At 35.8% G+C, this 43681-nt stretch carries 46 protein-coding genes, 1 other RNA gene and 3 riboswitches (1 of these 50 running past the window's edge); of the genes, 14 read left to right on the forward strand and 33 right to left on the reverse strand.

The window, feature by feature from the left end; translation table 11 throughout:
* The 4 genes from CWO92_RS19525 to CWO92_RS19535 all read left to right on the forward strand — a co-directional run.
* Window positions 1–49, forward strand: the final stretch of a protein-coding gene (locus tag CWO92_RS19525) for a flavodoxin (RefSeq protein ID WP_101355887.1). Its footprint begins 413 nt before the window's first position; the window shows 49 of its 462 coding nt (coding positions 414–462); its start codon lies off the left edge, out of view; it ends in the stop codon at window positions 47–49.
* Window positions 50–173: 124 nt separating this feature from the next.
* Window positions 174–824, forward strand: a complete 651-nt coding sequence (locus CWO92_RS19530) for a DNA-3-methyladenine glycosylase family protein (protein WP_101355888.1) — start codon at window positions 174–176, stop codon at window positions 822–824.
* Between the two features lie 75 nt (window positions 825–899).
* On the forward strand, window positions 900–1052 hold the full coding sequence (locus CWO92_RS25585) for a hypothetical protein (protein WP_165786730.1): 153 nt from the start codon (window positions 900–902) through the stop codon (window positions 1050–1052).
* A gap of 94 nt (window positions 1053–1146) precedes the next feature.
* A complete protein-coding gene (locus CWO92_RS19535) occupies window positions 1147–1326 on the forward strand; it encodes a hypothetical protein (protein WP_101355889.1) in 180 nt (59 codons plus the stop codon).
* A gap of 153 nt (window positions 1327–1479) precedes the next feature.
* Here the strand turns inward: CWO92_RS19535 and CWO92_RS19540 are convergent, their stop codons facing one another.
* The 13 genes from CWO92_RS19540 to CWO92_RS19605 form a co-directional block, all read right to left on the reverse strand.
* Window positions 1480–2457, reverse strand: coding sequence for a ring-cleaving dioxygenase (locus tag CWO92_RS19540; protein WP_101355890.1), 978 nt, complete (start codon window positions 2455–2457; stop codon window positions 1480–1482).
* 351 nt (window positions 2458–2808) lie between these two features.
* Window positions 2809–3312 (reverse strand): YbaK/EbsC family protein, encoded by a 504-nt coding sequence (locus tag CWO92_RS19545; protein WP_101355891.1) that lies wholly within the window; start codon window positions 3310–3312, stop codon window positions 2809–2811.
* Between the two features lie 109 nt (window positions 3313–3421).
* The gene (locus CWO92_RS19550; RefSeq protein WP_101355892.1) at window positions 3422–4039 is read right to left on the reverse strand and encodes a hypothetical protein; all 618 of its coding nucleotides are present in this window, start codon (window positions 4037–4039) and stop codon (window positions 3422–3424) included.
* Between the two features lie 900 nt (window positions 4040–4939).
* Entirely contained in the window at window positions 4940–5575 is a 636-nt protein-coding gene (gene trhA / locus CWO92_RS19555; protein ID WP_101355893.1) for a PAQR family membrane homeostasis protein TrhA, read from the reverse strand.
* A 735-nt stretch (window positions 5576–6310) separates the two neighbouring features.
* Window positions 6311–6856: an NADPH-dependent FMN reductase gene (gene ssuE, locus CWO92_RS19565; protein WP_101355933.1), complete on the reverse strand. Its 546-nt coding sequence runs from the start codon at window positions 6854–6856 to the stop codon at window positions 6311–6313.
* Between the two features lie 86 nt (window positions 6857–6942).
* Window positions 6943–7047, reverse strand: a riboswitch (SAM riboswitch).
* Window positions 7048–7132: 85 nt separating this feature from the next.
* Window positions 7133–8122 carry an ABC transporter substrate-binding protein gene (locus CWO92_RS19570; RefSeq protein ID WP_101355895.1) on the reverse strand — a complete coding sequence of 330 codons (990 nt, stop codon included), beginning with the start codon at window positions 8120–8122 and terminating at the stop codon, window positions 7133–7135.
* A gap of 9 nt (window positions 8123–8131) precedes the next feature.
* Complete coding sequence (locus CWO92_RS19575; protein ID WP_101355896.1) at window positions 8132–8896, reverse strand: ABC transporter permease; 765 nt, start codon at window positions 8894–8896, stop codon at window positions 8132–8134.
* Window positions 8883–9614, reverse strand: coding sequence for an ABC transporter ATP-binding protein (locus CWO92_RS19580; protein ID WP_101355897.1), 732 nt, complete (start codon window positions 9612–9614; stop codon window positions 8883–8885). The genes CWO92_RS19575 and CWO92_RS19580 overlap by 14 nt, the downstream gene beginning before the upstream one ends.
* Before the next feature lie 66 nt (window positions 9615–9680).
* A complete protein-coding gene (gene tenA, locus CWO92_RS19585) occupies window positions 9681–10352 on the reverse strand; it encodes a thiaminase II (protein ID WP_101355898.1) in 672 nt (223 codons plus the stop codon).
* Window positions 10353–10376: 24 nt separating this feature from the next.
* On the reverse strand, window positions 10377–10898 hold the full coding sequence (gene thiW / locus CWO92_RS19590; protein ID WP_101355899.1) for an energy coupling factor transporter S component ThiW: 522 nt from the start codon (window positions 10896–10898) through the stop codon (window positions 10377–10379).
* 77 nt (window positions 10899–10975) lie between these two features.
* Window positions 10976–11079, reverse strand: a riboswitch (TPP riboswitch).
* Window positions 11080–11166: 87 nt separating this feature from the next.
* A riboswitch (TPP riboswitch) is annotated at window positions 11167–11268 on the reverse strand.
* Between the two features lie 339 nt (window positions 11269–11607).
* Window positions 11608–11805, reverse strand: a non-coding RNA gene (gene ssrS / locus CWO92_RS19595) — 6S RNA.
* A 74-nt stretch (window positions 11806–11879) separates the two neighbouring features.
* The gene (locus CWO92_RS19600; protein ID WP_101355900.1) at window positions 11880–13085 is read right to left on the reverse strand and encodes an MFS transporter; all 1206 of its coding nucleotides are present in this window, start codon (window positions 13083–13085) and stop codon (window positions 11880–11882) included.
* A gap of 27 nt (window positions 13086–13112) precedes the next feature.
* Window positions 13113–14000 (reverse strand): LysR family transcriptional regulator, encoded by an 888-nt coding sequence (locus tag CWO92_RS19605; RefSeq protein WP_101355901.1) that lies wholly within the window; start codon window positions 13998–14000, stop codon window positions 13113–13115.
* 333 nt (window positions 14001–14333) lie between these two features.
* Here CWO92_RS19605 and CWO92_RS19610 point away from each other — a divergent pair, with 333 nt between their 5' ends.
* A complete protein-coding gene (locus CWO92_RS19610; protein ID WP_199256911.1) occupies window positions 14334–14528 on the forward strand; it encodes a hypothetical protein in 195 nt (64 codons plus the stop codon).
* Complete coding sequence (locus CWO92_RS19615) at window positions 14528–14725, forward strand: YwbE family protein (RefSeq protein ID WP_101355903.1); 198 nt, start codon at window positions 14528–14530, stop codon at window positions 14723–14725. Before CWO92_RS19610 ends, CWO92_RS19615 begins: the two co-directional genes overlap by 1 nt.
* Window positions 14726–15341: 616 nt before the next feature.
* Here CWO92_RS19615 and CWO92_RS19620 read toward each other — a convergent pair.
* Together CWO92_RS19620 and CWO92_RS19625 are read right to left on the reverse strand one after the other, a co-directional pair.
* Window positions 15342–15728, reverse strand: coding sequence for a gamma-glutamylcyclotransferase family protein (locus CWO92_RS19620; RefSeq protein WP_101355904.1), 387 nt, complete (start codon window positions 15726–15728; stop codon window positions 15342–15344).
* 191 nt (window positions 15729–15919) lie between these two features.
* Complete coding sequence (locus tag CWO92_RS19625) at window positions 15920–17323, reverse strand: cadherin-like beta sandwich domain-containing protein (protein ID WP_165786731.1); 1404 nt, start codon at window positions 17321–17323, stop codon at window positions 15920–15922.
* A 204-nt stretch (window positions 17324–17527) separates the two neighbouring features.
* On the opposite strand from CWO92_RS19625, the gene CWO92_RS19630 reads away from it, so the two are divergent.
* Together CWO92_RS19630 and CWO92_RS19635 are read left to right on the forward strand one after the other, a co-directional pair.
* On the forward strand, window positions 17528–18556 hold the full coding sequence (locus tag CWO92_RS19630; RefSeq protein WP_101355906.1) for an LLM class flavin-dependent oxidoreductase: 1029 nt from the start codon (window positions 17528–17530) through the stop codon (window positions 18554–18556).
* 295 nt (window positions 18557–18851) lie between these two features.
* Complete coding sequence (locus CWO92_RS19635) at window positions 18852–20243, forward strand: tetratricopeptide repeat protein (protein ID WP_101355907.1); 1392 nt, start codon at window positions 18852–18854, stop codon at window positions 20241–20243.
* 74 nt (window positions 20244–20317) lie between these two features.
* Here CWO92_RS19635 and CWO92_RS19640 read toward each other — a convergent pair whose 3' ends face one another.
* Window positions 20318–20647, reverse strand: a complete 330-nt coding sequence (locus CWO92_RS19640; protein WP_101355908.1) for a CHY zinc finger protein — start codon at window positions 20645–20647, stop codon at window positions 20318–20320.
* Window positions 20648–20700: 53 nt separating this feature from the next.
* Window positions 20701–21036, reverse strand: coding sequence for a L,D-transpeptidase (locus CWO92_RS19645; protein ID WP_101355909.1), 336 nt, complete (start codon window positions 21034–21036; stop codon window positions 20701–20703).
* Between the two features lie 159 nt (window positions 21037–21195).
* On the opposite strand from CWO92_RS19645, the gene CWO92_RS19650 reads away from it, so the two are divergent.
* On the forward strand, window positions 21196–21375 hold the full coding sequence (locus CWO92_RS19650; RefSeq protein WP_101355910.1) for a hypothetical protein: 180 nt from the start codon (window positions 21196–21198) through the stop codon (window positions 21373–21375).
* A 38-nt stretch (window positions 21376–21413) separates the two neighbouring features.
* Here CWO92_RS19650 and CWO92_RS19655 read toward each other — a convergent pair whose 3' ends face one another.
* Window positions 21414–23615 (reverse strand): PAS domain-containing sensor histidine kinase, encoded by a 2202-nt coding sequence (locus tag CWO92_RS19655; protein ID WP_101355911.1) that lies wholly within the window; start codon window positions 23613–23615, stop codon window positions 21414–21416.
* A gap of 191 nt (window positions 23616–23806) precedes the next feature.
* Here CWO92_RS19655 and CWO92_RS19660 point away from each other — a divergent pair, with 191 nt between their 5' ends.
* Window positions 23807–24460 (forward strand): DUF975 family protein, encoded by a 654-nt coding sequence (locus tag CWO92_RS19660; protein ID WP_101355912.1) that lies wholly within the window; start codon window positions 23807–23809, stop codon window positions 24458–24460.
* Between the two features lie 68 nt (window positions 24461–24528).
* Here CWO92_RS19660 and CWO92_RS19665 read toward each other — a convergent pair whose 3' ends face one another.
* The 8 genes from CWO92_RS19665 to CWO92_RS19700 form a co-directional block, all read right to left on the reverse strand.
* On the reverse strand, window positions 24529–25734 hold the full coding sequence (locus CWO92_RS19665; RefSeq protein WP_101355913.1) for a M20 metallopeptidase family protein: 1206 nt from the start codon (window positions 25732–25734) through the stop codon (window positions 24529–24531).
* A gap of 417 nt (window positions 25735–26151) precedes the next feature.
* Entirely contained in the window at window positions 26152–26283 is a 132-nt protein-coding gene (locus CWO92_RS19670; protein ID WP_101355914.1) for a YjcZ family sporulation protein, read from the reverse strand.
* A 339-nt stretch (window positions 26284–26622) separates the two neighbouring features.
* The gene (locus tag CWO92_RS19675) at window positions 26623–27105 is read right to left on the reverse strand and encodes an SRPBCC family protein (protein WP_101355915.1); all 483 of its coding nucleotides are present in this window, start codon (window positions 27103–27105) and stop codon (window positions 26623–26625) included.
* Between the two features lie 57 nt (window positions 27106–27162).
* The gene (locus CWO92_RS19680) at window positions 27163–27594 is read right to left on the reverse strand and encodes a VOC family protein (protein WP_101355916.1); all 432 of its coding nucleotides are present in this window, start codon (window positions 27592–27594) and stop codon (window positions 27163–27165) included.
* A 168-nt stretch (window positions 27595–27762) separates the two neighbouring features.
* Window positions 27763–28647: a TIGR01777 family oxidoreductase gene (locus tag CWO92_RS19685; protein WP_101355917.1), complete on the reverse strand. Its 885-nt coding sequence runs from the start codon at window positions 28645–28647 to the stop codon at window positions 27763–27765.
* A gap of 179 nt (window positions 28648–28826) precedes the next feature.
* The gene (locus CWO92_RS19690) at window positions 28827–29303 is read right to left on the reverse strand and encodes a divergent PAP2 family protein (protein ID WP_101355918.1); all 477 of its coding nucleotides are present in this window, start codon (window positions 29301–29303) and stop codon (window positions 28827–28829) included.
* A gap of 18 nt (window positions 29304–29321) precedes the next feature.
* Window positions 29322–29597: a DUF1292 domain-containing protein gene (locus tag CWO92_RS19695; RefSeq protein WP_101355919.1), complete on the reverse strand. Its 276-nt coding sequence runs from the start codon at window positions 29595–29597 to the stop codon at window positions 29322–29324.
* Between the two features lie 297 nt (window positions 29598–29894).
* Window positions 29895–33080, reverse strand: a complete 3186-nt coding sequence (locus tag CWO92_RS19700) for a DEAD/DEAH box helicase (RefSeq protein ID WP_101355920.1) — start codon at window positions 33078–33080, stop codon at window positions 29895–29897.
* A 160-nt stretch (window positions 33081–33240) separates the two neighbouring features.
* Between CWO92_RS19700 and CWO92_RS19705 the strand changes: the two genes are divergently transcribed.
* Window positions 33241–35073, forward strand: coding sequence for an alpha/beta hydrolase family protein (locus tag CWO92_RS19705; RefSeq protein WP_207767819.1), 1833 nt, complete (start codon window positions 33241–33243; stop codon window positions 35071–35073).
* Window positions 35074–35122: 49 nt separating this feature from the next.
* On the opposite strand, the gene hmpA is transcribed toward CWO92_RS19705, so the two are convergent.
* Window positions 35123–36406 carry an NO-inducible flavohemoprotein gene (hmpA, locus tag CWO92_RS19710; protein WP_101355921.1) on the reverse strand — a complete coding sequence of 428 codons (1284 nt, stop codon included), beginning with the start codon at window positions 36404–36406 and terminating at the stop codon, window positions 35123–35125.
* A 169-nt stretch (window positions 36407–36575) separates the two neighbouring features.
* On the opposite strand from hmpA, the gene CWO92_RS19715 reads away from it, so the two are divergent.
* From CWO92_RS19715 to CWO92_RS19725, 3 genes are all read left to right on the forward strand, one after another.
* Window positions 36576–36968, forward strand: a complete 393-nt coding sequence (locus tag CWO92_RS19715) for a thiol-disulfide oxidoreductase DCC family protein (RefSeq protein ID WP_101355922.1) — start codon at window positions 36576–36578, stop codon at window positions 36966–36968.
* Window positions 36969–37115: 147 nt separating this feature from the next.
* Window positions 37116–38000 carry a hypothetical protein gene (locus CWO92_RS19720; protein WP_101355923.1) on the forward strand — a complete coding sequence of 295 codons (885 nt, stop codon included), beginning with the start codon at window positions 37116–37118 and terminating at the stop codon, window positions 37998–38000.
* A gap of 54 nt (window positions 38001–38054) precedes the next feature.
* Complete coding sequence (locus CWO92_RS19725; protein ID WP_101355924.1) at window positions 38055–38234, forward strand: hypothetical protein; 180 nt, start codon at window positions 38055–38057, stop codon at window positions 38232–38234.
* A gap of 6 nt (window positions 38235–38240) precedes the next feature.
* Here CWO92_RS19725 and CWO92_RS19730 read toward each other — a convergent pair whose 3' ends face one another.
* From CWO92_RS19730 to CWO92_RS19755, 6 genes are all read right to left on the reverse strand, one after another.
* Window positions 38241–38426, reverse strand: a complete 186-nt coding sequence (locus CWO92_RS19730; RefSeq protein WP_101355925.1) for a hypothetical protein — start codon at window positions 38424–38426, stop codon at window positions 38241–38243.
* A gap of 125 nt (window positions 38427–38551) precedes the next feature.
* Window positions 38552–38854: a DUF5634 family protein gene (locus tag CWO92_RS19735; protein WP_101355926.1), complete on the reverse strand. Its 303-nt coding sequence runs from the start codon at window positions 38852–38854 to the stop codon at window positions 38552–38554.
* A 127-nt stretch (window positions 38855–38981) separates the two neighbouring features.
* Window positions 38982–39860 (reverse strand): helix-turn-helix domain-containing protein, encoded by an 879-nt coding sequence (locus CWO92_RS19740; protein WP_101355927.1) that lies wholly within the window; start codon window positions 39858–39860, stop codon window positions 38982–38984.
* Between the two features lie 197 nt (window positions 39861–40057).
* Window positions 40058–41842 carry a S9 family peptidase gene (locus CWO92_RS19745; RefSeq protein ID WP_101355928.1) on the reverse strand — a complete coding sequence of 595 codons (1785 nt, stop codon included), beginning with the start codon at window positions 41840–41842 and terminating at the stop codon, window positions 40058–40060.
* A 34-nt stretch (window positions 41843–41876) separates the two neighbouring features.
* Window positions 41877–43115: a M20/M25/M40 family metallo-hydrolase gene (locus CWO92_RS19750; RefSeq protein ID WP_235851642.1), complete on the reverse strand. Its 1239-nt coding sequence runs from the start codon at window positions 43113–43115 to the stop codon at window positions 41877–41879.
* A 131-nt stretch (window positions 43116–43246) separates the two neighbouring features.
* The gene (locus CWO92_RS19755; protein WP_101355930.1) at window positions 43247–43477 is read right to left on the reverse strand and encodes an excisionase family DNA-binding protein; all 231 of its coding nucleotides are present in this window, start codon (window positions 43475–43477) and stop codon (window positions 43247–43249) included.
* Window positions 43478–43681 lie beyond the last annotated feature (204 nt).

Below are 43681 nucleotides of genomic sequence, written 5' to 3' on the forward strand. Positions count from 1 at the left end.
ATTCGGTAAGGATTTTGCAGAAAAAGTCAAAGAACTGATGCCGTCGTAAATTTGGCCTGCTGGAAGTCAGGCCACTTTCTCCTAAACACTCCCTTCCACTGCTTCCATTTTACAATTCTAAAAATTTAAGATATTGTAATTGTACTAATTCATTGAAAAAGGAATGTTCATTCATGAAGGATATACTATTAGAAAACCTAAGCAATTCAGATCCTCTTTTAAAACAACTAATAGAAGTAATCGGTCCCCTTCAATTGCACAGACGTGATGATTGCTATTCGGCATTGTTGCGTTCTATTGTCGGACAGCAACTCTCTGCGAAAGTGGCTTCCGTTCTAAATGAACGTTTGCGGAATATAACGAACGATCAGTTAACTCCTGAAATAATACAGTCTTTATCAGATAACCAATTACGTGAAATTGGCATCTCCTTCCGAAAAATTTCTTATATTAGAGATTTAACCAAAAAGGTGCAACAGAAGGAAATATTATTCGATCACTTATTCTATATGAGCAATGAATCTGTTATAAAGGCGCTCACAGAAATTAAAGGAATCGGACGCTGGACAGCAGAAATGTTTCTCATTTTTTCACTTGGAAGACTGGATGTATTGTCCCTTCTTGATATAGGTTTGCAGCGAGGAGCTAAATGGCTTTACTCCGCCCCGAAAGAATCAGATGGCAAAAAACTATTAGAAGAAAAAGGAAAGCATTGGGCGCCCTATCAATCCATTGCCTCTCTTTACTTATGGGAAATCGTAAACCGTGAATATGTTTTGTCCTATCCTTCATTTGCAGAATATACCCTATCAACTAATTTATAATGGGATATATTTTTTTCGAATAAACCTGACTGAAAATTGGTACATCTTTCGTCTACTTTATAAAGGGGGGATACAATGGAACATAAAGAAGAACATTCGCTAGTGAAAGTTGCCATCAACGGGGAGAATACGATGCTATGCTACACTACACTTACAAGGGGGAAACAGAATTGGCGTCCCTCCCCTTTACTTAAATCAAACAGAATCGGTAGAAAATCTATCTTTTAAAAATACCCACACCAATATTGTCCATAGTGTTATTGACTTCTACGTACCTGATTTGAAACGATACCATTCTTTTTTAAAAGAACAAGGAGGCGAAGTGGGAACGATTAATTTCCTGCCTGGAATGGAAGGAAAAGGCGGGTTTGGTTTTAAAGACCCAGATGCAAATCTATTATCCGCGTGCAATGTGACTCACCAAGGTCAAGTATATAGAGCTGGGTTGTGCCTAGCTCTTTTTTCATGGGAAGACTTCTCTCATGGTAATAATGATTATTAAAAAAATGGAAAAAACCACTATTTTATATTAGGTTATCCAGCTAACTTTTTGGTTCCCCTAATCCCTTGTAGAAGTCAGTTTCGTGCCCTATTTAAACGTAAAAAGTAAAAACCAGTGCCAACAGGAAATCTCAATAGCACTGGTAATTATCCATTATTCTTTCACAAACTCAATCGTACTTCTTACCGTATCAATTGGGCGCACATAGCTTTCAATTTCTGCACGCTTTGGCTCTAAAAATGGCGGTAAGGACAATTTTTCACCTAATGTTTCATATGGTTCGTCTCCCATAAAACCAGGTCCGTCGGTAGCAAATTCGAATAGGATTTGCGGAGCAACTCTTGCATACAGTGACTCAAAGAAGAAACGATCAACATATCCGGAAGTATGGAAGCCGAAATGGCTCATCCTTTCAATCCATTCCTCTAATACTGAACGGTCTTCTACACGGAACGCTGCATGATGGACAGTTCCATAACCTTGTCGAGCAGGAGGTAAAATGATATTTTGCTCCACTATAACTTGTGCGCCATTTCCGCCTTCGCCTACTTCAAATAAATGAAATGAACCTTCTTGTGCGATTTCTTTGAAACGAAGAACCGTTTCCATCATTTCTTTAAAATATCCAAAATCTGCAATGCGGACAAAAATAGGCCCTAGGCCTGTAATGGCATATTCTAATGGAATTGGCCCTTTTTGCCAAGGTGTTCCTGAAGCTACCCCTTTGTTATGCTCATCCGAAATTAATTGGTATTGTTGATCATCAAAGTCCACAAAGGATAATGTTTTTTTGCCGAATTGATCTTTAATGCCAGTATGATTTACTTTCAAACGATCAAAACGCTTCACCCAGTAATCTAACGCTGCATCACTAGGTACCCGAAAGGATGTTTTAGAGATTTCATTTGTTCCATGTGTACCTTTTGGAATCCCTGGAAAGTCAAAGAACGTCATATCTGTGCCAGGACCACCTGTATCATCTGCAAAGAATAGATGATACGTTTGGATATCATCTTGATTTACTGTTTTCTTCACTAAGCGCATACCTAATACAAATGTGAAAAACTCATAGTTTTTTTCCGCACTGCTTGTAATAGCAGTAACATGATGTATACCTTTTAAATCATGCATGTAAAATCCTCCTAGCACCATAATTTATTATTATTATTTCCAAAACATTTGGTTATCTTCGATAGTGAATATATTTCGAAACGTAAATATCTCGAATTCAAGATAAATGTATCACATTTCCTAGTTTTTGTAAAGCAGGAACGGTACCTTAAGTATTGTGGGAAACCATGTTGAATCCCCTGCAGATTTCTCAGCTCTGATGGTGACGCGATATTTGCGGCACATTCCTTTAAAAACTATAACCGCTTTAATAAATAGACATTCGAAATTGGTAATACAAATCTATAATCCCAATGGCGTAATCATACTTAGCCATTGGGATGCAAAGAAAGTTTATCATCACGTAATCTTTTACATTACTAGCGTTTTTCCCTCCTGCTCTTGCCACTCTTTGCAAACATCGACCCATTCCTTTGCATTAGCATATAGCCATAATTCATCATTTGTTAGTTCAATAGCAGAGTTAGAGCTTCCACATGCCGGGAAAACGGTAGTAAATCTTTTTAATGAAACATCCAAATATACATCGAGATCATTTATTAATCCAAAAGGACAAACTCCACCGATAGCATGTCCTGTTTGTTCCAATACTTCTTCGGGACTTAGCATACGTGCCTTAAAGCCAAAATGAAGGCGAAACTTTTTGTTATCTATCTTTGTATCTCCTGCTGCAACAATCAGAATCGCCGTTCCCTCCTCGTCTCCCCTAAAAGAAATGGTTTTTGCAATTCGAGCGGGAATTACTCCGATTGCTTGAGCTGCCAATTCAACTGTTGCACTTGATGTGTCAAATTCCTTAATATCCTGATCTCGATTCCATTTTTTTAAATGAACACGTACATTTTCTAGTGACATTGATACCACCCTTTCCATTGTTTATTATGGAAGATAATACCACATTTTAACGAGATAAAGAAATAAAAAAAACTTGCAAAAGGATATTCAAACCTTTTGCAAGTACCAACTAAAGGCTAATATTCTTGTCATCATTTTGGTATCTTGGAAATCTCGCTGTTTCTTTGGAGATATTATGAAAAAGCATGATGAAAATTGGTACAATTACCACGAGTGAAAGCATTAGCATGAATAATGTGAGGGACCAAGGAGTAATTTCTTTGTAGGTTTTATTAGAATAGGTTTGAAAAAAATTACTTACATCATTATTTCCAATAATTTGTGAGTTATCGATGAATTCATTTTTATCGACGGCATAATAATAGATATTTGTCGAATCAAAAAGGAAAAAAGAATCGCGTCTTTGCTGGGCTTTCACATATCCAACCACAATGGTTGAATCATATTCCTCCACTTTCTCTTCATTTTCTGGAGTCTCCGGATCATCTACTGTTATTATTTTTTTCACGTGACCGTTTGTAATAATAGTATCTTTAACAATCGCAGATTTTGAATCATAATAGTGCATATTCTCCACTAGGTACTTTTCTAGTGCTGCACGGAATTTCTTTTCGTCGTCCTTGCTCTCTGCTTTAATATTCGGTGAGCCAAAAAAGAAAAACAAGCATCCTAAAACTATAAAGCTAAACAAATAGTGCCTTACATACCACGTCATTCCCTTATTCATTTTTTCATTCCCCCCGAAAAATATTTTATCTAACTATCTGTTCCTCCTTCTGAAGTGCTTCTTACATTTTTGGAAATCTAACCCTTTTTCTTTTATTGTAAACGTTTACACTTAGAGTTTCATCACATTTTTTAAATAATTTAAGTATTTTTAAATATTTCATTGGGTTGTACTTTTGTCATATAGGATAAAAGAGCGAAAAGGGGTATAATAAAAAGGAAGGGTGGTGACTTTCCAGTGAAAAATCGAACAAAGAAAATCAGAAAAAAACGAACAGTTCTTAAAGACTACTTAAAAGATACATTAAAAAATTGGAAACCAAAACCGGGGAAAGCGCCTTTATCTAATAGTAAAAAGTTAATTAGTTAAGGGTATTTTTACCCGCTCCACTATGAACTCCTCTCTATAAAAAATCTCAAAGAAACTAACACATGAATGCTATCATTTCATGTGTTTTCTTTTTTCGTTGGCGCCGTTAAAGGATTTTGTTGATTTTTTTAAATCTTTCCTAATTTATAGCTGAAACTTACTAAGAACAAACATTCGGCAGAATTTTAGATGAAAAGAGCGTTTAGTAACCTATTAAAGTACATGACAAATTACCACATATGGTGTTCGATTAATTAACGAAAAGCGGTAAAGCTTTGGGCAATAGTGGAAAATTTATTTAGTCGATAAGCAAAAATCTGAACATGTCCATATTTTTGTTAATTAGAAACTAAAAAGAAATATGTTTCCTTTATTTTAATCGAATAAATCAACTTTTAAATTTAGAGAACCTTTTGTTTATCAATTTTCGCCGAAACGCATCGTTCTCCAGAATCCATTCTTTTGTCTAAAACCTCTTTCTACTAATTTTTAGCAAAAAAAAATCCCACTTCATTAGCAGGATTGCCATCGTTATTTCACATAAAAAAGTATTCCAAAAAAGTGGCATGCAGATCCTGCCATTACAAAAAGATGCCAAATCGCATGATACTTAAATCCCCGCCACACATAGAAGATTGCTCCAAGTGTGTAGATTATTCCTCCTGCAACTAGCAGATGTACTCCAGCTGGATTCAAATTCATGACAACTGGATTCCATATTAAGACAATTAACCATCCCATGAAAACATAGAGAATAGTGGACGTAAAAAGATATTTTTTAACAAAATAGCACTTAAAGACTGTTCCCAAAATTGCAAAGCCCCAAATAACCCCAAACATGGTCCAGCCTTCCCAGCCTTTCACAATAATTAATAAATATGGAGTATAGGTACCGGCAATAAAGAAATAAATAGCAGAGTGATCGAGTATTTCAAACACATCTTTGGCTTTACCGTTTCTCCATGAATGTACCAGTGTAGAGGACAAATAAAGAAAGAGCATGGTACATCCAAAAACAGTAAAACTTACTATTTGCCATGCAGTTCCATCCATCGCAGAAAAGCAAATGAGCAGCACGAGCCCGGCAACACTTAAAATTGCTCCTATTCCATGGGTAATAGAATTTGCAATTTCCTCCCCCTTCGAAAATGTATGAGTAGCAGCCATTAGAATCCATTCCTTTCTTTTATACTTTATTGTACCTTTCTTTTCCCTTTATACTCAAGTTTAGAGAATTTCTACAAACAAATTTTGTTAAACCTCGAAAGGAATTTTGATAACTATGATGAGAAAAAGGATCTGATGATCCAACCCCCAATGACCAAAGAAACTTTATTTACTGGCAGTAGCATTATTATCTTTTCTAAAAAGGCCAAGGAAAATAAATATTAACTAAAAAAGAGAAAGCATGCAGAACAGAAATAATACCTTTACCGAATCCATATGGGGCGAAAGGATTGATTAATATTGCCGTGATAAAAAAGATAATTGGTGTAAAAATTAAGAAAATAGTCCTGACCAAATTGTTCTTTTCCTTTTTTTTAAGAAAATTTATACCCAACCACCTTTTACTATTAGTAATATAAAAACAAGCCCCAATTAAATTAAAAAAAGCACTTATCCACCCTCTAATATCGGAAGCTTCACTTCACTAAATGGAAATCATTAATCATTACATCGTATTATACATTTCATTCCTTTTTAAACGTTGTCATTTTAAATCATATGTAAATTCAAACAGACATGTGTTATGGAAAATGACAGCGATGTATACCTAGTAGAAAAACCACTAAATTGACAAGTTTTTCGGTGTGCTCAAGGCACGTCCTGAAATAACAACAGCATTATATTACACAAAAAACTAGATCCTAAATAAAGATCTAGTTTTTTGTGCAAGGAGATTTAAACGGTAAATTGCTGTTGAAGATGAATGGAAACAATAAATTCATTTAAGTGGTAATGAAGTCTATTCACATCATCTAGTTCTATCACAGGATTTTGTGGCTCTGATTTGTCGATAACACTATCTAGCAGGTAAACTCCTTGGGTGGATTTGCCTTTCAAATTCGCAATCACGGGCCTTAAGGCATAATCAATTGCTAGTAGATGTGACTTGCTTCCCCCTACCATAAGTGGAAACACAGGCTTGTTTTTAAATGCACCTTCAGGCAGCAAATCCAATAGTGCTTTCAATACTCCTGTGTAAGATGCTTTATAAACCGGTGACCCGATAATAATTCCATCTGCATTTAGAATATTTTGAGTAATTTTCACCACTTCAGGGCTATTGAATCTTGCATATAATAAATCTTCTGCAGGGATATCGAGAACCGAAACATAGCTTGTCGAAAATCCCTCTCTTTCTAAACGTCTTTGCACATAACGTAAAACAAGATCCGTCCTGGATATAACGGAAGGACTTCCAGATACAATCACAATATTACTCATTCCTATTCCTTCTTTCTCTGTCATGAAATTCAAAATAAAAAGTCCCCTAATTCTGAAAGAAAAGAGGACTTGATTAGCTAGCTCCATTCTTATCTTCCAAGGCTTTGCTTGCTGGAATTAGCACCTTTCTGATTTTAACAGAGGTTGCTGAAGCGTCATTGGGCCAGTCCCTCGGCTTCTCTTGATAAGGAGTATTCATTTTTTACATCTTAATCTTCATTCCCTCTTTTTGTCAATATAAATTCCGAGATTTTATATAAGAATTATAAGATTAAATTAATTTAAGTTTATAAACGACTTTTTCACATCAATTTTTTTGTCTATCATCTTTTTAGAATACAACCAATCAGAAATATTCTTCCAGACAGCCAAATCCTGGTGACCGAATCCTTCTGTATTACTGTTCATTAACGGCAATAGGATGTTTAAACTCTTCGATTCTACTTGATGATCAAGTGGAAAAGCAGAATCCTCATGCTTATATAATATATTTAATGCAGCTTTTGGGTCTTTTGTTACATCTGCTTGCCCCTTTGATATCGCCTTCCAGAACTTCTTTATGGTCGCTTTCTTTTTACTTAGATTCCGTTCACCTGTAATAAAAATCAGTTCATAATAATTCGGTACCCCATATTTGGCAGGATTAAACGTATTAACAGGATGACCTTCTTTTTCAAGAAGAAGTTTTTCATGATTAATATATCCGCCTTCAATTCCGTCTACTTTATTTGCCGTTATCGCTGGAATGAGATCAAAGCCAACATCCGTTGTTTTCACTTTGTCTGGATTTCCGCCATCATATTTTACCATCGTCTTTAATACTGCTTGTTCAAACTCCAGAGAGGAGTAACCAATATTTTTCCCCTCTAACTCTCGCGGTCTCGTAATTCCGCTTTTCTTTGGTACCATCAAGTAATTTAATGGTTCTCGAACAAGTGCGGCAATTGAAACAACCGGTATTCCCTCTGCTCTTGCCATGACCACCTGTGGTTGATAGCTTATTGCTAAATCCACTTTGCCTGCAGCAACCAGCTTTAAGGGATCGGTCGTTTCGGACGGCATCTTAATATCCACATCCAAGCCTTCCTTCGCAAAATAGCCTTTTGCTTGTGCTGTATAAATGGCTGTATGCACTGCATTTGGATACCAATCCAGCATAATACTTACTTTTTGCAGTCCTTTTTTTGTCTGTGCCTTATTACCTTGAGAACAACCTCCAAGTAAAAGAAGAACAGCTATCATTACTAATATTAACCATTTTTTCATTCTATTCACCTATTTCTTATTCCATGATAATATTTTTCTCTCTACGAGACGAACAATTATAAACAACACCATTCCAAGTAAAGAAAGAATCGTAACAGCAGCAAATACTCCTTCTGCGTTTAAATTTCCGGACATTCGTCTGCTATAATATCCCAAACCCTCACTTGCTCCTAACCATTCCCCAATGGTCGCTCCGACAACCGCAAATACAACGGCTAACTTCATTCCAGAAAATATGTATGGCAAAGCAAACGGAATTTCTACCTTTATAAAACACTGCCATTTGCTTGCCCCCATTGTTTTCAAAAGATCGATGTACTCCCTGTCCACTTGCTTTAACCCATCATAAAAATTCAATACAATCGGAAAAAAGCATACTAATATGGTTACTGCCACTTTGCTCCAAAGCCCATAACCAAACCAAAGGATAAAAATGGGAGATAAAGCGATGATAGGAATCGTTTGCGAAATAAGGACCAGCGGATACATCACCTTTTCCATCGGCTTTGAAAAATACATTGCAATGGCTATTCCAATTCCTCCTACTAGCGCGAACAGAAATCCTATTAAAACTTCCCGAAAAGTAGCTCCTAAATGAACCACAAATAATTCATGTGGATAATGAATCATCATTTGTACAATCGATGTAGGAGTGGGAATAATAAAAGAAGGTATTTTTTCAGACTGAACAAGCCACTGCCACACCAACAAACAAACAATTGAGACCACTATAAATAAACTATATTGTTGCCGAAATCGCTTAAACCAGCCCATCAGTAATCCTTCTCTCAAGTTCTTTTCGATATTCGATAAGCGAAGCAGTATAAATCATTCCCGCCTCTCTTGGTCTAGGCAAATCCACCCTAATTTCCTGTACTCCTTGTTGTGGATGAAGTAGTAAAATTCTATCACTGAGCAGAATTGCTTCTTCTAAATCATGTGTAATAAAAAGAATCGTTTTGTCTAGGTCTTCCCAAATGGATACCAGCCATTTTTGCATGTCTCGCTTTGTAAAAGCATCGAGAGCTCCGAATGGTTCATCTAATAACAGCACTTTTGCTCCTGTCAGGAGGGTTCGCACAAAAGCAATGCGCTGTTTCATGCCACCGGAAAGCTGTTTAGGCAATGCATTTTCCCATTTTGCAAGTCCCGTTTCGCGAAGCCATTCTCTTGCTTCTTCCTTTGTATAAACGCTCCCCTTTTTAATTTCTGAACCAAGCATTACATTTTCTAAAACCGTTCTCCAAGGTAATAGCAAGTCCTGTTGCGGCATATAGCCAAAGCTTCCTCGTGAAGGTATCGCTTCATCCAGCAGAATTCTTCCCTTATCCGGTTGAAGCAGTCCGGCAATCATTTTTAGAATGGTGCTCTTACCTGATCCGCTTTTTCCTATTAAACTAACAAATTCTCCTTTTTCCACGGTTAAGGAAAAGTTAGACACTATCGGTTGTTGGTGATAAGTAAAAGAAACCTGATCTATGAAAAGTGTCATTTCATAAATTCCTTTCTATAAAGGCCGATTAACTCAATGCCTCTTAATATAAATGATGCTATCGACTTAAAGTGGCCAATCCTGACCTCGGTACAACATCTCCCAAAATAAATATTCATATTTAGATGTTGTCTGAAAATGCTGTTCTAAATTTACTAATTCTTCCTCTGGCTTTCCCTCCGTAATTTCATCTAATAATTTAATCAACCATTGTGCAATCGCCCCGAATTCATCAGAAGAATATGTTTCAATCCAAGTTTTATAAGGGTTGCTCTCCAATTCATGGCCATATTGTTTTTTCAGTAGTTTCCCTATTTCCCAGTAGTCCCAAGCACAAGGCAACAGACATGAAATCAGTTCTGCAAGAGTTCCATTTTGAGCAACGTTTAACATATAACTTGTATATGCTAAGTTGTTGGGAGTCGGTTTAGTCTGTTCCAATTCCTTCTCTGTTACCCCAAACCTTTTCGCATACTCACGGTGTACATTCATTTCAAAATGGAGAATATTATGTAAGAGCTGAGAAAAATGTGTCATGGCTTCAAGGCTATTCGCTTTTTGAACACCGATGGCATAAAGTCTTGCATATTGAATCAGGTACACATAATCTTGTTTCATATATTCCTTAAAGAATTCTGTTGAAAGTGTGCCTTTCCCTATACCTTGTACAAATGGATGATGGTAGTTTTGATTCCAGATTGGTTGAACATTACGAAATAAGCGTTCAGAAAAAGTCATTATGCATTGCTCCTTCCTTGCAACCTATAGGTCACGATTAAATATACTGTTTTTACGAATCATTCCTTGGAGTGTTTGATTTTTCAGTAATACCTTTAAAACAACAATTCCAATAATTGCACCGCCAATAGAACTAACAATAAATGCCGGGATAAACCCAAATACAGCTGCCTTTTGACCAAGAATAAGAGTAGCCAGTGGATAACAGCATATTGCACCAAGGATGCCCGTCCCCACTACTTCACCAGCGAATGCCCATAAAAGCTTTTTTGTTTTCATGAATAAAAGTCCGGATAAGCAGGCACCAATCATGCTTCCAGGAAAGGCAAAAATCGATCCTGTCCCCGCCATGTTTCGAATAAGCGAAACAATAAATGCCTGTGCAACCGAATATATCGGTCCTAAGAGAACAGCCGTTAAAACATTTGCCATGTGTTGAATTGGGAAGATTTTTGCAAAACCTACCGGAATATACACAATATTGCTTGTCAATGTGGTAATCGCAATGATCACGCAAGTTAATGTCATTTTCTTAACATTACTCATAATAAAAACTCCTCCTTTATAATCATAAAAAAACCGCTCTCCAAATAGAAAGCGGTTATAGCCTAAGTTGTGAAAACAACACCCCTTGACCGCTTCCCTACGCCAGTACAATCTGGATCAGGTCCAAAGGGTTTCAATCCTACGATATCTCTCAGCCAAATCGGCTCCCCTAGCAAATAACAATATTAAATTAAATAGGCAAAAACGTAAAAAAACCGCCCTTTTTGCGCAAGGACGGGTTATGATGACATTAATATATGCAATATCGCAGTAACATCAGCCACTTCCTTACGCCAGCACTAACTGGATCAAGTTCAAAGGGTCCAGACGATGTCTGTCTCAGTCTAAAAAGACTCCCCTAGTGATTCTTTTATTCATTTATACAATTATATTAACATATTTTTAATAAAAAGAAAGACCGAATTTTGATTACATTAACAAAAGAACCATTGGCGATAAAGTAATCATCAGCCTTTTTGTTCTCTGTTTCATAAATTCATAAGGAATTTGCGTATTTTGTTTTCTCATTTCTGTCTGTTTCATCGCTATCCCCCTTTTTAAAATAATTCAACTTTTTTGCGTTAACACAACTTTTTATATATAATATCCATTTTTTAAGCATTTGTTTACAACTTTTTTCAACTTATCCATAAACAATTCTAAAAAAGAAAAAACAGTTTTCATATGAAAACTGTTTTAGTACTAATTATGTACAGCCGCCTTTGCCGTAATGTAATGATAAGAAAGTTTTAAACCACCACTCCTCAAAGTGGGTGTTCGCAGGAACCTTTCTGCATGTCCTCCATGTCTTATAGACAGAGGCCTGTCATTCCAATTCCTATATAAAACTCCCTATTACAGCTCAAAGGTTAAAACTTTATTATGATTACGAACAACGCAGCTTGTGTTATTATATTACTCCCCTTTTAGTAAAAAATCAAATGAAAGGTTTTCCACCTAATTATTTTAGTCGAACTTAGTTTAAACATTACGAAGCTGGAACTTCCTCTTTGCGATCAATCCTAAGCGTATCGAGAATAATACACCAATAATAGCAAACACAATAATCATCCCTACTACACCAATCCAACCGAAATGGCTATAAAATGTTCCGCTCAAGGTTCCCCCTATACTGGAACCTGTATAGTAAAAGAATAGGTAAAGGGCAGATGCCTGTGCTTTATCATGTGAAGCAAGCTTGCCAACCCAACCGCTCGCAATAGAATGTCCTGCAAAAAATCCAAAAGTAAGAATAGCAATCCCAATAATTTTAAACCAAAGATTTGTATTTAAGGTAATGAGAGCTCCAATCAACAATATGCCGATTGAAAATTGGAGAATTTTTCTTCTTCCATGTTTATCGGCAAGCATCCCCATCCAAGTTGAACTAAAGGTTCCAACTAAATAAACAATAAAAATAAAACCAACTAAAGTTTGACTTAGGGAATATGGCGGAGCAGTTAATTGAAAGCCAATATAGTTATACAGAGAAACAAAGCTTCCCATTAATAAAAACCCAATACCAAATATATAAAATAAGCCAGGTTCTTTAAATTGACTAATAAGGGAAGAACTTAACTTTCCTATTTCCAATTTACGCGCGTGAAAATGGGTTGATTTTGGCAACATAAACCAAAACAACAGGCTCGCAAGTAAACTAACGATCCCAATGACTACAATCGCAACTCTCCAGCTGAAATAATCGGTAAGGACACCACTAATAATCCTGCCGCCCATTCCGCCAATTGAATTCCCACTAATATATAGCCCCATTGCCATACCAAGACTTTTTGGTTCAATTTCTTCTCCTAAATAAGCCATGGCAATGGCAGGTAATCCTCCTAAAACAATTCCTTGTAAAATTCTTAATAAAAGTAATAAATGAAAACTAGGACTAAATGCTGTTAATATTGCTAATATCGAGGAAGCTACTAATGATATGGTCATAACTGGTTTTCGCCCATACACTTCTGATAATGAACCTGTTAAAAGCATACTTACTGCTAATGCAATAGTAGTGGACGATAAAGTTAAACTCGATACTGCTGGTGACACATGATACTCCCTTGCAATATCGGGGAGTAAGGGCTGTGTGCTCCAAAGGATAGCAAATGTATTAAAACCACCAGCAAATAATGCTAAATTTGTCTTTTTAAAACTGGCGGTACCACGTTTAATGTAACCCATGATGAATGATAAACTCCTTTTACTTTGTTATAAATGTTTAGTGTGCGAAAGATTTTTCACAAAATCAATAAACTTTTTCGTCACCGGTGATAGGTATCTTCCTTTTTTCCAAGTAAGCCCGATTTCTCTCCTGCATATCGGGTTTCTTATACGAATCAGTTTAATTTTATTTTTATCCAATACCTTCACATCCGGAACAATGGATACCCCTAACTTTGCTTCTACTAATCCTGCAACCGTACCAATCTCTTCGCCTTCAAACGTTACATTTGGTGTAAAATCGGCCTGAGAACAAATCTGATCAACAATGGTCCGCAGTCCATAACCATTTTTAAATGCAATAAAAGGTTCATGCTTGATTTCAACTAAATCAATTTCATCTTTAGAAGCAAGTGCATGATTGGCAGATACAATTAAAAATAACTCTTCTGACCACAAAGATTCCCAATGAAGTTCTTTATCATCCTGAAAGTAGGATAATAAAGCAAGATCACATTCCCCTGTAAGCAATTTTTCAAAGACTTGATTAGAGCCTGATTGGCTTAAATCGAATCTGACTTCCGGATATTTTGTTAGAAACATTTGCAAAATGCTTGGGATAAAACTTATCCCAAGAGAATGCAGAAAAGATAATGATATGGTTCCGTGATTAGGATGAATCATATCTTGTATTTCTTGTTTGCCCAACTCAATCTCATGAATGGATCGCTCCACTCTTTGTAAAAACATTTTTCCATATTTATTTAACACAATATTTCTTCCATTACGGTCAAACAGCTGCACCTCTAACTCCTGCTCCAGCTTTGAAATCGCCCGACTTAGGGCTGGTTGAGAAATATTTAGAATTTCCGCAGCTCGGGTAAAATGCTCCGTCTCTGCCACCGTTTGAAAGTATTGTATTTGATGCCACTCCATCGCATTACCTCACTAAAATAATTATTACGTTACTTATCATACTCCACTATTCATATAACTTCCAATTGTATATTTGCATGATATTAATGCATATTGGTTATGAATGATAGATTACAACCTATGCTCATCATCTAGTTAATACTTTAAAGAATTGTTCCTAAAATATAACAAAACGAAAAGCCTATACTTCCTTTACAAATGATACACCGATTGTTTCAAGATACTTCATGTCTCGTTCATAATGAATAACTTTTCTATGCACATACATTCTTCTTTCACAAATATGCGAAAATAGATTATACTGGTCTTACTATGCAAAAGGAGGAATTTCCTTTGACTGACAATAATCAATCCGAATCTCCAAAAAAGAAGATCAGCTTGCAAGAAGCAATGAAGCAGCAGCTTGAAAACAAAAAGAACCAGACCCTTCCTGGTAAGGGAAAAGCGAATAACGACCTCTCAACAAAAAAAATGAAAAGCCAGCAAACAAAAAGACCAAGCAATACCCGCAGAAAAATGGGTGTATAATGAACGGACAAATTCGAAACCACATATTCCCTGGCCAGGAAGTTGAGATTGTATTAAAAAACGATCAAAAAACCGGAAAGCTTACAAGGGGCATCGTGAAAGATATCCTCACCAAATCTGGCACCCATCCCCACGGTATCAAGGTCAGGCTAACTGATGGACAAATTGGACGTATACAGAACATTCACTCTAATTAAAACAATGCCCCATAAATGTTCTCAGAGCGTCTAACATTTATGGGGCAGTTCATCTTGAGTTTTTATGTATAAAGTTATAAATGATTATCTGTCCATTCCTTATTTATAATGATTAGCGAGTCTGGAAAATCTATTCTGATGATGTTGTTACAACTTAGCTTTAGAATGTATGTAGGCAATGAAAAAGAAGGTTAAATCACTGATTTAGTAAGAAAGGCGATAAGGCTGTGAACTCCTTTATGTAGAGTTAATGGCAGTACAGGTGTTTTTCACCTACCGTAATATCTTATTTATGTAAAACAATAACTAGCCTAATCATTGTTATGAAAAAAGTAAAATGACTATCAAAAGTTTTTTTTGATAGTTTTTTTATTTCTATGAAAAAAATAACGTACGAAAATTTATATCGGCATAAAACACTATACCCCTTACTATTGCTAATTGGAATTGGATAAAGGTATAGCTATATCTGTATGACATAAGGAATAGTTCGCTATAAAAAATTAGAGCAACAAAGGAGATACAGCACAGATTAGACATTCATAGCGTTACATTTATCCCCCATTCATTTTATTACTATTATTCTAATCTAGATACATTTTAGTGAGTTTTATGACTATTCACCTTGCAAATAGGTCATCCAATCGCCGGATTCAATCAAATTGCTTTTCTCAAAGAGTGGATTTTTTCCTAAATACACAAATACTTCTGTTTCCCCCTCATTGGTATAAACCGTTCTTTTGATTCTATCATATAGATTGTTTTCCCCGCCCTCTTCATAATCCTCCAATTCATCCACTAATTTCAATTGATCATCATCCACCACATATATTTCTCCAAACACCTTGGTAGAAGGATGTTCTTTAATAGCCGGATATCCTAATCCTGTATCATGCAGTTCACCATAGGTCCAACAGCGATTTGAAATGCATGTAGCTCCCTTTAAATAGTGCTCGTTGGCCCCGCCTTTTCTCAATGTTCCGTAGACAAAAACCTTGTGCATTCTGTACACTCCTATTTTTTAAAAAAAATTATACTAAAAATTTATATTAGATGCATCTTCCATTTGTTGTTTTATACCTATTTCCAGTACATCGCTCATAAATTTATTCACTATCAACTAATTTGTTGTGATATACATGTTTAAGAAATATACTAACCTGTAAAACAACGCAGGTTAGTATATTCCTTAAATTAGAACCAACTTAAAATCTTATTCCACAGTTTCCCCCACCAAGATGCCGATTGCTTCGCTTGATTTGTGTTTGAATATTTAATTCGATTAGTGTTTAAGTTGTTATTTGCTTGAACGGAATTATTTTTTTGTATGGAATTAGTAGTGGAAGAGGATGTAGTGATTACACTATCTTCAGTCGGTTTCTCTTTCACATCCTTGTCGATTACAAGTACATATGTTTTACGTTCATCATCTTTCGTTACAACAATCGAAACGATGGTCTTTTTCGCATTCTCCCCTAATGGAATAGTACTATTCTCGCCTTCAATGGAAACAGATGCTCCACTTGTTCGAGCAGTTGCATTTATCGTTACTTTATCGACACTGTTTCCAACCGCTATATGATAGGTATACTCATCGCTAGAAAAAGCTTTATTCCAAGTTCCATTCGATACGCTAAGACTGCTCAATTGTGCTTGACTCGCTTTCATCTGACTTCCCGATGTTTGACTGGATGTTTTCTGAATGTAGGTGGTTCCTTGTCCTATGTTCATGCGACCTGTATTTTTCGATACGGTTTGAGTGGAAGAAAATGTATTTTTAATCTCACTACTATTTCTTGTATTTGCTATATTTACAGGAGGAGTTTCATTACCAGAATATGTTTTCTTACCACCATTTCCTTTATCCGTTGTTGGTTTTTTCACAGGTGATGTATGATTCATTTTTGCTGCTCGAACAACATGAAGAATGTATCTCTTACTTTCCCCATTTTCTGCTGTTACCAATATAATGATGTCAGACTTACCAACAGGAAGCTTTACTGATACACTCCCCTCCTTTAACTCCGTTCCATTTATTCTTACTGTTTCTGTAGAATCAAATACTTCTGGTGATACCGTTAAAGAATCCACTTCATTTGGAAGTTGCACATTATAATTAGTAGTATTCGAATTAAATACTTTGGATAATCTTCCACTTGATAGCTTAATATTTTTTAATAAATTATTGTCACTAAGTTTGCGGACAATGGTAAGAGTATAAGTAACTGGTGTATCTACACCATCATCCACTACAATCGAAAAGTCATTAGACCCAGTCTTCAAATTTAATATTACATTTGATGGATCCTTAACCGTATTTCCGTTTATGGTAAATACTTGATGTTCATTACCTGAAATATGTAGAACAACATGATTCTGTTGATTTTCAACGGTTGCATGATAATCAAATACATCTGCCGAAAAGGTCTCTTCCATCTGAATACCATCTAGTTCTAAATGCTTCAATTGATTGACAGATACAGTTTGTGCTGAAGAGATATCCGATGTTGAATCAGCAGATGATGGCGGTACCCAAATGGAAGTTCCCGCACTTATTACTGTGGCCGCCAACATCATTTTCAATGATTTTGCTTGCATAACAATCCTCCCCGCTCCTTTACTAAAAGCCATCTGATTAGCAGCAATCTATCGTGATTAAATTGCCCTTTCGTATTAAGCTTCGTTATTTATAAAAAATATCATTAGAATCTTAACTTTTACTTAACAAAGCAATTCATTTTGTAACTAAATTTTTGTTTGATAAAATATATAGACAAAATTTAATACAATTGGAGGAAAAGCATGAACACATCTCCGGTTCACCATACATTAAAAAACATTCGATATTCCGTACTAGACCTTTCTCCTATTATAAAAGGAGGAAGTGCGTCCGATTCCTTAAAAAACACACTTGATTTGGCACAACATGCAGAAAAATGGGGGTATACACGATATTGGCTTGCAGAACACCATAATATGCCTGGTATTGCAAGTTCTGCAACCTCTGTCGTAATTGGACATGTTGCAGCAGGCACATCGACAATCAGAGTCGGTTCTGGTGGAATTATGCTTCCAAATCATGCCCCGCTAGTAGTAGCAGAACAATTCGGTACCCTTGAGTCCCTCTTTCCAGGGAGGATTGATTTAGGACTAGGACGTGCACCTGGTACAGATCAAGTTACAGCACATGCATTGAGACGTGATCGACTAAGTGATGGATCGGATTTTCCTGAACAGGTTGCAGAACTTAGAGGATACTTCGATCCGTCATTACGAACAGGTAATCGTTATGTAAAAGCCGTTCCAGGAGAAGGTCTGCAAATACCAATTTGGTTATTAGGCTCCAGTGGCTTTAGCGCGCAATTAGCTGGTCAGCTAGGACTGCCATTTTCTTTTGCGAGCCATTTCTCGCCGCAGAATACATTACCGGCTCTTGACTTATACAGACGAACTTTCCGTTCATCTAAAGCATTGGATAAACCATATACCATGGTTGGAGTAAATGTCATTGCAGCTGAATCAAATCAAGAAGCCGAAAAGCTCGCAACATCAATGCAACAGCAATTTCTTTCCTTAATCCGTAATAATCCAGGTCCATTGCAACCACCTATTGATAATATCGATGAGATTTGCAGCGATTATGAAAAAATCTTACTTCAAGAAAGAACAGGCTCTTCCATCGTGGGGGATCGGGAAACAGTAAAAGAGAAACTGCAAAATTTTTTAAACGAGACAAATGCGGACGAATTTATTATCAATGCTCAGATTTATGATCATGAGGCAAGACTGCGCTCATATAGAATAGTATCGGAGATTATGAACGAGGAATAAAAAAAGGTAAGTGTCGCAGATTAGCATAAGAATCAGAGAATTTGGTATTAACTCTTCGACTGGATAAAGGAAACTCAGTGAAACAGTCCACAACCAGTAAAAATAGCACCTCCATTTTCATCCGATGTACACTTATGGCTAAGAAAGACATAGCCATCCACTAGCGGTTAGCTGCTGGTTGTAAAATTTTATATCATCTTCTCCTTAAAGAAAAGCTCAGTGGTTTCCACTGAGTTTTCTTCTTTATCTGAAATTATGGTATAATAAAGCAGAACAAAAGATTAGGAGGATTCCTATGCACACAAACCAATTAGTGATCATTAATCATCATAAAACTATTTGCCTACAAGTTGAAAGAATGGCTATCTATTTACAAAGCAAAATCATCGAAGCTTATGACCAAAACCAGCAAGTATACTATGTATTTTTTTACAAGGATCACTATCTTACTGCGGCGAAAACGACAAAACTAATGAGAAATTCCCATATCGAACATGCATTTAAAAATGGAATTATTGTACCATCCGACCACCCACTAGTCAGATCGCTTATTTCCTCCGATCAACTTTACAAAAAACGAACCTTCTTACAAGTAATAGCCAAAATGGAAAAAATATTATCACCACATGAAATGGCAAACCTTGCTACATTTTTCGAATCCTTTATTCCTAGAAAGAAAATTTTCACCTATATTCAAAACCTCTTTTATGAATATCGCCGTAATGGAAAAATGTTTCATAGCTACCGCATTATCCGAATTCTAATGGATTTCACACCTACTCACTCATTTGTAAAAGAACTTTCCAATCACTTAGACTTTATAAAATTCGCAAAGCTCTATCATCAGGGGTCAGACATTATCTTTGAAAAAGATCCAATATATGCAGAAAAGGTTTATTTTTCTAACGTAAAAGATAACTCCTATTTTCAAAAACTATCTTCCCTTCTAGAACAACAATCTAGATGGACAGATTTGGTTGCTCTGTATATTCACCAAATAGCATATAATCAAAAATACTTCTCTTCCCTTCTGCTTCTTTTAGAGAAACATTTTCAAGAAGAAGAAATTGTACAGATATTAGAAGACTTGTCTAATCAAGTTCCAGACCATGAAGAGATCCAGCAGTATTTACTAAAAAAATATTTTCACTTACACCAAACAGAAAAAATCTTAATTTTATTGTCCTCCCAAAACCTAACACTTAACGAAATGCAAACAATGGAATTTATTAAACTGTTAGAGGATTATAATTTGGAGGTTCATTCTGATTATCTCGAAAAACTTCATTTGTTTTTCATCCCCTTCTTCAACCTAAATCCGAAAAAAGCAGTGGATTTTCTGCAAAAATGGATTATACATTTACTTTCAAAAGGATATGACATACTTGCCATAAAGAAATTACTGGCACCTTTAAAGCAGGTAAAAGAAGCTCTGCCTATTATAAGGAAGCTTGATAAGATGCAGACGCTTGCCAATGACCCCGACCAACAACTCTTACTTGGTCAACTCTATTATCAATTTAAACAATATCATCAGGCGATTGAATGCTTTAGCTGGGAAATGGAGCTAAAAGCTGTTGATCCAAAACCAGTTCAATGGCTGTCAAAAATATATAATGAATTAGGAATGAAACAAGAATACATGGCTTATCAACAGCTTTGTATTGACATGCAAAAAAGAGCATAATGTTAAATTATGCTCTAATCCTCTTATTAAAAGCTTCCAAAGGGCTTGTCCTTTTGGAACTTTTTTATTTAGTCTCAGGCTTCAAAATACAAATGCCGGTGTAGGTGGCAGCCAGGATTAAAATCTTCATTGCATTTCGGACAACGATAATCACAGTCCATATATTGTATAATCGTTAATTCCGTGCCGCAAGTTCCGCATAAAATTGCCTTTTGATCAAAGTCTTTTCTTGGCCATACTGCTGAGTGACCACATCCATGTTCCTCATGGCATTGATAACAAGGATAATACGTTTGACAGCAGAAAAATTTAATTGCAATTCGATCCTTTTCAGTATGGTAGTGAGTGCAACGTGTCTCCTCATCTACTAAACTACCTTTCACCTCATGGCCTTTAATTATCAATATATTGACCTCCTGAATAAGAAAGTATGGCTTGTCCAAAGAAAAAAGATATCTTAATCATGTATATAGACATTTGTCCCAATTGGTACTATATTAGCTAGTTCCAATACATCATTATTATACATTCTGATGCAGCCATGTGACACGTTTTTTCCAATCGAGGAAGGATTATTTGTGCCATGGATACCATAATGCGGTTTAGATAATCCCATCCAAAATGCTCCGAAAGGACCTCCGGGATTTTTCTCTTTATTGATAATCGTGTAACTACCAGTGGGTGTGGGTGTTAGCATCTTTCCAATTGCGACTTTATATCTTTTAACCACTTTATTGCCATCTAATAAAGTTAATCGATGTTTCTTTGTATTAACATCTAGCCATAAGACCACTTTATCATCTCCTAGACTCCGTTTTTCACATTCTATGAGATGATTTTTAAAATGTTCATAGTTAGGTATTTGCCTATTTTTTGGGGAGATAGGCTCCATCCCAGCTAATTTACATACCATTATATTGTAATGAAAAAGAGAGAAAGGATTGGTTGATAAATGCCTCCATATTTTCATCATTATTACCCAACTTATGGACATGGATATGGTTACGGCCATTATCCATATCATCCTGTAGCATATCATCCAGGATATTACCATCATCCATATTATGGACATTACAATAATCATTACGGTCATCCATGGCATCATGGGGGACACTACGGGGGACACTACTAGACTATCTGAGAAGATATGGTTGCCACCCATATCTTCTTTCATCCTATAGAATTTAAAGGAAGAAAAACTTCAAATACAGAGCCCTCATTTAATTTACTCGAAACCGTTATCGTACCATTATGATTTTCTATGATTTTTTTACTAACCATATAGCCGAGGCCAGTCCCCTTCTCCTTCGTCGTGTAAAAAGGTTGTCCCAGTTTTTCTAAGACCGAGTCTGGGATGCCGCATCCCTCATCAATAAAACGAATATGTACTCCATTTGTATCTTTTACATTTATTTGAATGGTAAGGGATCCACCCGTTGGCATCGCTTCAATTGCGTTTTTAATAAAATTGATGCAAACTTGTTTTATCTGATTAATCTCACACAAAATATAAATTTCTTCCTCATAAAAATCTGTTATAATTTCAACATTATTTAATATTGCTTCCATATTTAATAGTGTAATCACTTCATTCATTAAGGAATGAATCTCTATGGTTGAAAAAGTTACTGTCTGCGGTTTAGCAAGTATAAGTAGTTCACTTAAGATTAACTCAATGCGATCGATTTCAGAAAGAATAATATCGAAGTATTCAGTTCTCTTAGACAAATCTGATTTAATTAATTGAATAAAACCTTTTATGGCTGTCATTGGATTACGTATTTCATGAGCAATTCCTGCTGCGAGCTGACCAGCAATAGAAAGCTTTTCAGAACGCACAAAAAGTTCCTCCGCTTGCTTTTTTTCGGTAATATCGCGGAGGATAATCGCCCAACCATCAATTCCCCGTTTTTGCTTCGGGAGCGGAAATCCAGATATTAGGACATTTAGATGAGTTCCATCTTTTTTAATTCTTTTGGTTTCATAAGACTCCTGCGGTGTTCCGTTTTTTATTTGCTTTACAATATAAGATACCTCTAACTGGTCCTCTTGGATGATATAAGGCAGACTATCCAAATTTAATCCGAGTATTTCCCCTGCTTTCCAGCCTAGCACCTTTTCAAATGATTTATTTACCCTAATCACTCTATCATCGTTATTAAAGATAATAATTGGATCGACATTGTGATCGATAAAGGATTCTAAACGTTCTCTAGCTAGCTTTAAATCTTTTTCCACCTTTTTTTTAGCTGTAATATCTTGAGCGATTCCATAAACTCCCACCACTTGTTTATCGACAACCATTGGAATATACGTAACATCGAAAATCAATGATTTTCTCCTTTTTGTATTAGCCATTATTTGAAAGCGCTGTACATTCCCAGTAATTGTTTGAGTATAATGATATTTTATTTTTTCCCTATTAATAATAATCGAATTTGAAATATTGTCATTACCCAGTAAATCTTCCATTGAATATCCTAATGTATCTTGGAAGGATTGATTTATAGAGGTAAAATTCCCCTCTAAGTCCAAAGAAAAGGTCACATCAGGATGATTTTCAAATAAAGATTTATACCGTTCTTCACTTTCCTTTAATTGAAGCTCATAGTTCTTCCTGTCCGTGATATTCCTAGAAAACGATAAAACCTCTATTAACTGATTGTTTTCATCAAAAATTGCATGGGCATTAGTTTCGAGCCAAATATAATGTCCATCTTTATGTCTTACACGATAAGAAATCCTATTGGTTTCTGCAAAATTTACTATATATTGGTGACTTTCTAAAATCTTATTGATATCATCAGGGTGACAAAAATCTAGAACACATTTTCCGATTAGTTCGTCTGGCGAGTAACCTGTTATCTCGTAACATGATTTAGATATGTACCGAAACCGAATGGATGAATCAGACTTACCAATAATATCTACGGAATTTTCTGTAATCTGTTGATATTGCTTTTTTATTTCTGATAAATTTTTCTCTGTTTTTTTCAGCTTACTTATATCTTGAATCTGTGATATAAAAAATAACGGTGAATGATTTTTATCTCTTACTAAAGTTACGGTTAGAAGCATAGATATGGTATGTCCATCCTTATGAAGTAAACGTTTCTCCGCTGAATAAGAATCGCGCTTTCCTTCTAGCACTTCCTGTTTTATACGAGTATTTATTTGTAAATCATCAGGATGTATATATTCAGCAATGTACATACATCTTAATTCATCTTCCTTATATCCCAGTAATGAACAGGCAATTGGGTTCACTTTAAGAATTTTACCGTCCAATGAAATTAATGACATTCCGATTGGAGCATAATGAAATGCCTGCCAAAACAGGGATTCCTGCTCGACACCCTCATTATTAACCATGATCCTAATCCCCCATTGAAATAACCCCAAGTTTCTTTTATCTTAGCAAAATATTCCTTTGATGAATACAGCAATTTACAACTTTTTACCTATATTATTTTTGAGATCATAACTGTTTTCTATATAAAAGTATTCTTTTTCTGTAAAAAATCTAATACTATATGAATATATAAAAAGGAGGATTGTACATTTTGAAAATTAGAGAGATAAAACGTAATGCAAGACAAACCTTAAAAGGTAAATGGGGATTTGCTATTTTGCTTGTCATTATTACATTTGCTGTAAATAGCATTGTGCCCTTCTGTGTTAACATCATCGTGGATGGTGGAATCTCAGATAATAGCGATTCTTTAGGAGCGAATATCGGAAATCTTGTGTCCATTTTTGTCATTCCTATTTCCATTGGTTGCAGCTGGGTTTACTTGAGCATGGTTAGAGGAGAAGAGGCTAAGATTAGTGATATATTCCGCTTTTTCTCTGATGCAAAACGATATTTTAAGGCAATTGGCTTAACTTTACTTGTTCTTATATTTACAATATTATGGTGCTTGTTATTTATCATTCCAGGAATTATTAAGGGATTTGCTTATTCACAAGTAAATTATTTATATAAGGACCATCCGGACTGGAAAGTAACACAGCTTATTACAGAAAGCAGAAGGTTAATGAAGGGATATAAATGGAAATTATTTCTCCTATATTTAAGTTTTATTGGATGGGGAATCTTATGTATCTTCACATTAGGAATTGGTTTACTATGGCTTGTCCCTTATATTAATACATCTTTAGCAGAATTTTACCGTCAGAGAGTGGAAACAACCGAGAAAAAATCTGATTTAATATAAACATTTTGATAAATATAGAAGAGGGTAACCCTCTTCTATTATTTTTTCACAAAACTAACAACATTTTATCAAACGACTGTTGTTTCTCCTTTTGCAGGACTATGTTGCTCTAAATAAGTTAAGGTAGCCACCCCCATTGTTTTAGCAGCAATTAATAATGCCCGCTCATCAATATCAAACTTGGGATGATGATGAGGATAAGTAAAATCACGATCCGGGATTTCCGCTCCTGTAAAGAAGAACGTTCCTTTCACATGCTGTAAATAATAAGCGTAGTCCTCACCGCCCATTTGTGGTTCCCCAACAACAACCTGTTCCACCCCTGGAACGGCTTTTGCCACCTCTGCGACAAATTCGGTCTCTTCCTTGTGATTCACCAATGCTGGATACCCTCTAGAATAGCTATAATTATATGTAGCTTCAGAAGACTGGCAGGTTCCTTTTACAATCGTTTCGATTTCTTTTTCGATTAAGTCTCTAACATCTTCATTAAATGTTCTGACGGTTCCTCGCAAAACTGCCTTATCTGCAATAACATTAAAGGCATTATCCGCAACAAAGGAGCCAACCGATACCACTGCTGGAGATAATGGATTAACCCTTCTGCTCACAATTTGTTGAAGACTTAGAACTAATTGAGACGCTATAACAATGGCATCTTTCGTTTGATGCGGTGAGGCACCATGTCCTCCTCGACCTTGAATGGTAATTTCAAAACTATCAGCAGCCGCCATGACAGGTCCAACTCCATAAACAATGGTCCCTACTGGTACGCCTGATGATAAGTGGGTTCCATACATTACATCCACTCCGTCTAAGCAGCCGTCCTCAATCATTGCTATCGCACCACCAGGAGCTACTTCTTCCGCATGCTGATGAATAAAGACAACTGTACCCTCCAGTTCATCTTTCATACTATTTAAAGCCTTTGCTAATCCAAGCAATGTCGCGGTATGTCCATCATGCCCACAAGCATGCATAACACCTGAAACTTTTGATTTATAAGGAACATCATTTTCTTCTTGAATCGGCAGCGCATCAAAATCTGCTCTTAATCCCACTGTTTTACCAGGTTTTCCGCCCTTTAGAACAGCTACGACTCCACGACCGCCTACTTCTGTTCGCACCTCATGTCCTAATTCTTGATGAAAGGCCGCAATAAATTTAGGAGTCTCTACTTCTTGAAAAGAAAGTTCAGGATTTTGATGAAGATGTCTGCGTATTTCCACGATTTCATCATATAATTCATCTAGTTTTGCAAATAATTTTTCCATATTGATTCCTCCTAAAATATTATTTATATAAACCTTGATATATAAATAATCAAAGTCTATTTCATTATGAAACTCGTATTTCATTTACTTTGTTTTGTTAACTCTATCATCGCTTAAATATATTTTCAATAGACTATACATACTAAATTTTCCATTAATTTTCGACATATTTATTTCTATAATCGAACTATTTTCCTAGTTCTTCATTTTGCTGTATAAATGATTCCAGCTCTCAACATGTTATTATTGAGGTGGTACTATTGTGTAGAAATTTACTTATTTCTGTTTTGGTGAGTATTATCCTAACCATTATTCTGAATATTATTTTATGGTGTATATTTGGATTCCCGCATCTATAAAATAATAAAGGGCAGATTTTCATCTGCCCTTTACTCTTACTATTATCTTTGGATCATTCTACCATCTTACATAAGCTGTACCAACAATAATCAATAGGATAAACAATACAACGATTAATGCAAATCCTGCACCTGCGCCGTAACCGCCACCGCCGTAGCCGTAGCCTCCATATCCGCATCCACCGCACATAAAGGTTCACCCCCTTTATTTTCAATCAAGATTGTGAGTTACAATCTATATACATAAGTTATGTCGTGTTCAATAAATCTGTATAGACAAACATATATCTTGAGGAAGAAAATTTAATAAAATGTCATTTATAATTGGAGGTTCTCTAGAAATATCTTTTTATAAGAAAAAAGCACATGTCATAGACATGCGCTTTAATGGAGGTGCTTTATGAGTGGTCACGGATTACTTTAGAATATGCAAATTAAAAAAAATGTTAAAGGACAAGGATGGAGAAAATAAAAATGTGTTTTTATGTAATTGCATAGAACTTAATCAAATCATACGTCTTTTAAAGCATTACTTTATTCGATCCACTTGTTTTATATACTGCTCATATACATTTTGCCATTCATCCATTGAAAACTTCTTTAAAGCACCGTTTAATAAGGATTGAAATACATCCATACATATATGCCAGCCTGCTATGTCTTTTGCTGTATGATCATTGATGGCAGGAAAAATATCTTTTAACACTAATAAACAGCCATCAGATTGTGAAGTCAGTTCGAAACGAACGGAGCCTTCGCCCCATTCAAATTCCAGTATAGATTCCTTTTCAAAGTCTAGAATTCTCATTTCAATGGTTTTTTCTGATCCATCATTCATATTAAACAGGACGGTTCCATTTTTTCGAAGATCTTTCACTTGAAGATTAGAGAACCATTTTACAAGCTTATCATTTTCAGTTAGTGCGGCCCATACTTCTTTAACTGAATGTGGAAGCATACGTTTAAAAATAACTATGCAGCCACTTCCTGCCTTTTCCATTTCCGCTAACATGATTGTCCTCCTAAAATTAGAAAAGGCTACCCAAATAGCCTTTATTCCCTTTAAATGTTATAGGTTATTTTCGCCAAGTGTTGAAACTTGCCAAGTAATGCCAAATTTATCTGTTACCTGTCCATAAGAGGGACTCCAGAATGTTGGTTGAAGAGGCATTATTACTTTACCTCCCGCTTGCAGTTTTTCAAAAACTTCTTTTGATTTTTCTGCATCGCTTATATTTAAGGCAATTGTAATATGATCTCCTACTTGATGTGGTTGTCCAGGGAATGTATCCGAAAGCATTAATTCCGAATTGCCAATTTTCAAATGTGCGTTTAATACACGATCTTTTGCCTCTGCTGGTGTTGGATGCTCCGGATTATCGGGCATTTCCCCAAAAGTTTTAAATTCCAGAACCTCCGCATCTAAAGCATCCTGATAAAATTTTACCGCTTCTTGGCCATTTCCGTTTAATACTAAATAAGGATGAATTCCTACAATCATCATTAACACCTCGAATTTTTGGATTTTGAAGTATAAGAACATATGTTTGATTCTGTATTTTATATTAACATATTTACTATTATATTGCAAACGGTTTCTAGTTTTATTTTTCCTATGCACCAAAAATGTTAATTTATTTTCTTGACCTAAAATAAAAGGGACTTTTTCCTATATAAGCTGCTGAATCGCATCTTCGATTTTACGATACTTAAAATGATACCCCTCTCTTTCAAGTCTTTCTGGTATAACCCAACGGCTTTTCAAAATTAGTTCTGTTTCCGTTTTGATTAAAATGGCTCCTATTTCCAGCATCCATTTAGGAGTTGGGAGACCGAATTTACGATTCATTGCTTTTCTTAATAGCTCCATCCATTCTCGATTTGTAATTGGGTTGGGAGAAGAACAATTAAATACCCCGTTTAAATCTTCTCGCTCTTGGAGGAAGAGAATTATTTGGAAGATATCTTCAATATGTACCCAGCTGAATTTTTGAGTACCAGGTCCTTGTGCGCCGCCCAGTCCAAAACGAACAAGGTTTTTAAATGGCACAATGACACCTCCATGCTCCCCTAACACAATTGCAATTCTTAATGCAATTTGTCTCGTTTCCCTCAAGTCAAATTCAAAGAATACTTTCTCCCATTGTTTTGCTACATCTACGGAAAAACCAGTGCCAATCTCCCCTGATTCCTCTGTCATTGGTCGATCATCTGCATGTCTATATATCGTTGCTGTACTCGAATTAATCCAAAGCTTAGGGGGATTTTGACATTTTTTTATAGCGTTTCCTAGGATTTTCGTTGTTTCTGTTCGAGATCGAAGGATATCTTCTTTGTTTTTTGCATTATAGCGGCAATCAACCGATTTACCTGCTAAGTTTATTAACATTTCCGCGTTTTCTAATGCTCCCACAATCCCCTCATGGCCATCCCATGTAATATGATTGGGCTGTCTGGAGATGACCTTTACTTCATAATCCAAATCTTGAAACTTCTTTTGTAAATACAAACCTATAAAACATGTACCACCTGCCAAAACCATTTTCCTTTTCATGTTATTTCCCTCATTTCTTCGTATGGAAATCGAATTTTTAGGCAAAACAGTTTGTGAAATTATTTACATATAATATAACAAATATTTCCAAACAATTAAACTGTTTTTATATATAATAAAAAACGTTGTGTATAAACAACGTTTTTAAAGTGACAATAATTATTTTATGTAAACTAATTTCAGTAGTACAAAAAGAACATTAGAATACTAATACAAATCCCTACAATTGCACCGACAAACACTTCAATTGGGCGATGTCCTAATAATTCCTTTAGAGCTTTTCTTTGTTCTTGTGGAGTATTTTTTGGGTTCGTCCGCATTTCTTTTACAAATTCATTAAATTCCACTATTAAACCATTTAGAGCTACAGCTTGATTTCCAGCATGCCGCCGTACGCCCGCTGCATCAAACATAATAATGGAACTAACAACAACGGCTATTGCAAATGAGGTAGACGATATTCCATTTACAATTCCAACGGCTGTAGATAATGATGCTACAGCAGCAGAATGGGAGCTTGGCATACTCCCACTACTAAAAGCAAGCCCCACATTCCATGATCGATTAGTAACAAAATACAATGGTACTTTTACCACCTGTGCAATAATAATGGAAGTAAAAGCAGCCATAAGCGGGTAATTACTGAATAGACTCAAACCGAAATCTCCTTTTGACTATTCTTGATTTTCGTCTTTCATCATCTTTTCAAAGGCACGCGCAACTTTTTCAAATTCTTCATCACTCTCGATTGCAGATAAAAAACCATCTGGATCATTTCTCAAGTAAAACACATCAATATCATTATTGTCGTCTTGGTGGAGATCTTCTACAAAACTTACTGCTATATATTCATTACCCGATTCAGTTAATGTTCCAACTACTTCAACCTCTTGTTCTTCATTGTCTGCTTCACTTATCGTAAAAACTTCTCCAACTTCATATTTTTCCATTATGTTTTTCCCTCATTTTCAAATAGTATTGTAGTATTAATTTGTCCAATTATGATTGTTTTAATAAAACATAGTACCCAATTTAATGGATTAAAAAAATATATAATCCACTAACCTGTCTTGGGAAAGTTTCTACCCTAATTGTTCTTTATTGAATCATTCACCTTAGTTTCTGGCATAATTCTTTAGTTTTATTCCCTTTTCTACTAGGTTTCCTTGGCTTTAGGCACCATACTCCCCACGAGAAGTTCCCTTTTTCTCCAATCACGAAATGTTCTCATTCCAAGCATCCCCAAATTAAATCATGAGTATTTCCCGAATATCTTCTTCTGTTAAACCCGAAGCAGCACTCTCATCCGGATGTAAAATTTCATCGATTAAATGTCGCTTTTTATCCTGTAGCTCATTTATTTTTTCTTCAATGGTTCCACTCGATATCAGTTTGATTACTTGAACGGTATTTTGCTGTCCGATTCGATGTGCGCGATCTGCTGCTTGTTTTTCCACCGCCGGATTCCACCAAGTGTCATATAAAATCACGGTATCAGCACCTGTTAGATTTAAGCCGGTTCCTCCCGCTTTTAAGGAAATTAGAAATAAATCTCTTCCGCCATTATTAAATTGGTTGCAAAGTTGGATTCTTTCTTCGGATGGTGTTTGGCCATCAAGGTAATAAAAGGAAAACCCTTGATTCGACAAAGCTCTCCCAATTAAATCGAGCATTTTAGTAAACTGGGAGAAGATTAATACTCTTCTTCCAGCTTGCTTTGATTCCTCTATCATTTGCAAGAGGCGTTCAAATTTTGCAGAACTTCCTTGGTAACCATCAACAAACAAAGCCGGATGACAACAAATTTGCCGTAATCTTGTCAATCCTGCTAAAATCTTAATACGATTTTTTCTTAAAGTATCTTTATCTAAATGCTTTAAAGTATCATGTCTAAGTTTTGCTAAATATGCCGCGTATAGCTTTTTCTGAGCTGGCAGTAATTCAACGGAAGCCCTTTCTTCCATTTTTTCAGGAAGTTCAGCTAATACATCTTCCTTCATCCTGCGCAGCAAAAAGGGACGAATTCTTCTGGCAATCGTCTTTCTCGTAAGATTACTATAATCCTTATATCCATGGAATAAATCAGGAAAGACAATATGAAAGATAGACCAAAGCTCCTCCAGCGAATTTTCAATTGGTGTTCCCGTTAGAGCAAAACGATGATTTGCTCGGATTTTCTTTACCGCTCGAGCAGTCTGTGTTGTTGGATTTTTAAAGCTCTGGGCTTCATCAAAAAACACAGTATGAAAGTTTTGCTTTTCATACCAGTAAATATCGCTTCTAAGCAATGGGTAGGAAGTAATGATGACATCCACTCGTTCCAGTGATTGCTGCAAGTTTTGCCTTTCCTTTTTACTTCCATCCATCACAACTGCTTGAATTTCCGGAGCAAATTTAAATATTTCACTCAACCAGTTATGGGTTAAGGAGGATGGACAGACAATTAAAACCGGTAGTTTAGCATTACGAACATTAGTCAGCTCTGAGAGGATAAATGTGATGCTTTGCAATGTTTTACCAAGCCCCATATCATCAGCCAATATTCCGCCAAATCCATAGCTTGCAAGTAATTTCATCCATTGAAAGCCGCGTATTTGGTATTCTCTTAAAATCGACTTTACTTGGTGAGGAACCTCAAATTTATTGATTTCATTGTTTTCCAAAAATCCCCTTAATGATTTTTCTAAATCGAGAAGTTCATGATTTTCAATCGAGCTTAATGCCTTTACTCCTTGAATCATAGATACTTGAATGCTGCTATCTATGTGATCCTTTTCAGTAGGAAGAGCATATAGAAAACGATGAATTTCCTCCAATTCCTTTGTCTCCAGTGAGAAAAGCGTTCCGTCTTTCAAGCGATAATACTTGCGTTTTTCCTCTAATGCCAATAGGATTTCACGTATTTCCTTTTCAGGAATTCCATCCATTTCGAATGTGAATTCAAGCCAATTGGTCCGTTCTTTTGAGGGTTTTACGCGAATACGCGGTTTTGTATTTTTCTTAATAATTCGGTTTCTCACAGAAGTAGTTGCATAAATCTGGACATATTTTTGCAATTTAGGAACAATATGATATAAAAATTCATATTCTAATTCCTCATTATGCAAAAAATATCCACCTTCTGTTTGCGTAAACCTGCCTTCCCTCATCAATTGAAGAATTGCATCTTCCTTTTCCATATCCCTAACAATTATAGAGTTGGAGCGAAGTTCTATTATCTCTAATGGATTAAACGCGAAAGTATCATATTGAAATTCAAGACCTGCTAAAAGACGGTTTTTTACTCTGTCCAAATAGAGTTTTGCTATTAAAGGTGTTTTATTCATTTCCTCCAAAATTTCAGCAGAAAACTGGACATCCACCATTCTTTTTAAAGATGGAATCACTTTTTCCTTCATAAGATGGAATTGCTGCGAAGGTATGAGAATCTCATTTGTTCCCGATTCTTTTAGCAATTGTTTTATACTGATAAGCTTTTCAAAGTCTCCGAAACTAAATTCATATAATTTTCCAGTAAATAAAATGGATTGGTAGGAATCCAAAATGATTAAATCACTTATATTTTTTACCTTTAGCAGATAGGAATCGTTCAAAGTCTTTGTAAAAAGAAATGGAATGGGCAAAGAATCTTTTATAATCTGAATGCCATAAAAAGCATGTCCATTGTATTGAAGTTGAACTGATTGCAACTTTCCTAATAGTGGTTTTAGATTTTCCCATATAGAAGGAGGGATGGAAATGGTATGAAAACCAAATTGCTGCTCAGTCTTAACGAAGATCGTTTCATCCTCTATTGTTTGAACAAGCTGCTCCATAACAGCATCTATATCTTTTGAAAAACAATGCTGAGCAGGATTAAACGTAAATTCGGATGAAAGTGAACATTCCTTTCCCTCTTTCCAATTCATTAGGAAATCGCGAATATTCAGTACCCTTATTCCTTCAATGCTTATTTCCATACCGAAGATACTTTTTCCCTCTTCTAATTCGATAACCTTGCAGATGAGTTCAATATCAAGCACTTGTCTATTTTCAAAGTGGTGTCTATGTGTGCTTGAACGTTTTTCTGCATTAAATAGTTTTAATAAATTTTCAGTTATCCCATCAGATGGTACTTCTACTACATCATAAAGAACTGGCGTAGTCGTCCCTCTCTTTTGTTTATCATAAATGGCTAATAGAACTGCCGCTATATGCTGACAGTCTTTTTGATAGGAAACGAGACTGGGACAGCTGCAATTCGCTTTCAGCTCTTTACCATCTTTTTGAAGGACAACATGAAAGTCTTCTGTTCCTTTTACGAGTGCTTCGCAACATTGGGAGCTTATTTTCTCAAAGCTAACTTTATTGGAGCGAAAAAAAGCCTCACCTCTTTTGAAGGAGACGATCCCGCATCTTTCTTTAATGATTTTAGGACTTAACCTTACATTCACTTATATTGCTCCTCCCAAGGACGATCTTCTTCATTCATTCTATCATGTTGGAACCAGTTTATTAAATCAAAACCATCTCCCTATTCTTTGCCAATAAAAAAGGTTTTTTCCTAATTTTCCACGAATATATTCTATTATACGAACAAAAGGGGGTAAAAAAGTGACAAATAATATTCCTGTATCAAATAGTAAACAGTACACCATTGAGCAGTTTTTTAACTCTGAATCTATAATGTATAACTCTATTTCTTATGATGAAAAAAATGTGTTATATTCCAGTGACAAGAGTGGAATTTATAACGCTTATATTGTTTCATTGGAAAATGGTTCGCACAAGCAAGTGACGCATTCAACTGATAATGCTATCCACGCGATTTCCTTTTTCCCAAATGATAATCGCTTTTTATATTTAAGCGATAAAGGCGGAAATGAGATTCTTCATATCTATGTACAAAATGAAGATGGATCTGTTAGCGAGTTGACAACAGGTGAACAAGAGCGTGCGGAATTTTATCAATGGAGCAGGGATGGAAAAAGTTTTTTTTATGGTTCCAATAAAAGAAATCCAAGCTTCATGGATGTATATGAAATGGATATAGAATCATTTCAATCTACCTGTATTTTTACTAATAACGAGGGATATGAGTTTGGTTCGGTGTCTCCGAACAATCGGCTTCTTTCATTTGCAAAAGTGAATAACTCCAATGACTCCAATATTTATATTTATGATCGTGATATAGATCTTTTAAAACATATCAGCCAGCATGATGGGGATGTCCATTATATACCTCAAAAGTTCAGTGAGGATTCGATGTATTTATATTTTTTAACAGACGAGAATGATGAATTTCAGTATTTAAAGAGATATCATATTAATACGAATACTTCTGAAGAAGTCATGAAAGAAAATTGGGATATAATGTACTCTTTTTTCTCACAAGATTACCATTATCTTGTCTACGCCATAAACCATGATGCCAAAACAGTTGTGAAAATCTTAAATGTTACAACCAACCAACTTTTAGATCTCCCCAATCTACCGGAAGGACAGATAGTGAACATAAAGATGTCGAAAAGCGAGCAAGTGATTACCATCCAATGTAACAGTTCGAATTCTCCGTCCAATTTATATGCTCTTCATCGGGAATCAAAAAAGTGGAAAAAACTCACCAATACATTAAATCCTGAAATTAATCAACAGGATTTAGTAAAGGCTGAAGTCATTAGATACCCATCCTTTGACGGTTTAGAAATTCCAGCTATTTATTATAAGCCTGTGATACGAAATGGCGAACTAGCACCTGCATTAGTATATGTACATGGTGGACCTGGAGGACAGTCCAGAATGGAGTACAATCCGTTATTCCAATACCTTGCTAATCAGGGCTATGCTGTCTTAGCAGTGAACAATCGAGGCAGTTCTGGATACGGGAAGTCTTTCTTCAGTGCTGCAGATCTTCAACATGGAGAAATTGATTTAGAGGATTGCATACAAGCGAAATCATTTCTTCAATCACAAAACTATATTGACAACAATAAAATTGGCATCATTGGTGGAAGCTACGGAGGATATATGGTTCTGGCTGCACTAGCCTTCAGACCAGAAGAGTTTAATATAGGAGTCGATATTTTCGGTGTTTCAAATTGGGAGAGAACATTGAAGAGTATACCGGCATGGTGGGAAAGCTTTAGAGATGCACTTTATAAAAAACTGGGCAACCCATATACCCAAACAGAATACATTCGCAGCATCTCTCCATTGTTCCATGCAGAAAAAATCAATAAGCCATTAATCGTTCTTCAAGGAGCCAATGACCCCCGTGTCCTACAAGTAGAGTCGGATGAAATCGTTGCGGCGTTGCAAAAGAACAATGTACCTGTTGAATATGTCGTCTTCCCTGATGAAGGACACGGATTTATGGAAAAGGAAAATAAAATTATTGGTTACAAAGCGGTTCTTGCCTTTTTAGATCAATATTTAAAACAGGTATAGCAATAGGAAAGGAACAGATGATTTTTTCTGTTCCTTTTACCTGCTTTTTTTAAACTTCATCTTCTAGATTTCCAAATGTACCAAAAAATTCATAATGAATATCTTGTTCTGGAACTCCCCATTCTTTTAGGATTGAATTAACCACCTTCATAAACATTGTGGGTCCACAGAAGTAAAATTGAGCTTTATTTGAAGGAAGCACTTCCTTCAACCATTCGAGTGTTATAAATCCTTCTTTATCAAAATAATGCATTTCTTTATCTGATTCTGTTGGCTTTTCATATATAAAATATGATTTTACGTTTGGATGTTGACCGCTTACATTCCTGACGTGGGTTCTAAAAGCATGTACATTCCCGTTTCTTGCAGCTTGTATATAATACACTTTTCGTTCTGGTTGCTCATTAGCTATATAATTCAACATAGAAGTTAAAGGAGTTAATCCTACTCCACCGCTTATTAAAACAACAGGTTCTTGACTATTTATATCTAAATAAAAATCACCTGCTGGAGAAGAAATCGGAAGAATATCTCCTTCATTGAAGTATTTATGAAGATCGGTTGAAACCACACCTGGAGGCAGCCCTTCTCTAATTGGATCTTCGCGTTTAACACTAATTCTATAATAGTCAAGGCCAGGTCGATCGGACAAACTATACTGTCGCAAATGTGTATATTTTTCTTGTTCTATTTCCACTTTGACCGTAATATATTGGCCAGGAATAAATACCGGAAGCTGCTTGCCATCCTTCGGTTTTAAATAAAAGGATGTTATGATATCGCTCTCATCTACTTTTTTATCAATTACGAAATCTTTAAAACCTGCCCATCCGCCTGACTGTGTTTCCGCATTTTTATATAGTTGATTTTCCATGCGGATAAAGACATCGGATATAACATCATATGCATCTGCCCATGCGTTCATAATCTCATCCGTTGCCGCGTCACCAAGAATTTCCTTTATCGCTCCCAGTAAATTTTCTCCAACGATTGGATAATGTTCCGGTTTAATATTTAAGCTTCGATGCTTTTGCCCAATTCTTTCTAAAGCAGACATTATAGGACTCATATCCTCAATATTTGCTGCTGCTGCATAAACGGCATCTGCAAGTGCCTTAGGTTGATGTCCTGTAATTTGATGAGTCATATTAAAGATATTTTTTAATTCTGGATGGTGCTCAAATAATCTTTGATAGAAACGTTTGGTAATTGCCTCACCATGTTCTTTCACGACTGGAAGTGTACTTTTTACAATTTCAAGTTTTTTTGGATCTAACTTCTTAACGGTTTTCACAACCGATTGCCAATTATTTTGTTCATCTGTATTTACCATTAACATCCCTCCTTCTCTTCTCAAATCTAATATGCCCAATTTCATTGGGTCACCGTGAAAGTCTTCACTATTAGATTCTTACACTCCTTCCATTTACTTTCATGTAAAATGAAAAATTCTGCTTATCTTGGTAAAATAAAAGAAAGAGTTTGATAAAGGAGTTGAGAAAATGAAAGACATTATCCTTTTCGATGGTATTTGTAATTTCTGCAATCAGAGTGTTCAGTTTGTCATCAAAAGAGATCCATCTCATATATTTCATTTTGCTTCTCTACAAAGTGATATAGGACGAAATTTATTAAATGAATATGGTATTAATGAAAATGTGAATAGTGTTGTATATATTACAAACGGCAAAGCCTACGTAAAGTCAGATGCTGGCCTCCAGATTGCCCGCAGGTTGAATGGATTTTGGAAATTACTATATATTTTCTATCTTGTTCCTACGCCAATCCGAGATCTTGTATATGATTATATTGCCAAAAATAGATATAAATGGTTTGGTAAGTCCGATAGCTGTATGATTCCATCACCAGAGATAAAAAAAAGATTTTTAGAGTAATTATTCCTTTGTTATTTAGTTTACATAATATTTTTATTGTTAAATTAAAAATTTCATTTTTATAAAAGGAATTTTATCCCTTTCAAGCGAATAAAACTAATATCATTTGTGTTTTTTTCCAATAACGTATCATTCTGGAGGATGCCTATGAGTGTTCCGTCTAATGAAATGAACCAAAAACGCACATTATGGCAATGGATTAGTTTTATTACCCCCTACGTCTATTCTACAGGGATTGTATTAATCATTGGTTGGATGCTGTCTGCAGCTATAATAAATGGTATTGATACAGTGAAGCATCATTCATGGAAGGCTTTTTTCCTGCCAACAAATTCCCATGCTGATGGGGAATCTTGGGTGAATACTGTTGCTTATGCCATTATTGATTCTAATTTAAATAACATCATCTTTCGTGGTATTTTCTTACTTATTATTTGGGTGCTTCTCTTTTTAATGATTCCTGTGGCTTTTACGCGCTTAAAGCGGTTTAAACTCTTTAATTTTGAATTTGAGGTGGAAGATAAAGAACAAGCGGCAATCCAAACAGTAGAAATTAATGGCGGTAAAGCAAAATTAATGGCTTATTTAACTAGTGATGACGCTGCTGGAAAGTTATTTGATTTCTTAGAAGGGACGGTTATCAATTATCAAGAGGCCCTAATGTATTTTCTTGATGAAATACAAGCTGGTTATCATCAGCATTTTAATGCTTCTTTTAGCTATATTGTGCATAAAGATGATAATCTACCGCCGCAAATAGAGGAATTAGCAGATGAATCGAGGGAAACTGGAGAAGCTGTATTAAGGAATAAAACGGATAATGAAAATTTATTAAAGAAAAATTATCTTGTATATTATTTTTATTTTGAAAATCATACTTTTATAACCGTACTTAGCAGTTATCAACATCAATTCGATATATTTGATAAATATTTAATCGAATTGCTTCATAATATTATAAATAAAAATGTAGAAAACATCGAATACATGGTTGCGTTAACCTCTGAGGATAATGAAGAGGATCTAGCTTAATGCTTGACCAAAAAGAGGATTGTCTACTAAAATTGAAAGAAAGGAGGGTAAACAATGAATTCCCATTTTCAAATCCCAATCCACTCTAATAAAGTAAAAGAACGTGCGGAGAAAAAATTAAAGGAAATGAAAGCGAATAAGAAAAATGGGCGTTCTACTGCCAATTCATTTGTGAAACCTGTCCATGTTAGTAAGGACGATCCAATTGTAAAACGAATGCTGGGGCAACTATAAACTACATTAAACTTTCCGTACTTTATTTTGATGTAAGACTTTTGAATGCTTTCGAGCCATATCCTGCATAATAATGGAGTTAGCAATTAAATCAGATGGTTGCCTTACCGATAAATGATTTAAATCTACATCACGTACACTTTTAAACCGTTCTCCCCGCAAATATCTCTTATAGAGTTCCAACGTCCGCATCTATTTCCCCGCCTTTCCTTTTTTATCTTATTCTTATTACTTCGTTTCCGCTAATCAAAATTATTATCTCCTTCATCATCATTTAAAAATGCCCAACAGTATAAACCATTGAGCCTGATCGTCTATTAATGATCATTAATATGTGAAAATACCTCATCTAAGCTTTGGTACCCTTTTGACTCTCCATCTTCGAACTGAATAGTCCAATCCTGATTCTGTAATGCAAGGCGGCCGTAATGATCCTTTTTATAAGGCATGTTTACCATATAAATTTTACCATCTTTTCTAACTGTATACCCCATATAAAACGTATCCCTTATCCCTTCCTCTTCGTAGATGCCAATATCCTCCAAATCATATTTCGTCATAAGTCCTTTTAATTGATGAGTCATATCATTTTTTAATTGTACATATGGAACATATTCCATTTGGATCCCTCCCACGCTTTTTGTATATTGTGTCCCTTCCTATAAATAATATGTTTATAGAAAAAAGAGCCCCAGCATATGGAGCTTTATGTCCTTCCCTTAGGAAAAGTGTTACTAGAATCCAACTTTACTCATTAAAATCTAAATTACTTGGATGTTTAGGTAGTAGATGATCTTGTGAAAGCATGTTTGTAGTCTCAACTTTATCATCCACTTCTTCAAAACGGAAATCGTCTGCCCACACCTTCCCTCTACCAATCAGTAAAACACCAAAGTGAATAGACGAACTCTCTTCCGGTATATCTAAAATAATTGAATAGTGGTTCCATTCAGTTGTACCGTGTATAGAACGATTTTCCATATTATCAAATTGAATTGTATCGCCATTGCCATTATCAACACGAAACCAAGCACCGCATTTTGTTACTTGTTCTGTTTTTAAGAAGCACGACATCTTTATTCTTTTTCCTTTGTAATTATCCGCTTGGAAACTTTGCATCATTGTCCCAAATTGTTGTTCATTTGCCTCACCCTTCGTATAAAGCAAACCTGATTTTGTGCCTGAATGAAATATACTATTGTCTATCTTTAACTCATACAATTCAGGATTAGAGCCACTTAAACCCCAGCCTTTCATTTCTGTTGTGTTCAAATTATTCTCCTCCTTTACCATTTGTATATCTCTCATAAGTTTGCGGAATTTTCCAGGCGGCAAGTTGTATACTTCTTTGAATGCTCTTGAAAACGCCTCTTGAGATTGAAAACGACAATAGATGGCAATTGTTATAATTGATTCATCTGTGTGTAATAGAAGCGACGAGGCCAATGCTAAACGCCTTAGACGTATATATTCTCCAATCGATTTCCCCGTTTCTTGCTTAAATACCCTAAATAAATGATATTTTGAATATCCAATAAGGGAAGGAAAAAAGTCAAGTTGAATATCTTCTGTGAGATTTTTTTCGATATAAGAAACCATTTTTTGTGTTATTTCGCTGTAATACAACTCGCTCACCCCAAAATTATTGTAACGAACCGAAAGAGAATATTTTTGATCCATATTGCTATTTTTTCTTTCTCGCAAAGATTAATTTTCTGCTAACTAACGGGTTTCCTTCTATCTCTTGTTTCTAAATGATTAAGATATTCCTAAAAAATCCCCCTAATCAAATTAGGAGGATCTTATCTTAATCGCTTTTTTCACTATAATCCAATATATTGATCAAGAAAATCTGCCACAGCTGTATAGGCTGTAATATTATTTTTTAATTTAACAAAGAAATGTCCCTCATCTTCAAAACGGATATAGGTTACCGGGTGATTTCTCTCTTTCAATTCATTTACAATTTGTTCTGCCTCTTCAATCGGAACACGAGGATCATTTGCCCCATGAAGAACCATTAAAGGGCTAGTAATATCCTTTGTCCGATGAATTGGATCAATTTCATCGAAAAATTCGCCATCTTCTTCAATGCTTCCATATTCAAGCTCTCGCAATTTGCGGCGCCATGAACCGGTATTTTCCAAGAACGTTTTAAAGCTTGAGATTCCGACAATATCAATAGCTGCAGACCAAAGTTTCGGATAATGAGTTATAGCAGCAAGCACCATAAATCCACCATAACTTCTGCCCATAATAGCAATTTTATCAGGGTCAGCATTTCCGTTATTCTTTAACCATTCTACCAAAGCTGTTAGGTCTTTTACAGAATCCATTCTTTTTCGGACATCATCCAAATGGACATATGTCTTTCCATAACCAGAGCTGCCCCTGACATTAGGAGTGCAGACAGCATAGCCTCGATTCAGAAAATACTGCAGGAAAGGATTGTACACAGCTCTAATCTGACTTTCCGGACCACCGTGGACAAACACAACGACAGGAAGTTTTCCTGCATGCTTCTTAGGTTTATAATAAAATGCAGGAACCTCTAACCCGTCAAACGATGAAAAACGAATTAATTCTGGCTCCACTAACTGTTCTTCAATGACTGGAGACTTGGAAACAAATGTCAATCTTTTCGCTTTGTTTGTATGAACATCCAGTTCCCAAATATCAGAAGGATATTTCGGTCCGTTGAAAACATAAGCAAGCTTGGAATCATCCGGTGAAAAAGCTAACTCTGTAATGGCACCAATTGGTGTATCCCATGTAGAAAATTTCTGTTCCAAAAGGTTAAAGATGACCCCTTTGGATATTCCACCTTCATTCACACTGTAGGCAAGCAGATTTTTATTATTGCTTAATGTCAATTCTTCTAAATCCCATTCTCTTTTATCCAACCAAGTGAGATTGGAAGTAGTTAAATCTATTGCAGCTAAACCAATAAACTCACGATCTTTATTCGAAAGAACATAAATCTGATTTCCATCCTTACTAAACTGTGGAGATAGGAATATTGCTTCTCCATCGTGTTCGGTTAACCATCTTACTTCTCCAGATTCTAGCTCTAATATGCCAAGATCATTATCGAGATTGGATTGTGTCCTTTGAATAAGCAGGGATTTACCATTTGGATGCCATTTAACAACGGAATAAGTCCCGTCCTGTTGATACACTTGGCGAATTTCCAAGGTTTCGATGTTTTGAATATAAAGGTCAAAGTAAGTAGGATGACGGCGATTGCTCGACCATGCTATCCATTTTCCATCGGGAGAACTACCGCCATAATGGTGAATATGGTCAGGTGAATCGGTTAATGGAGTTATATCACCCTGTTCACTTAGTAAAAAAAGCTGCTCTTTTTCATTTACTCCAACATCCATCCCAATGACTCGCATTTTAGTTCCAGATATATATTTTACAAATATAATTCTCTCTTCTGTAAAGGAGGTTTGAGATGGCCACCCTTTATCTGACCAAAGCTCCCATACCTGCGGAAGGCCAGTATAATTCGTTATGAAGCTCAATACCTCACCATTTGGATGATAAACCGGATTCCCAGCAGATCTGACATGTAAATATGGTTTGACATCTATCCATTTCATACAAATCCCCCCCGATAAATTTATTAACTGTTCATTATCCTTGACGCTTTGGTAAAAGCGGCTCACTTACTTCTTGGACTCCTGCAAGGCCTAATACTGTTAAGAATATTTTTTGTACTCCATAATAAGCTTCCTTTGGATCAAAAAATTCATTTAATGTATGTACTCCTCCAAAATCTCCTCCACCTCCAAGGGTGACCGCTGGAATTCCTAGACTAATCGGTACATTAGAATCTGTGCTGCTCGGATTATCAAGGATTGGCTCAAAACCGAGAGCTTTTGTTGCTGCTAATGCTGTTTGCACAATCACTGCATCGGGTGCTTGCGAACCTGCAGGCCTGTCCCCTACTAATTCCAACTCCACATTAATGGAATCTGTATTCCAACGTTTGTTTTCCTCTATAGCAGCTTGTTTTATCGAAGCAATAATTTGCTCTTCTAATTTCGATAATTCATCCTGTGAAGTAGAACGAATATCGACGAGCATATTGGCATTTTGCGCAATCGTATTAACAGAAGTACCTCCGTTTATAGTACCAACTGTAAAAGTTGTCTTCGGATTATCCGGAACTTTTAATTCGGAAATTTTTGCAATCGCTCTTCCTAAAGCATGGATAGCACTTGGCTTTCCAAAATCACCAAAGCTATGCCCGCCTGGTCCCAAAAAGGTTACATGATACCTGTGACTGCCTGTTGCCAGGTAAGTTGTTCGTTCCGGATTACCTGGTTCAATAGAAATAAAGCCGTCAATATCCTTTCTGTTTTGAAAAAGCGCTTTTACTCCTCGTAAATCACCTAACCCCTCTTCCCCAACCGTGGCACAAAAGATAATATCCGCTTTTGTTTGGATATTCGCTTCATCTAAAGCACGAACTAGCGTTAACACAACTGCTAATCCCCTACCATCATCTGCAATTCCTGGTGCAAATATTTTACCGTCCTTTCGTTGCGGTTCCACATTTGTCCCTTCTGGAAAAACAGTATCCAGATGTGCAGAAACAACAAGTTTCGGCCCATTCCCTGTTCCTCTGCGTACTCCAAAAATATTGCCTGAGTTATCCACAGATACGTCTGCCAAACCAAGTTCTAGCAAACGTGTTTTGTATACCTCTCCCCGTGCCTCTTCCTGAAAAGTAGGTGCTGGAATCGCGGTTAATTCCATTTGCTCCGCAACGGTTCTCTCATTTTCTAGTTTAATAAACTCCAAACCCTCTTTTACCTGCGTATTCGAAAGAATTTTTTCAATCGTTTCTTCTACAGTCTTAGTAATCACTTTTTTGGGGAGCCTCCTTAAAATTGTCTTTTGTTCACATCATTTATTATATTCGAAAAATTCAAGGTTTTTCTACTTTAATGCTCATTAAATAGAGAAAAAGACTAGCGCGTAGAATGCTAGTCTTTCTATTAATCCTCATCCTTCACATCTAAATCTTCCGGAATCGGTTCATTTAAGTATTCCTCTATTAATTTCTTCATTTTTTCCATTTGTTCCAGATGGGAGTTAAACTGCTCGCGATTAATTAAAAATTGCTCCCCATCATGAACCACTCTAATTTTTTTTTGTTGAATAAGTTTTTCAATATAAGATTCCGGCAAGGATAGATATTCTGCTGTTTCCTTGATCGTTAAATACACAACAATCACCTCGCTAATTTACTAGCTTTATCTTTATCCAACCTCTAACACTTTTTTAACCAAATACTAGTGTTCACTTGGACCTCTTGCAGCCTAAGAACTTTTTCCTTAAGCTTACCTTTTTTATTCAGGTTTCACAAAAAGTAGGTGTAACTTTTCATCCTTTTTGACAGCCTATAAAGGACATTTGCTTACCCTTTTTAC

The organism is Heyndrickxia camelliae (genome assembly GCF_002844575.1).
GTDB classification, from domain to species: domain Bacteria; phylum Bacillota; class Bacilli; order Bacillales; family Bacillaceae_C; genus Margalitia; species Margalitia camelliae.

What these genes read in the sequence shown, in the direction of transcription:
- CWO92_RS19530 (WP_101355888.1), top strand. Translation starts at nt 174, where the DNA reads ATGAAGGATATACTATTAGAAAACCTAAGCAATTCAGATCCTCTTTTA.
- CWO92_RS25585 (WP_165786730.1), top strand. Translation starts at nt 900, where the DNA reads ATGGAACATAAAGAAGAACATTCGCTAGTGAAAGTTGCCATCAACGGG.
- CWO92_RS19540 (WP_101355890.1), bottom strand. Translation starts at nt 2,457, where the DNA reads ATGCATGATTTAAAAGGTATACATCATGTTACTGCTATTACAAGCAGT.
- CWO92_RS19545 (WP_101355891.1), bottom strand. Translation starts at nt 3,312, where the DNA reads ATGTCACTAGAAAATGTACGTGTTCATTTAAAAAAATGGAATCGAGAT.
- CWO92_RS19550 (WP_101355892.1), bottom strand. Translation starts at nt 4,039, where the DNA reads ATGAATAAGGGAATGACGTGGTATGTAAGGCACTATTTGTTTAGCTTT.
- trhA (WP_101355893.1), bottom strand. Translation starts at nt 5,575, where the DNA reads ATGGCTGCTACTCATACATTTTCGAAGGGGGAGGAAATTGCAAATTCT.
- ssuE (WP_101355933.1), bottom strand. Translation starts at nt 6,856, where the DNA reads ATGAGTAATATTGTGATTGTATCTGGAAGTCCTTCCGTTATATCCAGG.
- CWO92_RS19570 (WP_101355895.1), bottom strand. Translation starts at nt 8,122, where the DNA reads ATGAAAAAATGGTTAATATTAGTAATGATAGCTGTTCTTCTTTTACTT.
- CWO92_RS19575 (WP_101355896.1), bottom strand. Translation starts at nt 8,896, where the DNA reads ATGGGCTGGTTTAAGCGATTTCGGCAACAATATAGTTTATTTATAGTG.
- CWO92_RS19580 (WP_101355897.1), bottom strand. Translation starts at nt 9,614, where the DNA reads ATGACACTTTTCATAGATCAGGTTTCTTTTACTTATCACCAACAACCG.
- tenA (WP_101355898.1), bottom strand. Translation starts at nt 10,352, where the DNA reads ATGACTTTTTCTGAACGCTTATTTCGTAATGTTCAACCAATCTGGAAT.
- thiW (WP_101355899.1), bottom strand. Translation starts at nt 10,898, where the DNA reads ATGAGTAATGTTAAGAAAATGACATTAACTTGCGTGATCATTGCGATT.
- CWO92_RS19600 (WP_101355900.1), bottom strand. Translation starts at nt 13,085, where the DNA reads ATGGGTTACATTAAACGTGGTACCGCCAGTTTTAAAAAGACAAATTTA.
- CWO92_RS19605 (WP_101355901.1), bottom strand. Translation starts at nt 14,000, where the DNA reads ATGGAGTGGCATCAAATACAATACTTTCAAACGGTGGCAGAGACGGAG.
- CWO92_RS19615 (WP_101355903.1), top strand. Translation starts at nt 14,528, where the DNA reads ATGAACGGACAAATTCGAAACCACATATTCCCTGGCCAGGAAGTTGAG.
- CWO92_RS19620 (WP_101355904.1), bottom strand. Translation starts at nt 15,728, where the DNA reads ATGCACAAGGTTTTTGTCTACGGAACATTGAGAAAAGGCGGGGCCAAC.
- CWO92_RS19625 (WP_165786731.1), bottom strand. Translation starts at nt 17,323, where the DNA reads ATGCAAGCAAAATCATTGAAAATGATGTTGGCGGCCACAGTAATAAGT.
- CWO92_RS19630 (WP_101355906.1), top strand. Translation starts at nt 17,528, where the DNA reads ATGAACACATCTCCGGTTCACCATACATTAAAAAACATTCGATATTCC.
- CWO92_RS19635 (WP_101355907.1), top strand. Translation starts at nt 18,852, where the DNA reads ATGCACACAAACCAATTAGTGATCATTAATCATCATAAAACTATTTGC.
- CWO92_RS19650 (WP_101355910.1), top strand. Translation starts at nt 21,196, where the DNA reads ATGCCTCCATATTTTCATCATTATTACCCAACTTATGGACATGGATAT.
- CWO92_RS19655 (WP_101355911.1), bottom strand. Translation starts at nt 23,615, where the DNA reads ATGGTTAATAATGAGGGTGTCGAGCAGGAATCCCTGTTTTGGCAGGCA.
- CWO92_RS19665 (WP_101355913.1), bottom strand. Translation starts at nt 25,734, where the DNA reads ATGGAAAAATTATTTGCAAAACTAGATGAATTATATGATGAAATCGTG.
- CWO92_RS19670 (WP_101355914.1), bottom strand. Translation starts at nt 26,283, where the DNA reads ATGTGCGGTGGATGCGGATATGGAGGCTACGGCTACGGCGGTGGCGGT.
- CWO92_RS19675 (WP_101355915.1), bottom strand. Translation starts at nt 27,105, where the DNA reads ATGTTAGCGGAAATGGAAAAGGCAGGAAGTGGCTGCATAGTTATTTTT.
- CWO92_RS19680 (WP_101355916.1), bottom strand. Translation starts at nt 27,594, where the DNA reads ATGATTGTAGGAATTCATCCTTATTTAGTATTAAACGGAAATGGCCAA.
- CWO92_RS19685 (WP_101355917.1), bottom strand. Translation starts at nt 28,647, where the DNA reads ATGAAAAGGAAAATGGTTTTGGCAGGTGGTACATGTTTTATAGGTTTG.
- CWO92_RS19695 (WP_101355919.1), bottom strand. Translation starts at nt 29,597, where the DNA reads ATGGAAAAATATGAAGTTGGAGAAGTTTTTACGATAAGTGAAGCAGAC.
- hmpA (WP_101355921.1), bottom strand. Translation starts at nt 36,406, where the DNA reads ATGGTAAATACAGATGAACAAAATAATTGGCAATCGGTTGTGAAAACC.
- CWO92_RS19715 (WP_101355922.1), top strand. Translation starts at nt 36,576, where the DNA reads ATGAAAGACATTATCCTTTTCGATGGTATTTGTAATTTCTGCAATCAG.
- CWO92_RS19720 (WP_101355923.1), top strand. Translation starts at nt 37,116, where the DNA reads ATGAGTGTTCCGTCTAATGAAATGAACCAAAAACGCACATTATGGCAA.
- CWO92_RS19725 (WP_101355924.1), top strand. Translation starts at nt 38,055, where the DNA reads ATGAATTCCCATTTTCAAATCCCAATCCACTCTAATAAAGTAAAAGAA.
- CWO92_RS19730 (WP_101355925.1), bottom strand. Translation starts at nt 38,426, where the DNA reads ATGCGGACGTTGGAACTCTATAAGAGATATTTGCGGGGAGAACGGTTT.
- CWO92_RS19735 (WP_101355926.1), bottom strand. Translation starts at nt 38,854, where the DNA reads ATGGAATATGTTCCATATGTACAATTAAAAAATGATATGACTCATCAA.
- CWO92_RS19745 (WP_101355928.1), bottom strand. Translation starts at nt 41,842, where the DNA reads ATGAAATGGATAGATGTCAAACCATATTTACATGTCAGATCTGCTGGG.